The sequence below is a fragment of the Variovorax boronicumulans genome, from assembly GCF_040544675.1.
Classification (GTDB): domain Bacteria; phylum Pseudomonadota; class Gammaproteobacteria; order Burkholderiales; family Burkholderiaceae_C; genus Variovorax; species Variovorax boronicumulans_D.
In genome coordinates, this window is sequence record NZ_JBEPKK010000004.1 from 169008 (window position 1) to 225526 (window position 56519).

A 56519-nucleotide genomic window follows, 5' to 3' on the forward strand; every position below is an offset into this window, starting at 1 on the left:
CGGGACGCATTCACCACTGCATGCGCCTGATCGGCCTGGCCGAGCGCGCGCTGGAACTGATGTGCAAGCGCGCCTCCTCGCGCGTCGCCTTCGGCAAGACCGTCGCCTCGCAGACCGTGACGCAGGAACGCATCGCCGAAGCGCGCTGCAAGATCGACATGGCGCGCCTGCTCACGCTCAAGGCCGCCTGGCTGATGGACGTGGCCGGCAACAAGGTCGCCAAGAACGAGATCGCGATGATCAAGGTGGTCGCGCCGAGCATGGCCTGCCAGGTGATCGATTGGGCGATGCAAGTGCATGGCGGCGGCGGCATGTGCGACGACTTCCCGCTCGCCTACGCCTATGCCGGCGCGCGCACGCTGCGCTTTGCGGACGGCCCGGACGAAGTGCACCGCAATGCGATCGCGAAGTGGGAACTGGGCAAGTACGCGCCGAGCAAGACCGAAGCAGACGCACCCGTCACGCGCTTCTGATCTGTCTTACCTCCTCTCCCCTCGGTGAGAGGGTTGGGGTGAGGGCCGACGGCGATCCATTCGCCCCGGCCCTTTTTCTTTTTTCAGAGCTCTTTCTGAAGAAATACCGCGTGCCCGAAGGCCGGGTCGAGCTGGTAGCCGATGAAGCCTTCGCGCTCATAGGCACGCAATGCCGGCGCGTTGCCCGAGAGCACTTCGAGCGTGAGCTTGCAGGCGCCTCGCCTGCGCGCTTCTTCCTCCACCCGCGCGAACATCTGCTGCGCCACGCGCTGGCCGCGATGGCTGGGCAGCACGATCACGTCGTGCACATTGACCAGCGGCTTGCATGCGAAGGTCGAGAAGCCCTCGATGCAGTTGATCAGGCCCACGGGCTTGTCGCGGTCGAAGGCCAGCACGCTGAAGGCTTGCGGGCGCGCAGCCAGCGCTGCGGGCAAGCCCTCGCGCACAGCCGCGTCGAGCGGCGTGCCGCCACCGGCCGGGTCGCGGGCGTAGCTGTCGAGCAGATCGACCACCGCCGCGGCCTGCGCGGCGTCGCGGTAGTTCGCAAGCAAGACTTCAATGCTCACTGAGCCGGCTCCAGCGTCGCTGCGAGGCGTTCCGCGCACGACCTGGACTGCTTTGCATCCCGCGCCTCGACCATCACGCGAACCAGCGGTTCGGTGCCGCTCGCGCGGATCAGCACGCGGCCGCCGTCGCCCAGTTCGGCTTCGATGCGCTGCGTTTCGCTGGCCAGCGCCTCGTTGTCCTTCCAGTTTTGACCGGGCGCGAGACGCACGTTGATCAGCGTCTGCGGAAACAGCGTGACGCCTTCGAGCAGCTGTGCCACCGTCTTGCCGCTGCGCACGCAGGCCTGCAGCACCTGCAGCGCGCTCACGATGCCGTCGCCCGTGGTGTGGCGGTCGAGCGCGAGCAAGTGGCCAGAGCCCTCGCCGCCCAGGATCCAGCCGCGCTTGTCGAGCTCTTCGAGCACGTAGCGGTCGCCGACCTTGGCGCGCACGAACTCGATGCCCTGCCCGCGCAGCGCGACCTCGACGGCCTTGTTGGTCATGAGCGTGCCGACCACGCCCACCGGCTTTTCGCCGCGCGCAATGCGCTCGGCCACCATCAGGTAGAGCAGTTCGTCGCCATTGAAGAGGCGTCCGCTGGCATCGACCAGTTGCAGGCGATCGGCGTCGCCGTCGAGCGCAATGCCGTAGTCGGCCTTCTGCGCGACGACCGCGGCGACCAGCGCTTCAGGGTGTGTCGCGCCGAATCCGTTGTTGATGTTGAGCCCGTCGGGCGCGCAACCGATGCTGGTGACTTCCGCGCCCAGCTCATGGAACACGTTGGGCGCCACCTGGTAGGCCGCGCCGTGCGCCGCATCGACCACGAGCTTCATGCCGCGCAGCGTGAGGTCGTTGGCGAAGGTGCTCTTGCAGAACTCGATGTAGCGGCCGGACGCATCGTCCAGGCGGCGAGCCTTGCCGAGATTGACGGAGTCCACCCAGACCGGCGCCTCTTCCAGCGCGGCTTCGACGGCAAGCTCCCATGCGTCGTCGAGCTTGGTGCCCTGCGCGCTGAAGAACTTGATGCCGTTGTCGGGAAAGGCATTGTGGCTGGCGCTGATCACCACGCCCAGGCTCGCGCGCTGGGCACGTGTGAGGTACGCCACACCGGGTGTAGGCAGCGGGCCAAGCAGCACCACATCGACGCCGGCCGAGTTGAAGCCCGATTCGAGCGCCGATTCGAGCATGTAGCCCGAAATGCGGGTGTCCTTGCCGATCAACACGCGGGGCCTGGACTCTGTTTTCTTGAGCACGCGGCCCACGGCGTGCGCGAGGCGCAACACGAAGTCGGGTGTGATGGGTGCCTGGCCAACGGTGCCGCGGATGCCGTCGGTGCCGAAGTATTTGCGGGTCATGGGGTTTCCTCTTTTCTTTGTTGTGATTGTTTTTCTGTCGCCTTCATTGCGCGCCAGACAGCAAGGGCGGCCACCGTGTCGCGCACGTCGTGCACACGCACAACCGCCGCGCCGCGCTCCACGGCCAGCACCGCGGCCGCCACGCTGGGCACGATGCGTTCGCCCGCCGCCTCGATGCCGGTGGCCGCACCGATCGACGATTTGCGCGACCAGCCCAGCAGCAGCGGGTAGCCCGCGTCCAGCAGTTCGCGCTGCCGCCCCAGCAGGGCGAAATTCTGCGTCACGGACTTACCGAAGCCAACGCCCGGGTCGAGCGTGATGCGCGACGGGGCGACCTGCAAGGCGGCAAGCTTCGCCAATTGTTCGGCCCAGAACGCCAGCACCTCGGGGATCACGTCGCCCTGCATGGGCACCGTCTGCATGGTCTGCGGGTCGCGATGCATGTGCATCAGGCAGATGCCGCACGAAGGATGCGCGGCCACGGCCTCGCGCGCGCCCGGCTGGCGCAGTGCCCAGATGTCGTTGACGATGTCCGCGCCCAGGTCGAGCACGGCGCGCATCACCTCGGGCTTGTAGGTGTCGATGGAGAGCGGTACGTCGAGCTTCACGGCCTCGCGCACCACGGGCAGCACACGCGCCAATTCGGCGTCGAGCGGCACGGCGGGACTGCCAGGGCGGGTCGATTCACCGCCGATGTCCAGGATGTCGGCGCCCTCCTTCAGCAACTGCTCGCAATGCCGCAGCGCAGTTTCGGTAGACGCGTGTGCGCCGCCGTCGGAGAAGGAATCGGGCGTGACGTTGACGATGCCCATCACGCGGGGCTGCGTGAGGTCGATCGCGAAGCGGGAGGTCTGCCAGACCGCGCCATGCAGCGCCCCATGAAAAACAGGGCCAGAGGCCCCGTTGTTGCTTGATCTCAAGCCCACCTCAAGCGGCGGTCGGCGCCGGGTCGGTATTGACGGCCGGCGTGCCGCCACTGCCACCGCTGCCCGAAGGAGGGGTGCGCGGCGTCCAGTCCTTGGGCGGACGCGGTGCGCGGCCGGCCATGATGTCGTCGAGTTGCTCGGAGTCGATGGTTTCCCATTCGAGCAAGGCCTTCGCCATCGCATGCATCTTGTCGCTGTTCGCTTCGATGAGGCCACGCGCCAGGGCGTACTGCTCGTCGATGATGCGGCGCACTTCGCCGTCGACCTTTTCCATGGTCTGCTCGCTCATGTTCGTGGTCTTGGTGACCGAGCGGCCGAGGAACACTTCGCCTTCGTTCTCGGCGTAGACCATCGGGCCCAGCGCATCGGTCATGCCGTAGCGCGTGACCATGTCGCGGGCGATGGAAGTCGCGCGCTCGAAGTCGTTGCTGGCGCCGGTGGTCATCTGGTGCATGAACACTTCTTCCGCGATGCGGCCACCGAACAGCATGCTGATCTGGTTGAGCATGTACTCGCGGTCGTAGCTATAGCGGTCTTGTGCCGGCAGGCTCATGGTCACGCCGAGGGCGCGGCCGCGCGGAATGATCGTGACCTTGTGGACCGGGTCGCACTTGGGCAGCAGCTTGCCGATGAGGGCGTGGCCGGACTCGTGGTAGGCCGTGTTGCGGCGCTCTTCCTCGGGCATGACCATGCTCTTGCGCTCGGGGCCCATGAAGATCTTGTCCTTGGCCTTTTCGAAGTCCTGCATCTCGACCACGCGCGCATTGCGGCGTGCGGCCATCAGGGCGGCTTCGTTGCAGAGGTTGGCAAGGTCGGCGCCGGACATGCCGGGCGTGCCGCGGGCGATGACGCTCGGGTTCACGTCCTGGCCGAGCGGAACCTTGCGCATGTGCACACCGAGGATCTGCTCGCGGCCGCGGATGTCGGGCAGCGTGACGTACACCTGACGGTCGAAACGGCCCGGGCGCAGCAGCGCGGCGTCCAAGATGTCCGGACGGTTGGTGGCTGCCACCACGATCACACCGAGGTTGGTTTCGAAGCCGTCCATCTCGACCAGCATCTGATTGAGCGTTTGTTCGCGCTCGTCGTTGCCGCCGCCAAGGCCAGCACCGCGCTGACGACCCACCGCGTCGATTTCGTCGATGAAGATGATGCAGGGTGCGTTCTTCTTGGCGTTTTCGAACATGTCGCGGACACGGGCTGCACCCACGCCGACGAACATTTCAACGAAGTCGGAACCCGAGATCGAGAAGAACGGGACCTTGGCTTCGCCGGCAATCGACTTGGCCAGCAGCGTCTTGCCGGTACCCGGAGGGCCGACCAGCAACAGGCCGCGCGGAATGCGGCCGCCGAGTTTCTGGAAGCGTTGCGGATCTTTCAGGAAGTCGACGACTTCGCGGACTTCTTCCTTGGCCTCGTCGCAGCCTGCGACGTCGGCGAAAGTGACCGTGTTGTTGTTCTCGTCCATCATGCGGGCCTTGCTCTTGCCGAAGCTGAACGCCCCGCCCTTGCCGCCGCCCTGCATCTGGCGCATGAAGTAGACCCAGACGCCGATCAGCAGCAGCATCGGGCCCCAGCTGACCAGCAGCGTCATGAGGAGCGAGCTCTCTTCGCGCGGCTTGACGTCGAACTTGACGTTGTGGTCGATCAGGTCGCCGACGAGGCCGCGGTCGAGCACCGTGGCGGTCGTGCGGATCTTGCGGTCGTCGTTGGTGACGGCAACGATCTCGCCGCCTCCGGCGCCTTCAGGGATGATGGCCTGCTTGATCTGGTTGCTCCGGACCTGGTCCAGGAATTCGGAGTAGCTGACGGTTCCGGAGCCGGCACCGCCGCGGGTGTCGAACTGCTTGAACACAGTGAACAACACCATCGCAATGACGAGCCAGACGGCAACTTTGGAAAACCACTGATTGTTCAAACGAAGCTCCAGGCTAAAGCGCGTGACGAGAATATGAAATCGGCGCTATGGATACGCAATTGCGCCCCATTTTAGGCTTTTCAAGCTGCGAAAAGCGGGCATTTCCCTAAAGCAGCCATAGCCTGACAAGGGTTTGAGCCCGCTGCGGCCTTATTGAGAAGCTGTTTCTACAAGGTATCAAGGGGTATCTACTGCCTTCAAACCCATCCCGACCAGGAAAGTCTCGGCCGATTTGTCGCGCGAAGCCTTGGGCTTGAACGGCTTGACGGTGCGGAAACTGGCCTTGAACAGCTTGACCGATTCGTCATAGCCGCCGCCGTGGAAGAGCTTGGCGACCAAGGCTCCGTCGGGCTTCAGGTGGTGCTGGGCAAAGTCGACTGCAAGCTCGATCAGGTGCGCGATGCGGGCGCCATCGGCCGAATGGATGCCCGAGAGGTTGGGCGCCATGTCCGAGACCACCAGGTCGGCCTTGCGGCCTGCCAGCACACCCAGGACCTGCTCCAGCAGCTCGGCTTCGCGGAAGTCGCCCTGCAGGAAGGTCACGCCTTCGATGGGGTCCATCGGCAGCATGTCCAGCGCGACGATGGTGCCGTTCAGCGTGCCGACTGCGGCGCCCTCGGGCGACATGCGCCGCCGCAGGTACTGGCTCCAGGCCCCGGGCGTCGATCCGAGGTCGACCACCAGCTGGCCAGGCCTGACCAGCCCCAGCGACTCGTCGATTTCCTTGAGCTTGTAGGCGGCGCGCGCCCTGTACCCCTCCCGCGTGGCGAGTTTCACGTAGGGGTCGTTGATATGGTCGTGAAGCCACGCTTTATTGACTTTTTTGCTTTTGGCTTTGGTGCTCATGGGGGTCTTCGTAACACGTCGATAATACGGGGATGCCCGCCATTCAACTTACCCCTGCCGAGCGCAAGGTGCACCGCGCCGAAGCTCACCACCTGGATCCGATCGTCATGGTCGGTGGAGACGGGCTCACCCCTGCCGTTAAAAAAGAGGCGGATGCCGCCCTGAAGGCCCATGGCCTGATCAAGGTGCGCGTGTTCTCCGACGACCGCCTCGCCAGGGACGCCATGCTGCAAGAGCTCGCCAACGAACTCGATGCCGCTCCCATCCAGCACATCGGAAAGCTGCTGGTGCTCTGGCGTCCGATCCCCGAAAAAGAAAAAGTGGTCGATGAAGACCGCATGCCCGGCCCGCGCGACGTCAAGGTGCTGAAGTACAGCAAGCGCGGCGGCCAGCGCCCCGAAATCAAGACGCTGCGCGTGCTCGGCAACCAGCGGCTCACCCCTGGCGGCACCATCAAGCGCGCCAAGGCGAAGCGGCCACTCTCGGCCAAGAAGCGCAACCAGTCGGACTGAGCCTGGTGGCAGCGCACGGCGCCCAGCGCCACATCCTCTGCATGAAGTGGGGCACGAAATACGGTCCCGAGTACGTCAACCGGCTCTACGCGATGGTGCGCCGCAACCTCAGCGGCGATTTCAAGTTCGTCTGCCTGACCGATGACGGCACGGGCATCCGTCCCGAGGTGACGTGCCTCCCCATTCCCCCGCTGAACCTGCAACTGGCTCCCGGCCAGCGCGACGGTGCCTGGAAGAAGCTCACCACGTTCGAGCAGGACCTGCATGGCCTGCGCGGCACCGCCCTGTTCATGGACGTCGATGTGGTGGTCGTGGGCAGCCTGGACGCCTTCTTCGAGCAACCCGGCGAGTTCCTGATCATCCATGACTACGCCCGCCCCTGGCGGCGCGAGCGGATCACCGGGAACTCATCGGTCTACCGCTTCGAGTTGGGCGCACATGCCGACGTGCTGGCGTATTTCCGCGCCAACATGGACAAGGTGCAGGCCGAGTACCGCAACGAGCAGGCCTACCTGTCCGATGTGCTGCACAAGCAGGGCAAGCTCTCCTATTGGCCCGAGGCGTGGTGCCCGAGCTTCAAGTACCACGGCATCCCGACCTGGCCGACCAACTACTGGGAAGAGCCATTCGTCCCGGAAAACGCCCGCGTCATGATTTTTCATGGCGAGTGCAATCCGCCCGATGCGCTGGCGGGGCGGCGCAACCGCGCCTTCCGCTACATCCGGCCCGCGAGCTGGGTCGCTAGATTCTGGAAAGAGTGAGCGAGCGGATGGCGGGGAACGAAAGCCGCCATCGCTTTTTTCAGCGCCTGTATCAGCGCTTCTGGCGAGCGCCCATGCGCCAAAGCAACACACCGGTGCACAGCCATTGCACGATGTACATGCCGCTTCCGATGGAATGCCACAGCTTGAGGTTGTCCCGCGCCAGGATGCGCGGCGCCACGGCGTACTGCTGAAGCAGCGCCAACAGCAAGGCCCCGAGGATCAGGAAGATGGCGTCGAGCGACGGCCCGTCCATGCGGTCGTCGGCCTTGTGCCGGAAATGAATCAGGAGAATCAGGCCGCAGCCGATGGCGACCCAGCTCTGCGCCTCGAACAACTGCCCGGCAAAATTACCCGCCACGGCCGGGTTGCCAAGCCTGGCGAACAGCATCGGCACTACTAGAAAGCCGATCGTTGTGAGGCTGCCCCACCAGAAGGCAGCCAGCATCAGGGCCAGGCGGTCTTTCATCGGAGGCGAATCACACGTAGCTGACGCCGACGATCTCGTAGCGCTTCAGGCCGCCGGGCGCCTGCACTTCGGCGGTGTCGCCCTCTTCCTTGCCGATCAGCGCGCGCGCGATGGGGCTGGAGATGTTGATGAGGCCCAGCTTCAGGTCGGCTTCGTCCTCGCCCACGATCTGGTACTTGACCGCTTCGCCGGACTCTTCTTCCTCCAGCTCCACCGTCGAGCCGAACACGATCTTACCGCCGGCATCGAGCTCGGACGGGTCGATGATCTGCGCGGCCGACAGCTTGCCCTCGACTTCCTGGATGCGGCCTTCGATGAAGCCCTGGCGGTCCTTGGCGACTTCGTACTCGGCGTTCTCGCTCAGGTCGCCCTGCGCGCGGGCTTCGGAGATCGCGTTGATGACCCAGGGGCGGTCGACGGTCTTGAGCTGATGCAGTTCGGCACGCAGCTTTTCGGCACCGCGCTTGGTGATTGGAATGGTGGCCATGTTTGGTTCTCCATAAAGCGAAACCGCCGAACGATGCCGTTCGGCGGTCGAGTGGGGGACAAGATCAGACGAGATTGCGTCCGGTCAGCCGGCTCAGGATGGCGAGCGGGCTCGAGTCGGGATTGTATTGCTTCGAGGCGGCCAGATGAAGCGTCTGCTCGAGCATGTACTGGCCCGCCATCACGGCGTGCGAGGTCTGGTCCGAGAAGCACACCCACACCGAGCCCGGCGGGAACTCGGCCCTCTCCTGAGGGGAGCTTTCCTGGTAGGCCATGTCCGACTTCATGCCATCGTGCAGCTGCAGCATGAGGTGGTCGTACTCGCTGCGAAACGACTTGGTCACGTGCAGCGCATGCAGCAGCTTGGCCTGCCAGCGCACATAGGGCTTGGCGCGCGGCAGGAAGCGCCTGGCGACATCATCGAAAGGCTCGCCCACGCGCCAGACGCGCGGCGCACCTTCGGGATTCACGTTGGTGAACACGCGCAGGATGCGCTCACCGTAATTGGGCCGCGACGGAAACGCGTCCACGTGCAACCGACGGTCGTCCGCACGCCAGGACTGCACCCGCGTCTCGACCTGCGCCGGCCGATAGCTCGTGGGCGCCAGCCGCAGGGCCGCCGTGTAGTGCGGCAGCAGACCGTGGATCAGCTGCTGCGCCTGCGCGCGAAACCGCCCCACCATCGCCGCAGCCATGCGTTGCACCGCCTCATCGCCGACAACGCCCTTGAGCCTGCCATTGGCGTCGAGGCTGATGTTGCGCACGTCGGGCGACAGCAGGCTGGGCGTGAGCAGGCTCCGCTCTTCGGGCAAGAGCTCGAAGCCCAGCCGCGGAAAGTACAGCACCTTGCCCGCTTCCAGTTCCGCGATCCACGCCGCGTTGGGCGTGGCCGCGTTCCAGTCGCGCAGGTCCAGTTCGACGAGCTGGGTTTCCATGACGCCGTCGAGGCTCAGGCTCAGGCCAGTGCCGCCAGTTGCGCGTGCATCTCCTGCACCGAAATGACGTCCAGCTCGTCCATGAAGCCCATGCCTTCGACCGCGGCTTCGGCGCCGAAGATCGTGGTGAAGGTGGTCACGCGAGCGAGCAGCGCAGAGGTGCGGATCTGCCGCGAATCGGTGATCGCGTTGCGGCGCTCTTCCACCGTATTGATGACCAAGGCAATCTCGTTGTTCTTGATCATGTCCACGATGTGCGGGCGGCCTTCGGTCACCTTGTTCACCGTCGCGCATTCGATGCCCGCGGTGCTGATGGCGGCAGCCGTGCCCTTGGTGGCAACCAGCTCGAAACCCAGCTTCACCAGGCCGCGCGCCACTTCCACCGCACGCGCCTTGTCGTTGTTCTTCACCGAGATGAAGACCTTGCCCGATTTCGGCAGATGCGTGCCCGCACCCAGTTGCGACTTCACGAAGGCTTCGCCGAAGGTCTTGCCCACGCCCATCACCTCGCCGGTCGACTTCATCTCGGGGCCGAGGATGGTGTCCACGCCCGGGAACTTGACGAAGGGGAACACGGCTTCCTTCACGCTGAAGTACGGCGGCGTCACCTCCTTGGTCACGCCCTGCGACGCCAGCGACTGGCCGGCCATGCAGCGTGCCGCCACCTTGGCGAGCTGGATGCCGGTGGCCTTGCTCACGTAAGGCACGGTGCGCGACGCACGCGGATTCACTTCGAGCACGTAGATGACGTCCTTGCCGTCCTTCTGCTGGATCGCGAACTGCACGTTCATCAGGCCGACCACGTTCAGTGCCTTCGCCATCGCGGCGCTCTGGCGCTTGAGCTCGGCGATGGTGTCGGCGTTCAGGCTGTAGGGCGGCAGCGAGCAGGCGGAGTCGCCCGAGTGCACGCCGGCCTGTTCGATGTGTTCCATCACGCCGCCGATCAGCGTGCCGCCTTCGGCGTCGCGGATGCAGTCGACGTCGCACTCGACAGCGTCGTTCAGGAAGCGGTCGAGCAGCACCGGCGAGTCGTTGCTCACCTTGACCGCCTCGCGCATGTAGCGCTCCAGGTCGCGCTGTTCATGCACGATTTCCATCGCGCGGCCGCCCAGCACGTAGCTCGGGCGCACCACCAGTGGATAACCGAGGGCGGCAGCTTTTTCGAGTGCTTCGGGCTCGGTGCGCGCGGTGGCGTTCGGCGGCTGGCGCAGGCCCAGCTCATGCAGCAGCTTCTGGAAGCGCTCGCGGTCTTCGGCCGCATCGATCATGTCGGGCGAAGTGCCGATGATCGGCACGCCGTTGGCTTCGAGGTCGAGCGCGAGCTTGAGCGGCGTCTGGCCGCCGTACTGCACGATCACGCCGAGCGGCTTTTCCTTGTCGACGATCTCGAGCACGTCTTCGAGCGTGAGCGGCTCGAAATACAGGCGGTCGGAGGTGTCGTAGTCGGTGGACACGGTCTCGGGGTTGCAGTTGACCATGATGGTCTCGTAGCCGTCCTCGCGCATGGCGAGTGCGGCGTGCACGCAGCAGTAGTCGAACTCGATGCCCTGGCCGATGCGGTTGGGACCGCCGCCGAGCACCATGATCTTTTTCTTGTCTGTCGGGTCGGCTTCGCACTCGTCTTCATAGGTCGAGTACATGTAGGCGGTGTTGGTCGCGAACTCGGCCGCGCAGGTGTCCACCCGCTTGTAGACCGGGCGCACGCCCAGGGCGCGGCGCTTCTCGCGGATCGCCGTGTCGGTGGTCTTCAACTGGCGCGCCAGGCGGCGGTCGGAGAAGCCCTTTTTCTTGAGCGCGAGCAGCGTGTCCTTGTCGATGTCGTCCAGCGACTTGGTTTCCAGCTCGAGTTCGATCTTCACGATCTCTTCGATCTGCACCAGGAACCACGGATCGATCTTGGTCAGCGCGAACACTTCATCGACGCTCAGGCCCATGGCGAAGGCATCGCCCACGTACCAGATGCGCTCGGGACCGGGCTCGCCCAGTTCCTTTTCGAGCACTTCGCGGTCCTGCGTCTTCTCGTTCAGGCCGTCGACGCCCACTTCCAGGCCGCGCAGGGCCTTCTGGAACGATTCCTGGAAGGTGCGGCCCATGGCCATCACCTCGCCCACCGACTTCATCTGCGTGGTGAGGCGCGAGTCGGCCTGCGGGAATTTCTCGAAGGCGAAACGCGGGATCTTGGTGACCACATAGTCGATCGACGGCTCGAACGACGCGGGCGTGGCGCCGCCGGTGATTTCGTTGCGCAGCTCATCGAGCGTGTAGCCCACGGCCAGCTTGGCAGCGACCTTGGCGATCGGGAAGCCCGTGGCCTTGGAGGCCAGCGCGGACGAACGCGACACACGCGGGTTCATCTCGATGACGACCATGCGGCCGTCCTTCGGATTGATGGAGAACTGAACGTTCGAGCCGCCGGTGTCCACGCCGATCTCGCGCAGCACGGCCAGCGAGGCATTGCGCAGGATCTGGTATTCCTTGTCGGAGAGCGTCTGCGCCGGTGCCACGGTGATCGAGTCGCCGGTGTGCACGCCCATCGGGTCCAGGTTTTCGATGGAGCAGACGATGATGCAGTTGTCGGCCTTGTCGCGCACGACTTCCATCTCGTACTCTTTCCAGCCGAGCAGCGATTCTTCGATCAGCAGCTCGTTGGTGGGCGAGGCTTCGATGCCGCGCTTGCAGATGGTCTCGAACTCGTCCGGGTTGTAGGCGATGCCGCCGCCGGTGCCGCCGAGCGTGAAGCTGGGGCGGATCACGGTCGGGAAGCCGAGCGTCTTCTGCACGGCCCAGGCTTCGTCCATCGTGTGGGCAATGCCAGAGCGCGCCGAACCGAGACCGATCTTGGTCATCGCGTCCTTGAACTTCAGGCGGTCTTCTGCCTTGTCGATGGCTTCGGGCGTGGCGCCGATCAGCTCGACTGGCTTGTTGGTGGCCGCGCCGGTGTACTTGTCGAGCACGCCGTTGCGCCAGAGGTCGAGCGCGCAGTTCAGCGCGGTCTGGCCGCCCATGGTCGGCAGGATCGCGTCGGGGCGTTCCTTGGCGATGATTTTCTCAACCGTCTGCCAGGTGATGGGCTCGATGTAGGTCACGTCGGCCGTGGCCGGGTCGGTCATGATCGTCGCGGGGTTGCTGTTGATCAGGATGACCTTGTAGCCCTCTTCGCGCAGCGCCTTGCAGGCCTGCACGCCGGAGTAGTCGAACTCGCAGGCCTGGCCGATGATGATCGGGCCGGCGCCGATGATAAGGATCGATTTGAGGTCTGTGCGCTTAGGCATTCTTGCTCTCCGTCTTTTCCGTCTTGTTCTTTTCCATGAGTGCCGTGAAGCGATCGAACAGGTAACCGATGTCGTGCGGGCCCGGCGAGGCTTCGGGGTGACCCTGGAAGCAGAACGCGGGCTTGTCGGTGCGCGCCAGGCCCTGCAGCGTGTTGTCGAACAGGCTGATGTGCGTGGGACGCAGATTGGCCGGCAGCGACTTCTCGTCGACCGCGAAGCCGTGGTTCTGGCTGGTGATGCTCACGCGGCCGTTGTCCAGGTCCTTCACCGGATGGTTCGCGCCATGGTGGCCGAACTTCATCTTGAAGGTCTTGGCGCCCGAGGCGAGCGCCATGATCTGGTGGCCCAGGCAAATGCCGAAGGTGGGAATGCCGGTCTCGATCAGTTCCTTCACGGCGCTGATGGCGTAGTCGCAGGGCTCCGGGTCGCCGGGGCCGTTCGCCAGGAAGATGCCGTCGGGCTTGAGCTTGAGCACGTCGGCAGCGGGCGTCTGCGCCGGCACCACGGTGATGCGCGCGCCGCGCTGGGCGATCATGCGCAGGATGTTCTTCTTGACGCCGTAGTCGAAGGCGACGACGTGGAACTTGGGCGTGATCTGCACGCCGTAGCCCGCGCCCAGCTTCCACTCGGTTTCGGTCCACTCGTAGGTCTCGGTGACCGACACCACCTTGGCGAGGTCCAGGCCCGCCATGCTCGGCGCGGCCTTGGCGGCGGCAACGGCCTTGTCGATCAGCGCCTGCGTCACGGCTTCGCCTTCGGCCAGGCCCAGGATGCAACCGTTTTGCGCGCCATGGGTGCGCAGGTGGCGAGTGAGCTTGCGGGTGTCGATGTTCGCAATGGCGACCGTCTTGCCGGCCACGAGGTATTCGCTCAGTGTGGCGGTCTGGCGGAAGTTGGAGGCGACGAGGGGCAGGTCCTTGATGATCAGGCCCGCGGCATGGATCTTGTCGGCTTCGATGTCTTCCCCGTTGACGCCGTAGTTGCCGATGTGCGGATACGTCAGGGTGACGATCTGCTGGCAGTAGCTCGGGTCGGTGAGGATTTCCTGGTAACCGGTCATGGCGGTGTTGAACACCACTTCACCGGTCGTGGAGCCGGCGGCTCCGATCGAATTGCCTTGAAAGACCGTGCCGTCTGCGAGCGCCAGGATGGCGGGCGGGAAATTTCCCTTGAGAGACAAAAGCACTGGGTTCTCCGAATGGTTACGGTCGCCCGGAGCCCCAGGCGCGTTGCCTGCGGACTTGCTTCAAGGGGATTTTGGCGTTAAAGGCGGCCGGGCGACGCTAATTGCGAGTAAGCCCCCGATTGTAGCCCGGACTGCGGCCCTATCCGGCCTGGAGGGCCGCCCCGCTGGCGTGCAGGCAGATGGCAGCGGCGGCGGCCACATTGAGCGATTCCTCGCCGCCTGGCTGTGCAATGCGGATGTGATGGGTCGCCCGGGCTTCCAGCGCCGGCGAAACGCCCTGCCCTTCATGGCCCATGAGCCAGGCGCAGGGGTGAGGCACACGCGCCTTGTGCAGCCATTCGCCGCGGTGGGAACTGGTTGCCACGAGCGGCACTTTCAAGCCGTCGAGCATGTCCGCCTCCACGCCTTCAATCAGCTGCAAGCCGAAATGAGCGCCCATGCCGGCGCGCAGCACCTTCGGCGCCCACAGCGCGGCCGTACCCTTGAGCGCGATCACCTGGGTGAAGCCGAAGGCGGCCGCGCTGCGCAGGATGGAACCGGCGTTGCCGGCGTCTTGCAGGCGGTCGAGCACCACGCTCGGGGCGTCAGCGATCAATTCGGGCCGCGTCGGCAATTCGAGCACGAAGCCCATGGGTGCGGGCGACTCCAGGCCGCTGACGCCGCGCAGCAGGTCGTCGCTGACAACGACCGTTTTGATAGCCGTGCTCGCCCATTCGGCGGGTGCGGTCGGCCAGAAAGACTCCGAAAACACCGCAATCGCCGGCTTGACGCCGCGTGCCAGGGCCGCGCGGCACAGGTGATCGCCTTCAAGCCAGACGCGGCCCAGCTTGCGATAGGCGCCCGGGTCTTGGGCGAGCTTGCGCAGGTCCTTGAGCAGCGGGTTGTCGCGCGAACTGATGAGGCTCGCGCCGGGATCGGTGGTCATCGGGGGTTCAGGGCGCGGTGCGCAGGTCGAGGTGCACGGTTTCGACCGTTGCAGAAAACGCCACGGGCGTGGCCGACACGGTTTCGACAGCCAGCGTGGCGCCCGCTGCCGTCCGCGCCAACGCGGCGGCGACCGGACTGAACGAGCGGCGGTGGTGCACGCAGGCGCCGTGGCGCTGCAATGCTTCCAGGTGCTCCCGCGTACCGTAGCCCTTGTGACCGGCAAAGCCGTAGTCGGGGAATTCGATGTGCAACTGCTCACAGAGACGGTCGCGATGGACCTTGGCCAAGATCGACGCGGCAGAAATCGCCTTGACCCGCGCATCGCCCTTGACGATGGCCTCGGCCAGCACGTCCAGCGTCGGCAGCCGGTTGCCGTCGACCAGCACCTTGGCCGGCTTCAGGCGCAGGCCTTCGACCGCGCGGCGCATGGCGAGCATGGTGGCCTGCAGGATGTTGTGGGTGTCGATTTCCTCGACGCTCGCCTGCGCGATCGAGCAGCACAGGGCACGGGCCAGGATCTGGTCGTGCAGCCGTTCGCGCTGCAGGGCTGTGAGCGTCTTCGAGTCGGCGAGGCCGGGAATCGGTCGCTGGTCGTCGAGGATGACAGCGGCGGCAACCACGGGGCCGGCCAGCGGGCCGCGCCCCGCCTCGTCGACGCCCGCGAGCAGGCCTGGCGCGTCCCACACCAGCGGGGCCTGCTCAGCCTTCAAGAACTTTCTGGATCGCATCGGCGCAAAGTGTGGGCGTATCGCGCTGCAATTGCACGTGCAGCTCGGAAAATCTTTGTTGCAGGGCCTGCGTTCTCTCTGGCGCGTCGAGCCAGGCCAGCGTGGACTGGGCCAGCGCCGCGGGCGTGGCGGCTTCCTGCAGCAACTCGGGCACCACGAATTCGCGGCACAGGATGTTGGGCAGGCCGACCCAGGGCTGCAGCTGCTTCTTCTGCATCAGGCGCCACGAGAACCCGTTCATGTTGTACGCAATGACCATCGGCCGCTTGAACAGCGCCGCCTCGAGCGTGGCGGTGCCGCTCGCGATCAGCGTGACATCGCAGGCGGCGAGCGCGGCGTGCGACTGGCCGTCGAGCAGCTTCACCCGCCCGGCCATGCCGCTGGCCTGGAGCAAGGCTTCGACCTCGGCGCGCAGACCCGGCAGGATGGGCGCCACGAACTGCAACGCCGGCCGCGCCTTCTGCATCAACGCGGCAGCGGCAAAGAAACGGTCGGCCAGGTAGCGGATCTCGGAGCGCCGGCTGCCGGGGAGCAAGGCGACGACCTGCGCGTCAGGCGCCAGGCCGATCGCGGCGCGCGCTGCCGCACGGTCGGGCGTCATCGGGATCACGTTGGCGATCGGGTGGCCCACATAGCTCGCGGAAACGCCCTGCCTTTCGAGCAGCTCGGGCTCGAACGGAAAGATGCACAGCACATGGTCGGCCGCAGCCCGGACCTTCTCGATGCGCTTGGGCCGCCAGGCCCAGATCGACGGACAGATGAAATGCACGGTCTTGATGCCCTGGCTGCGCAGCCCGGCTTCGAGATCGAGATTGAAATCGGGCGCGTCGACGCCGATGAAGAGTTCGGGACGCTCCAGCAGCAGCCGGGCCTTGAGCTGGCGGCGAATGCCGGCGATTTCGGCATAGTGCCGCAGCACCTCGACATAGCCGCGTACCGCGAGCTTTTCCTGCGGCCACCAGCTCTGGAAGCCAAGCGCAAGCATGCGGGGTCCGCCGATGCCGGCGGCCTGGAGCCCAGGCCAGCGGGCCTGGAGGCCTTCGAGCAGCAGGCCCGCGAGCAGATCGCCTGACGCTTCGCCCGCGACCAGCGCGAAGCGTCGCTGTTCGGCTGTCTGCATCGCCGTCACGTCAACGCGCGATGCCGCGCGTGGAGCTGGCGAGGAAGGATTCCATCAAGGCGATATCGCCGGCCGCCTCGGGCATTTCAACGGACAACGCGGCGATGCCTGCGCGCGCCTCTTCGAGCGTCTTGCCCTGGCGGTACAGCAGCTTGTGCATCTGCTTGACCGCGGCCAGCCGCTGCGCCGAGAAATCGCGCCGGCGCAGGCCGACGATATTGAAGCCGCGAACCGCCAACGGATTGCCGTCGACCAGCATGAACGGCGGCACGTCTTGCGACACCGCGCTGGCGAACCCGACCATGGCATGGGCACCGACCGACACGAACTGGTGGATGCCGGTCAGCCCGCCGACCGTGACCCAATCGGCCAGGTGCACATGCCCCGCCAGCGTGGTGTTGTTGGCCAGCGTGGTGTGGTTGTCGACATGGCAGTCGTGCGCGATGTGCGTGTACGCCATGATCCAGTTGTCATTGCCCACGCGCGTGACGCCCCCCGCCCCCGGCACGCCGAGGTTGAAGGTGCAGAACTCGCGAATGACGTTGCGGTCGCCGATGACGAGCTCGGTCGGCTCGCCGGCGTATTTCTTGTCCTGCGGCACCGCGCCGAGCGACGAAAACTGGAAGATCCTGTTGTCGCGCCCGATGGTCGTGCGCCCTTCGATCACGCAATGCGCGCCGATGGTGGTGCTCGCGCCAACCCGCACGTGCGGACCGATCACGGTATAGGGCCCGACCGACACCGTGGCGTCGAGCTGGGCCTGGGGGTCGACAAGCGCTGTCGGATGAACCTGGGTCATGCCTTGCAAGTGGCCGCAGCCGATCAGTTGATCTGGCGCATGGCGCACATCAGCGTCGCTTCGCAAGCGAGTTCGCTGCCTACCAGGGCGCGGCCCTTGAACTTGGAAATGCCCGCCTTCATGCGCTCGATTTCAACCTCGAGCGTGAGCTGGTCGCCCGGCTCCACCGGACGCTTGAAGCGCGCACCGTCGATGGCGGCAAAGTAGTAGACGGTGTTGTCGTCCGGCACGATATCGAGCGAATGAAACGACAGCAGCGCCGCGGCCTGCGCCATGGCTTCGAGCATGAGCACGCCCGGCATCACCGGACGGTGCGGAAAGTGGCCGTTGAAGAAGGGCTCGTTCATCGTCACGTTCTTGAGGGCCGTGATGCGCTTGCCCTTTTCCATGTCCAGCACGCGGTCCACCAGCAGGAACGGGTAGCGATGGGGAAGCAGCTTGAGGATTTGATGGATATCGAGCGTCGTCGTCATGATGTTCTGTTCCTGCATCGTCGTCATTTTTTCGGGGGAGCCTTCTCCAGCGCCTTCAGTCGTTCGCGCAGGCTGTGCAACTGCTTGAGCGTTGCCGCATTTTTTTCCCAGCTCGCATTGTCATCGATGGGAAACATGCCGGTGTACTGGCCGGGCTTGTGAATCGATCGGGTCACGGTGGTGGCGGCCGACACATGCACGCCGTCGGCCACCGTGAGGTGCCCCAGCACGATGGCGCCGCCGCCGAAGGTGCAGTTGGCGCCGATGGTGGCGCTGCCGGCCACGCCGACGCAGCCCGCCATCGCGGTGTTCTTGCCGACGCGCACGTTGTGGCCGATCTGGATCAGGTTGTCGAGCTTCACACCGTCTTCGATCACGGTGTCGTCCAGCGCGCCACGGTCGATGCAGGTGTTGGCGCCGATCTCCACGTCATTGCCGATGCGAACGGCGCCCAGTTGCTCGATCTTGACCCATGCGCCCTGGTGCAGCGCGAGGCCGAAACCGTCGGCTCCGATCACCACGCCCGGATGCAGCAGGCAGCGCTCGCCGACAGTGCAGTCTTCGCTGACCGTCACCCGCGACTTCAGCACGCTGCCGGCGCCGATGCGGGCGCCCCGCTCCACCACACACAGCGCGCCGATGCGCGCAGTGGGGTCGACGTGGGCTTCGGCGTGGATCACGGCGGACGGATGGATGAGGTCGGCTTCGGGACGCGCATGGTGCGCCTTCCAGAGCTGCGTCAAACGCGCAAAGTAGAGATACGGATCGGGCGTGACGATGAACGCCCCTCGCGCCGCAGCCGCTTCCTGCATGGCAGGCGACACGATCACGCATGCGGCCTTCGAGGCCGACAGCTCCTGCTGGTATTTGGGATGGCTCAGAAAGCTGAGCGCATCGGGCTGTGCATTCTGGAGCGGAGAAAGCCGCTCGATGGACAGCGTGGCATCTCCATGAAGCTCGCCCCCGAGGGCGTCAACGATGGCTCCGAGCTGCAGCGACACGCCGGTTCGCGGCGTTATTTGCCGGCCGAAGGCGCTGAAGAGCCAACCGACGCGTTCAGCGCCTTGATCACCTTGTCGGTGATGTCGTGCTTCGGATTGATGTAGATCGCTTCCTGCAGGATGGCGTCGTACTTTTCGGCCTCGGCCACCTGCTTCACGACGCGGTTGGCACGCTCGTAGACTTGCTGGAGTTCTTCGTTCTTACGCGCGTTGAGATCTTCCTGGAACTCGCGGCGGCGACGCTGGAAATCGCGGTCCTGGTCGACCAGCGCGCGCTGGCGGGCGGTACGCTGGCTCTCGGACAGGGTCGGCGCCTCGCGCTCGAACTTTTCCGAAGCCGTCTTCAGTGCGTCGCCCAACGCAGCCACGTCCTTCTCGCGCTTGAGAAACTCCGCTTCGAGCTTCGCCTGGGCCGCCTTGGCCGGCTGCGCCTCACGCAGCACGCGGTCCGGGTTGACAAAGCCGATGCGAAAAGTCTCCTGCGCCTGGGCAGGCACAGCGACGAGCGCGAAAGCGGGGATCAACAACGCGCCAGCGGCGGCGCGAATCAAATGCTTCATTTAGAAAGACGTTCCGATCTGGAATTGCAAGCGCTGGATTCTATCCTTCGGGATCACGACGAAGCCGGTGGCCGGGTCCAGCACTTCCTTCTGGGACTTGACGGGGAAGGCATAGGCCAGACGCAGCGGGCCCAGCGGCGAGATCCAGCTGACGCCGAGGCCGACGGATGCGCGCAGCTTCTTCTGGGCCTTGTACTGCTCGTCGGTGAGGCCGGTCGCGCGCGAACCGAACACGTTGCCGACGTCGAAGAAGCCGTAGAGGCGCAGCGTGCGGTCGTTGCCGGCACCCGGGAACGGCGTGCTGAGTTCGGCGTTGAAGATGGCCTTCTTGGTGCCGCCCAATGCCGCACCTTCGGTCTGGCCGAAAAGCGGCACGTCGCGCGGACCCAGCGAGTTTTGCTCGAAGCCCCGGATCGAACCCAGGCCACCGGCATAGAAGTTCTTGAAGATCGGGTAGACCTTGCCACCCAGCGCCTTGGCGTAGCCGACTTCGCCGTTGATCGCGAAGGTGTATTGCTTGGTGATCGCGAAGAACTGCTGGTACTGGTAGTTCGTCTTGACGTACTTCATGTCGCCGGCGGCGCCGAGCTCCAGGTTGGCACGCTGAAGGCGGCCGGTGGTCGGCACCAGCGCGCTGTCGCGGCTGTCGCGTCCCCAGCCGATGGTCAGCGGCACGCCCCATACGCTGTCCTGGGCGCAAGTGGTCACGAACAGGCCGCTCGCATCCTTCTCGCACTGGAAGTAGCGCAGGTACGAGGCAGGCGTGTAGAGGCCGGAGAACGAGGTCGACGAGTTCGGGTCGAACGCATAGCGCTCGAGACCCACGCCGAAGAACACGGTATCGACCTCGCTGAAGGGCACGCCGAAGCGGATGGAAGCACCCTGGTTGACCAGCTTGTAGTCACCGTCGAGGGTCGACGAATAAGGACGCGTGGTCGTGTGATAGACGCTGATCGTGCGGGAGATGCCGTCCTTCGTGAAGTACGGATCGGTGGTGGTCAGCGACAGCGTACGGTTGTACTTGCTGGTGTTGACCTGCACGCCCAGGAAGTTGCCTGAACCGAACACGTTCTCCTGCGAGATACCGAAGGTCAGGGCCACCTTTTCGGCACTCGAGTAGCCGGCTCCCAGTTGCAGGCTGCCGGTGGGCTTTTCGGCCACATTGACAGTCAGGTCCACCTGGTCGGGCGAGCCGGGCACTTCCTGCGTTTCGACATTCACTTCGGTGAAGAAGCCGAGGCGGTCCACACGGTCTCGCGACAGCTTGATCTTGTCGCCGTCATACCAGGAGGCCTCGAACTGGCGGAACTCACGGCGAATGACTTCGTCGCGCGTCTTGTTGTTGCCACCGACCGAAACGCGGCGCACATACACGCGGCGTGCGGGCTCAGCCTGCAACGTGAGCGTGACGCGGTTGTTCACCCGGTCGATCTCGGGAACGGCCTGCACACGGGCAAAGGCGTAGCCGAAGGTGCCGAAATAGTCGCTGAAAGCCTTGGTGGTTTCCGTGACCTGCTCGCCGTTGTAGGCCTCGCCCGGCTTGATCGTGACGAGCGACTTGAATTCGTCGTCGCGGCCCAGGTAGTTGCCGTTGAGCTTGACGCCCGCCACCACGAACTTCTCGCCTTCGAAGATGTTGACCGTTACCGTCAAGTCCTTGCGGTCCGGCGAGATGGCGACCTGGGTCGATTCGATCCGGAACTCGAGGTAGCCGCGCGTGATGTAGTACGAGCGCAGGGTCTCAAGGTCGGCGTTGAGCTTGGCGCGCGAGTACTGGTTGGACTTGGTGTACCAGCTCATGAAGCCGCCGCTGTCCTGGTCGAAAAGGCTCAGCAGCGTCGATTCGCTGAAGGCCTTGTTGCCCACCACATGCACTTCGCTGATGCGCGCCGAATCGCCTTCGGTCACGGTGAAAGTGAGGTTGACACGATTGCGCTCGATGGGGGTGACGGTGGTCACGACCTGCGCGTTGTAGAGGCTGCGGCTCACGTACTGGCGCTTGAGCTCCTGCTCCGCGCGGTCGGCCAGTGCCTTGTCGTAGGGACGGCCGTCGGTCAGGCCGATTTCGCGCAGCGCCTTTTGCAGCGCGGCCTTGTCGAACTCCTTGGTGCCGACGAAATCGACGTCCGCAATGGTCGGGCGCTCTTCGACGATCACAACGAGCACGTTGCCGTTCACGTCGATGCGCACGTCCTTGAACAACCCCAGGTCGAACAGCGCGCGAATCGCGGCAGAGCCGCGTTCGTCGCTGTAGGTATCGCCCACACGCAGCGGCAGCGACGCGAAGATCGTGCCGGCCTCGACGCGTTGCAAGCCTTCGACGCGAATGTCGCGCACTGTGAAAGGCTCGACGGCCCAGGCTGCCGTGGCCGCGAGCGCGCTGGCAACCACCGCGACAACGCTACGCAGGCGAAAGCGATTGGAGTTTTTGTTCATCTGTGAATTGAGCCGGCACGGAAAGGGCCGGCAGAAAGTTAACCAAAGAGCCGCGTGACGTCGTTGAAGAGTGCGACCGACATCATGACCAGCAACAAGGCGACACCGCCGCGCTGAAGCCCCACCATCCAGGCGTCAGAGACGCTTTTGCCGGTCAGGCCCTCCCAAAGATAATACATCAGGTGCCCCCCATCGAGGACCGGCAGCGGCATGAGATTGAGCACGCCCAGGCTCACGCTGATGACGGCCAGGAAGATCAGGTACTGGGTCAGGCCGAGACTAGCGGACTTGCCGGCGTAGTCGGCGATCGTCAGCGGCCCGCTCAGATTCTTGAGCGATGCCTGGCCTGTCACCATCTTGCCCATCATTCGCACGGTCAGCGCGGACATCTCCCAGGTGCGCACCACGCCGCGCCAGACGCCGTCGACCGGGCCTTGCCGCACGGTGAGCATTTCAGGCGGCGCGCCAACGTAGGCGCCGATGCGGCCGATCTTGACGGCGCCCTCTTCGCGCACTTCGGGCTTCACCTGGAGCGTGAGCGCCTTGCCGCCGCGCTCGATCTGCCAGGCCTGGGTACGCGGCTGGTCGCCGTCGACCGAGGCGCGGATCACTTCCCGAAGCTGTTGCCCGTCGAAGATGGCGGTGTCGCCGACGGCACGCACCAGGTCGCCGTTGCGCAGCCCGGCAAGCTCGCCGGCGCTGCCGGCCATGACTTCTCCGATCTCCGGCCGGGTCAACGGTGCGAGCAGGCCGATCTTGCGGAACATCTGCGGATCGGCGTCTTTCGCCTCCATGCGGCTGAGCGGCAACACCAGTTGGCGCGCAGGCTTGCCGTTTTCGCCGGCGACTTCGAGCGTGAGGTCGTGCGCATTGAGCGCGCCCTGGGTCATGCGCCAGCGCAGGTCCTCGAAGGACTGAACGGGTGTCAGATCGCCGTCGAAACCGGCGCGCGTGACGTATTCGCCGCCAGTCAGGCCCGCCGCTTCGGCCAGCGAAGCCGCGACCGGCCGCGCCAGCTTGGCAGCCGGCTCCTGCACACCGATCCAGTTGACGACGGTGTAGAGCGCGACGGCCAGCAGCAGGTTGGCGATGGGCCCGGCCGCCACGATGGCCGCGCGCGACCGCAGCGGCTGGGTATTGAAGGCCCGATGCCGTTCTTCGGGCGCCACCGGCCCTTCGCGCTCGTCGAGCATCTTGACGTAGCCGCCCAGCGGGAAGGCAGCGATGACGAATTCGGTCTGCTGACCCGGGTGCTGGCGCTTGGGCTGCCAACGAAACAGCGCCTTGCCGAACCCGACCGAGAAGCGCTCCACCTTGACACCACACGCGACGGCGACACGGTAGTGCCCATATTCATGCACGGCGATCAGCACACCGAGCGCGACCACAAAGGCTATGACAGTAAGCATCGGAGTCCTCTGCGTTTCAGGGGGTCAGGCTGCAAAACGCAGCGCTGCGGCATTGGCCGCCGCACGGGCGGCGGCATCGAGCGCCAGCAGGTCCGCCAGCGATGCGGGCTTGGAGGGCGCGACTGTTTCCAAAGTTTCCATGTTTACCGCATGAATTCTGTCGAAACGCAGGCGCCGGGCCAGAAACGCCTCGACGGCAACCTCGTTGGCCGCATTCAGGACGGCAGTGGTACCGGGTGCGGCACGCAAAGCATGCCATGCAAGGCCCAGTCCAGGGAAAAGCGCTGCATCCGGGGTTTCGAACGTGAGCGATGCCATCTGGCGGAAGTCGAGGCGGGCCGCCCCGCTCTCGATGCGCTCGGGCCAGGCCAGACCGACAGCGATAGGCACCCGCATGTCCGGCGTGCCGAGTTGGGCAATGACCGATGCGTCGGTGAACTGCACCATCGAGTGCACCACGCTCTGTGGATGGATCACGACTTCGATCTGCTCAGGCAGCACGCCGAACAGATGACGCGCCTCGATCACTTCGAGCGCCTTGTTCATCATCGTGGCCGAATCGACCGAGATCTTGCGGCCCATCACCCAATTGGGATGGGCGCAAGCCTGCTCCGGCGTCACCGCGCCGAGGCTGTCCGGCGCACGGGTGCGGAACGGGCCACCTGAAGCGGTGAGGATGATCTTGTCGATGCGCCGCGCCCAGGTGGAAGGGTCTTCGGGCAGCGACTGGAAGATCGCCGAATGCTCGCTGTCGATAGGCAGCAGCGTGGCGCCGCCTTCGCGCACCGCGCGCATGAACAACTCGCCGCCTACAACCAGGGCTTCCTTGTTGGCCAGCAGCAGCCGCTTGCCGGCGCGGGCCGCGGCCAGGCAGGGGCCAAGCCCGGCGGCGCCGACGATGGCCGCCATGACGGCATCGACGTCTTCATGGGAGGCTATGTTTTCAATGGCATTCGCACCCACCACGACTTGCGTCTTCAGGCCGTTCTGCTTGAGCTTGTCGGCCAGCAGCTCCGCATGCGGCGCGCTCGCCATGGCCGCGAACTGCGGCGAGAACCGCGCGCACTGCGCAAGCATGTCGTCCACCTTGGAGGCGGCAGACAGCGCAAACACCTCGAAGCGCTCGGGATGTCGCGCGATGACGTCGAGCGTGCTGACGCCGACCGACCCGGTCGAGCCCAGCACGGTGACGCGTTGTTTGAGAGGGGTGCTCACAGGAAGGCCAGCATCATTGCGATGGGGAGCGCCGGCAGGAGGGCATCCACGCGGTCGAGCACACCGCCGTGACCCGGAAGAAGCCGGCTGCTGTCCTTGGCACCGGCGCTGCGCTTGATCAGCGATTCGACCAGGTCACCCACCACGCTCATCGCCGCCAGGAAAACCGCGCCGATCAGCAAGAGCCACCAGCCGCGCTCGAAGAGCCGTGTGTAGAGGCTCGGCACGGTCGCGCCGAAGTAACGGTCCGCCCAAACCCAGGCAAAAGCCAGCACGATGACACCGACCATTCCGCCCCACACACCTTCCCAGCTCTTGCCGGGGCTGATGGCCGGAGCCAGCTTGCCGCGGGTGAATTTGAGCCCGAAGGCTCGGCCTGCGAAATAGGCAAAAACGTCCGCCACCCAGACAAGCACCAGGATCGACAGCAGGAAGTTGATGCCGACCATGCGGGCCTGCACCGCGGCCAGCCACGCCACCCACAGCGCCAGCAGGCCGCCGACCAGGCGCAGCCCGCGCGGAATGCGGGGCCAGCCCGGCACCGCCACGCGCAGCAATGCAGCGCCGCCGAGCACCCAGGCCGCACTGGCGAGGGTCCACATGAGGATCAACGGCTGCTGGAGCAAGCCCAGCCACCACGACAAACCACACAGCGCGACCATCTCCGCGCCGAGGAACAACGACATCCCCTGGCCATAGCCGTTGAGACGCCCCCATTCCCAGGCGGCGGCGCCGATCAGCACCAGCATCACGCAGGCGAATGGAACGTAGTGCCGATAGAACAGCGCTGGCAGCAGGATCGCGAGCAGGACGATCGCCGTGAGGATGCGTTGTTTGAGCATGCGGGAGTTGGTGAGATCGTCAGGCCGTGGCCGTCGAGACCTGAGCCGAAGTTTGGCCGAAGCGGCGCTCGCGGCTCTGGAATGCGGCGATGGCTTCGTCCAGCGCGGCCTCGTCGAATTCGGGCCAGAGCTTCTCGCTGAAAAAGAGCTCCGCGTAGGCGCTCTGCCAGAGGAGGAAATTCGACAACCGCTGCTCACCGCCCGTGCGGATGAACAGATCGGGGTCGGGCACATGGGCCAGCGCCATCGCGCGGTCGAGGTTGACCTCGGTCAGCGGCTGCCCCTGTTCGGCGAGCTTGGCCGCGGCCTGGGCGATGTCCCAGCGACCGCCGTAGTTGAAGCAGACATTGAGCACGAGCCGCGTGTTGTGCGCCGTGGTTTCCTCGGCATTGACGAGGCCCGCCACCATCTTGGGAGACAGCCCCCCGCGCTCGCCGACAAAATGCAGCCGAACGCCGTCGCGGCTCAGGCGCGGCACCTCGCGGGCCAGCGCGCTCACCATCAGTTCCATCAGGCCGGAAACTTCCTCGACGGGACGGTTCCAGTTCTCCGACGAGAACGCGAAAACGGTAAGAACGCCCACGCCACGATCCGCGCATGCCTTGACGCAGCGCCGCAGCGACTCGACGCCCTGCTTGTGCCCCGCCACGCGAGGCAGGAATCGCCGCGTGGCCCATCGGCCGTTGCCGTCCATGACGACTGCAACGTGGTGGGGAATGCGCGGCGTGGAAGAGGCCATGAGAGGCCTCAAACGGCCATGATCTCCGCTTCCTTGGCCGCGACCAGACGGTCGATTTCCGCGATGTGGCGGTCGGTGACTTTCTGGATGTCGGCTTCGGCGCGCTTCTGGTCGTCCTCGGACGCCAGCTTGTCCTTCACGAGCTTCTTGACCGACTCGTTCGCATCACGGCGCAGGTTGCGCGTGGCGACCTTGGCGGTTTCGCCTTCGTTGCGGACCAGCTTGGTCATTTCCTTGCGGCGCTCTTCGCTCATGGCGGGCAGCGGCACGCGGATCAGGTCGCCCATGGACGCCGGGTTCAGGCCCAGGTCGCTTTCGCGGATGGCCTTCTCGATCTTGGCGCCCATGCCTTTTTCCCAGGGCTGGACGCTGATGGTGCGCGAATCGAGCACCGACACGTTCGCCACCTGGCTCAGGGGAACCTGCGAGCCGTAGTACTCGACATGGATCGAATCGAGCAGCGCCGAGTTGGCGCGGCCCGTGCGGATCTTGGTGAGGTTGTTCTGGAATGCGGCGAGCGACTGATTCATCTTCGCGTCGGTCGCACTGCGGATGTCTGCAATGGTCATCTCAAATACTCCTAGGCATGCACGAGCGTGCCCTCGTCCTCGCCCATCACGACGCGCTTGAGCGCGCCGTGCTTGAGGATCGAGAACACCTTGATCGGCAGCTTCTGGTCGCGGCACAGCGCAAAGGCCGTGGCGTCCATGATGCCGAGATTCTTCGCGATGGCCTCGTCGAAAGTCAGCGAGGCATAGCGGGTTGCGTGGGGATCGGTCTTGGGATCGGCGGTGTACACGCCGTCCACCTTGGTTGCCTTGAGCACGAGCTCGGCGCCGATCTCGGCACCGCGCAGCGCAGCGGCCGTGTCGGTGGTGAAGAACGGATTGCCGGTGCCGGCCGCGAACACCACGACCTTGCCCTCTTCGAGGTACTGCAGGGCCTTGGGCCGCACGTAGGGCTCGACCACCTGCTCGATGGCGATGGCGGACATGACGCGGGCCACAAGGCCCTGCTTGTCCATCGCATCGGCCAGCGCCAGGGAATTCATGACGGTGGCCAGCATGCCCATGTAGTCGGCCGTGGCGCGGTCCATGCCGACCGAGCCGCCCGCGACGCCGCGAAAGATGTTGCCGCCGCCGATCACGACCGCCACCTGGACGCCCATGTTCACGACTTCGGCCACATCCTGGACCATGCGCACGATGGTCGCGCGGTTGATCCCGAACGCGTCGTCGCCCATCAATGCCTCTCCCGACAGCTTCAACAAGATTCGCTTGTGGGCTGGGCGGGCATCAGACATGGGCAATTTCCTTTGAGTGGGCGGTGACGAGTGTAAAACGTAGCGATGAAAAAACGACGGCACGCGAGCACGCGCCGTCGTTGGAGCCTTATGGCTTAAGCAGCGGCCTTGGCTGCTGCAACTTGCGCGGCCACTTCGGCGGCGAAGTCGTCAACTTTCTTCTCGATGCCTTCGCCGACCACGTACAGGGTGAAGCCCTTGATCGAGGTGTCGGCGGCCTTGAGCATCTGCTCGACGGTCTGCTTGTCGTTCTTCACGAACGGCTGGTTGTGCAGCGAGACTTCCTTGAGGTACTTCTGCACGCCGCCTTCGATGCGCTTGGCAACGATGTCGGCAGGCTGCGGCTTCTTGCCTTCGGCTTCGGCCGTCTTGCGGTCTTCTTCGGCCTTGCCGGCAGCAACGGCGCGCTCTTTTTCGATCAGCTCGGCAGGCACGTCCGATGCCTGGATGGCGACCGGCTTCATGGCGGCGATGTGCATCGCGACGTCCTTGGCCGACGTGTCGTCGCCCTCGAACTCGACCATCACGCCGATGCGCGTGCCGTGCAGGTACGAGGCCAGCTTGCCATTGCCCGTGAAGTGCTTGAAGCGGCGGAAGCTCATGTTCTCGCCGATCTTGCCGATCAGGCCCTTGCGCACGTCTTCGAGCGTGGGGCCGAAGCCGTCTTGCTCGTAAGGCAGCGCGCCCAGCGCGGCGATGTCCGCGGGGTTGTTCTTGGCGACCAGCATCGCGGCAGCGTTGGCCAGGGCCAGGAAGCTGTCGTTCTTGGTGACGAAGTCGGTTTCGCAGTTGATTTCGATCATGCCGCCGGCAGCGCCGTCGACAAAAGCCGTGACCACGCCTTCGGCGGTGATGCGGCCCGATGCCTTGCCAGCCTTGTTGCCGAGCTTGATGCGCAGCAGCTCTTCGGCCTTTTCCATGTTGCCGTCGGCCTCGGTCAGGGCCTTCTTGCATTCCATCATCGGCGCGTCGGTCTTTGCGCGCAGTTCGCCGACCATGCTTGCGGTGATTGCAGCCATTGTTGTATCTCCGTAAATCCAAAAATCAGGTTAAAAAAAAGGGGCACCAAAGCCCCTTCTTCAGGCTCGCGAGCGCGCCGATCAGGCCGAAGCGCTTTCTTCGACTTCGACGAATTCGTCGGTGCTGCCTTCGGCGATGGCCTTGACCACGTCGCCGCCGGCGCTGTTGCGGCCTTCGATGATCGCGTCGGCGATGCCGCGGGCGTACAGCGTGACGGCCTTGGACGAGTCGTCGTTGCCAGGGATCACGTAGTCGATGCCTTCAGGCGAATGGTTGGAGTCGACCACGCCGATCAGCGGAATGCCGAGCTTCTTGGCTTCGGCAACGGCGATCTTGTGGAAGCCCACGTCGATCACAAAGATCGCGTCCGGCAGCGCAGCCATGTCCTGGATGCCGCCGATGTCCTTTTCGAGCTTCGCGATTTCGCGCGAGAACGTGAGTTGCTCTTTCTTGCTCAGGCTGTCGAGGCCGGCTTCCTGCTGGGCCTTCATATCCTTCAGACGCTTGATCGAGGTCTTGACGGTCTTGAAGTTGGTCAGCATGCCGCCGAGCCAGCGGGTGTCGACAAAAGGCACGCCGGCGCGACGGGCTTCTGCCGCGACGATTTCACGGGCCTGGCGCTTCGTGCCGACCATCAGGATCGTGCCGCGGTTGGCTGTGAGTTGCTTGGCGTACTTCATCGCGTCCTGGAACATCGGGAGCGACTTTTCCAGGTTGATGATGTGAATCTTGTTGCGATGGCCGAAGATGAACGGAGCCATCTTGGGGTTCCAGAAGCGGGTTTGGTGACCGAAATGGACACCGGCTTCCAGCATTTCGCGCATGGTTGTCGACATTAGAAATTACTCCAAAGGTTGGGTCTAAAATCCAGCCCGTTTTGCGCTCCTTTTCGAATGGAGTCACAACACCTTGATTGGGCCGGTTTGCGGATGTGTTTGACTGGATGCAACGGGAGCCGTTGCCTGACCAGCGAAACCCAAAGAGTATAGCACGGCCGCATCCCCGCTTTCCCTCTGAACCCGAGCCGTCCACGGCACCCCGCAGCCCCTCCATGAACGACCTTCACGCCGCCCGTCTCACCCTTCTGGCAGGTGGCAGCGATGCACGCACCGAAATGGAGCGGGCAATCGAAATTTCTCAATCTCCGGCTTGCGTGCACGCCTTCACTCGCACGATGTTCGACGAGGCCCGCCAGAAAGCCGCCGCATCGACACCCGACAGCCGGCTCGCGGGTCTGGCCTTCAGCGCCAAGGACCTCTTCGACATCCAAGGTCAGCCGACGCCCGCAGGCTCCGCCGTTTTGTCGCATGCCCCGGCCGCCAAGGCCGACGCCGTTGCGGTGGCGCGTCTTCGCGCCGCAGGCGGCGTGCTCACGGGGCGGACGAACATGACCGAGTTCGCCTTCTCGGGCGTGGGCGTCAATCCGCACCACGGAACGCCGGCCAACGTGAGCGACACGGTCACGCCGCGCATCCCGGGCGGCTCGTCTTCCGGCGCCGCGATCTCGGTGGCCAGCGGTGCGGCTTTCATCGGCCTGGGCTCCGACACCGGCGGCTCCATCCGCATACCGGCCGCGCTGAACGGCATCGTCGGCTTCAAGAGCACCGCTCGTCTGGTGCCTGCCGATGGCGCGCTGCCGCTCTCGACCACGCTGGACACCGTCTGCGCCATGACGCGCTCGGTGCGCGATGCGATCACCGCGCACGAGATCCTCGCGGCGCGCCGCGTGACCGCCGGCGCCGCCTCGCTGGCCGCATACAGCCTTGCCGTGGTGAGGAACGTCTTCTTCGACAACGTCGAGCCCGCCGTCGCCAGCGCCTTCGAACGCGCGCTGAAAGCGCTCCGCGCCGCGGGTGCCCGCATCGAAGAGATCGAGCTGCCAGAGTTGGCCGAGCTGCAGTCGATCAACGCCACAGGCGGTTTCTCCGCAGCCGAAGCCTACGCCTGGCATCGCTTGCTGCTGGAGCGCAGCGGCGCCGGCTACGACCCGCGCGTGGCCCAGCGCATCCTGCGTGGCGCGGGCATGAAGGCGCATGAATACATCGACCTGGTCAACGCCCGCCATGCCTGGATCGCTCGCGTCGAAACAGCCCTTTCGCCCTTCGACGCCGTGCTCTCGCCGACGGTGCCGATCACCGCGCCGTCCATCGCCAGCGTGGCGCCGGGCGCCGAGCGCGACGACGAATTCTTCCGCGTCAATGCGCTGCTGCTGCGCAACCCGTCGATCGTCAACATGCTCGACGGCTGCGCCATCTCCCTGCCCTGCCACGCCGCTGGCGAATTGCCGGTCGGCCTCATGCTGTGGCACGCCGCGCTGCATGATGACGCCGTGCTCGCCATCGCCCTGCAGGCGGAGCGCGCGCTGAAAAAATAACCGCTGACTGCCCGTCGCCTTTCCTGTCCACGGGCGCCAGCCGACTCTCTTACTCCATCCAACTCAATGAAAATCGCGATCGTGGGCGCCGGCATCATCGGCGTCACCACCGCCTGGGAACTGGTTTCCGACGGCCATGAAGTGACCGTGTTCGAGCGCCGCGGCGCCGCCGCGGAAGAAGCCAGCTTCGCCAACGCCGGCGTTGTGGCGCCGGGCTATGTCACGCCGTGGGCTGCGCCGGGCATGCGCATGAAGGTACTCCGCTCGCTGCTCTCCTCGCACGGCGCCATCAAGGTGCGGTGGCCGCTCAATTCGCGCGACATCGGCTGGATGGCGCGCTGGCAGAAGGCCTGCAAGCTGGAAACCTACCTTGCCAACCGCTCCCGCATGCAGCGCCTGGCCTTCTACAGCCGCACCCGGTTGCACGAGGTGACCGAGGCGCGCGAGCTCAGCTACGAGCGCAGCGACGGCTACCTGGTGCTGCTGCGCTCCAAGCGCGAGAAGAAGCTGATCCAGCCCGGCCTGGAGGTGTTGCGCAACGCCGGCAGCGTGTTTCGCGAGGTCGATGCCGACGAGGCCCGGCGCATCGAGCCGGCACTCAACGCCGACACGCCACTGGCAGGCGCGATCCACCTGCCGGAAGACGAAGTGGCCAACTGCCGCCAGTTCGCGCTGCTGCTCAAGTGGGAAGCCGAGTCCTTCGGTGCGCAGTTTCATTTCAACTGCGACATCGCACCGCTCAGCCGCGCGGCGCCCACCTCGGTGTCGCTCGCGAGTGGGTCGGATCCGCTGCGCTTCGATGCGGTGGTGGTGTGCGCCGGCCTGTCTTCGGCCACGTTGCTGCGGCCGCTGGGGCTGCGCATTCCGCTCGCGCCGGTCTATGGCCATTCGGTGAGCGCACCGGTGCGCGAACCGCTCAACGCACCCCGCAGCGCCGTGATGGACGAGCGCTACAAGGTTGCCATCTCCCGCCTGGGCCAGCGTGTGCGCGTGGCCGGCAGCGCCGAGATCGGCGGCTCGCTCGACACAATGAACCCGGCCGCGATCCAGACGCTGTACAAGGTGCTGCACGACTGGTTTCCGGGCGCGGCCACCCTGCAATCGGGTGTTCAGCAATGGAAGGGCGCGCGCCCGATGCTGCCGGACGGTCCGCCGGTGCTGGGCGCCAGCGGCATCCCGGGCGTGTGGCTCAACCTGGGCCATGGCTCCAGCGGCTGGGCGTTGTCGTGCGGCAGCGCACGCGTGCTGGGCGATCTGATCGGCGGACGCGATCCGGGCGTCGATCTTGAAGGGCTGGGCGTCGAACGGCTCAGTCTTTAGGCTCCGCCGCAGTCGCATTTCAGGACGCGGCAGCGTCCGCCGGCAAAACGACCCAGCGGACCACGCCGACACCTGCGACACAGGCCACGTCGCACAACACACCCATCGCTTGAGTTTCATCGGTCGATCACAGGGCGGCAAAATGGCCCGATGCAACGCATCACGTCCGCCACCGTCGCCAACCTGTTCGACATCGCGGCAACGCGCCGCATCGAGCAATCGGCGGCCTCCGCCCTGGCCGCCCACACGTTGATGCAACGCGCCGGTCTTGCCGTGGCGCGGCTCGCCATGGCCATCGCACCGCACGCGCGAACGATCTGGATCGCCTGCGGGCCGGGCAACAACGGCGGAGACGGCTTCGAAGCCGCGGCGCAGTTGCAGAACCGGGGCTTCGCGCCGGTCGTCACGTTCGTGGGCGATGAAAACCGCCTGCCGCCGGATGCGAAGGCATCGCTGCGCCGGGCTCGCGATGCCGGCGTGATCTTTGCGCCCCACCCGCCTGCTGACTTCGAATTGGCGATCGATGCGCTGCTCGGTATCGGATCAACCCGGCCGCCCGAAGGCGTCATGGCCGAATGGCTGCAGCGGATGCATGCGGCAGCGCGGCCCGTGCTCAGTGTCGACGTGCCTTCCGGACTGAATGCCGACACCGGCGCCCTGAGCGCAGCCGCACCCCATGCAGCCTCGTCCCGCTTCTGCATCACCTTCCTGACACTGAAGCCCGGCCTCTTCACGGGCCAAGGTCGCGATGCGGCGGGCACGGTCTGGTTCGACGACCTGGGGTGCGACGGCAACGCGGAACCGCCGACCGCACGCCTGATGGGCGCCCCGAAAGAGCGGACGCGCACGCACGCATCCCACAAAGGCAGCTACGGCGATGTCGCGGTGATCGGCGGCGCGCGCGGCATGGCGGGCGCCGCGCTGCTGGCCGGATCGGCGGCACTGCATGCGGGTGCCGGCCGCGTGTACGTCGGCCTGCTGGACCCGAGCGCAGCGCTCATCGACACCTCGCAGCCCGAGCTGATGCTGCGCGACGCCCAAGCAATCGACCTCTCAGGCATGAGTGTGGTGTGCGGTTGCGGCGGCGGTACGGAGGTGCGCGCAGCGCTGCCGCGCGTGCTGGCGACAGCGGCTGCATTGGTGCTCGATGCCGACGCCCTCAACGCCATTGCCACCGACAGCGCGCTGCAGACCCAGCTGGCATCACGCGCCCGGCGCGGGAAGCCGACGGTGATCACCCCACATCCCCTGGAAGCCGCGCGCCTGCTGGGGTGCACCGCCAGCGACATCCAGTCGGACAGATTGGCGGCAGCGCGCCAGCTCGCTTCGCGCTTCGGCGTTGTCGCGGTGCTCAAGGGATCGGGCACGGTGATCGCCGACGCCAACGGCACGCCGCCGGTCGTCAACACCACAGGCAATGCCCGCCTTGCAACCGCTGGCACCGGCGATGTGCTGGCCGGGATGATCGGCGCCGCGCTGGCAGCGCGCCAACCGGCTTTCGAAGCGGCATGCGAGGCCGCCTGGCGCCATGGCCGCATCGCCGACACCTGGCCGGCCGATGCGGCGCCGCTGACAGCCGGCACGCTGGCGCGTCGCGCGCCCTTCTGACAGCGTCCTAGCCGCGCCCGACGAAGGGCATCTTCGTCGCCATGATCGTGTGGAACAGCACATTGGCTTCCAGCGGCAGGTTCGCCATGTAGAGCACCGACTGGCCGACGATCTTCACGTCGATCAGCGGCTCGATCGCGAGTTCGCCATTGGCCTGCGGCACGCCCTTGGCCATGCGCGCAGCCAGCTCGGTCATTGCGTTGCCCACATCGACCTGGCCGACAGCGATGTCGTACTTGCGCCCATCGAGCGACGCGGTCTTGGTCAGCCCTTCGACCGCGTGCTTGGTCGCCGTGTAGGCCATCGAGTTCGGACGCGGTGCCGTCGCCGAGATGGAGCCGTTGTTGATGATGCGCCCACCCATCGGCGTCTGCGCCTTCATCGTGCGAAACGCCTGCTGGATGCAGAAGAACATGCCGGTCAGGTTGATGTCGACCACGCCCTGCCACTGCTCAGGCGTCCAGTCCTCGAACGCGCCCGGCGGGTTGCCCACGCCGGCGTTGTTGAACAGCAGGTCGACGCGGCCATAGCGCTCCACGGTGGCGGCGAACAGCGCCTGCACCGAGTCGGCGTTGGCCACGTCGGTTGGCACCGCAAAAGCGCGCGCACCCGCGCCCGATTCTTCGGCCACCTGCTCGAGCGGCTCCAGGCGGCGCCCTGCCAGGACCACGCTCCAGTCGTCGCCCAGCAGCGCCAGCGCGGCGGCCCGGCCGATGCCGGAACCCGCGCCCGTGACGATGGCGATGCGGCCCTTGTTGTTGTTTTCAACGCTCATGCTCGATGTCTCCTTCTGGTCATGCCTGTCTTATGCCTGTTTTATGCCTGTCTTATGGGGGTGATGGCTGGTCATCCACGGCGGGGCTTGCGCCCCTTCATCTTGTTGGCGGCCTTCTTGACCGCCGACTTGAAAGCCTGCATGGCCGACTGTGGCCCGACGGCCACCGCGACCGCGCCGCGGTCTACCCGCTGCTCGCTGACCGCCTCGGCCTTGTGGCGCGAACCGCGCTTGGCCGACGCCTTGACCGGGACTCCGGATGCGCCCTTGTCCTTCATGGCCCGTGCCGTCAGGTCTTCGCCTTCGCGCACAAGGCGGAAGTCGATCTTGCGGCCGTCCAGGTCGACGCGGCTCACCTGCACCCGCACCCGCGTGCCGATCGCATAGCGGATGCCGGTGCGCTCGCCGCGCAGTTCCTGGCGCATTTCGTCGAACTTGAAGTATTCGCCGCCGAGTTCGGTGATGTGCACCAGGCCTTCGACGTACATCGCGTCGAGCGTGACGAAGATGCCGAAGGTCGTGGCCGCCGTGACCACGCCGCCGTATTCCTCGCCCAGGTGCTCGCGCATGTACTTGCACTTGAGCCAGGCCTCGACATCGCGGCTGGCTTCGTCGGCGCGGCGCTCGTTGGCGCTGCAATGCAGGCCCGCGGCCTCCCAGGCCAGCACTTCCTTGCTGGGCGCGATGGTCGCCTTCTGCGGCTTGGTCGTCGGCGCCTTCACGCGCGATGCGAGACGCTTGGCCAGCTTGGCATGCGCCTCGCCAGGCGTCGGCAGCATCGGCAGCTGGTAGCGCGTTTTCGTCAGGATCGCCTTGATCACGCGGTGCACCAGCAGGTCGGGATAGCGCCGGATCGGGCTGGTGAAATGCGTGTACGCCTCGTAGGCCAGACCGAAGTGGCCGCTGTTGAACGGCGTGTAGATCGCCTGCTGCATCGAGCGCAGCAGCATGGTGTGGATCTGCTGCGCGTCGGGGCGCTCCTTGGTGGCTTCGGCGATGGCCTGAAACTCACCGGGCTTGGGATCGTCGGTGATGCTCAGGCCGACGCCCATGGCCTTGAGGTAGCCGCGCAGGATTTCCTTCTTCTCGGGCGTCGGGCCTTCATGCACGCGGAAAAGGCCGGGGTGCTTGCCTTCGGCGATGAAGTCGGCGCTGCAGACGTTGGCGGCCAGCATCGCCTCTTCGATGATCTTGTGCGCCTCGTTGCGCGTGCGCGGCACGATCTTCTCGATGCGGCCGGCGTCGTCGCAGACGATCTGGGTCTCGGTGGTTTCGAAGTCGACCGCGCCGCGCTTGGCGCGCTGCTTGAGCAGGGCCTTGTAGACGTCGGCGAGGTTCAGCAGGTCCTTGACGCGGTCCTTGCGCTTGGCGGCTTCGGGGCCGCGCGTGTTGCCCAGGATCGCGGCCACCTCGGTGTACGTGAAGCGCGCATGGCTGAACATCACGGCCGGGTAGAACTGGTAGGCGTAGATCTCGCCGTCTGCAGCCACGAGCATGTCGCAGACCATGCAGAGGCGCTCGACCTCGGGATTCAGCGAGCACAGGCCATTCGAGAGCTTCTCGGGCAGCATCGGAATGACGCGGCGCGGAAAGTACACGCTGGTGGCGCGGTCGTAGGCGTCGATGTCGATCGACGAGCCGGTCTGCACATAGGCGCTGACGTCCGCAATGGCAACCAGCAGTCGCCAGCCCTTGCCGCGGCCCACCTTCGCAGGCTCGCAGTAGACGGCGTCGTCGAAATCGCGGGCGTCTTCGCCGTCGATGGTGACGAGCGGAACGTCGGTCAAGTCGATCCGGCCCTTCTTGTCGGCGGGGCGAACCTTCTCGGGCAATGCCTTGGCCTCGGCCAGGCACTCCGCCGAAAACTCATGGGGCACGCCGTACTTGCGCACGGCAATTTCGATCTCCATGCCGGGGTCGTCGATCTCGCCCAGCACTTCTCTCACGCGGCCCACGGGCTGGCCGAACAATGCCGGCGGCTCCGTGAGTTGCACGACGACCACCTGCCCCACCTTGGCGGGACCGGTCGCGCCCTTGGGAATCAGGACGTCCTGACCGTAGCGCTTGTCTTCGGGGGCAACGAGCCAGATACCGCCTTCGTGCAGCAGGCGGCCGATGATCGGCTGCTCGGGGCGCTCGACGATCTCGACGACGCGTCCCTCGGGGCGACCGCGACGGTCCTGGCGCACGACGCGCGCCTTGACCCGGTCCTTGTGCAGCACCGCGCGCATTTCGTTCGGGGGCAAGTAGATATCTGCTTCGCCGTCATCGCGTTGCACGAAACCGTGACCATCGCGATGCCCTTGAACAGTGCCTTCGAATTCGTCCAGCAAGCCGCTGGAAGTGACATTATTTTTGATATGATCTCCTTCTTTCCTGAAATTCAAAACGTACTTGCTTTTGCAGGTATGTGGGCCCAGATGGCGGAATTGGTAGACGCACTAGTTTCAGGTACTAGCGAGTAACATCGTGGAGGTTCGAGTCCTCTTCTGGGCACCAAGTTTAAACAGACCCTCATCGGGTCTTTCGATTCAAGCCACCGGCCTCCGGTGGCTTTTTTCTTGCCTGTTCGAATCGGCAACGAACGGCCCACGCAGCAACCGGCAACGCTGAACGATCGCATGGCGAACGCAAAATTGCGGCATCCGATTTGGTATACTCGTTGGCTTTCCTGAAAAGCACCGCATAACTGCTTCGGCAGGTATGAGGCCCAGATGGCGGAATTGGTAGACGCACTAGTTTCAGGTACTAGCGAGTAACATCGTGGAGGTTCGAGTCCTCTTCTGGGCACCAAGTTTAAATAGACCCCTACCAGGTCTTTCGATTGAAGCCACCGGCCTCCGGTGGCTTTTTTCTTGCCTGTTCGAATCATCAAACCGGCAATGCGATCAGGTCATGACCCTCGGCGCCCACGATGCGCGCGCGGGTGAACTCACCGACCTTCAGCGTCTTGCTGATCTTCTCGGGCGGCAGCAGCCGCACGGTGCCGTCGATCTCCGGGGCATCGGCGTAGGTGCGCCCCACCCCGCCCTTGCGGCCCATGCCGGGCGCCGAATCCACCAGCACCTGCATCGTGGCGCCGATGCGCTTTTGCAGTTTGGCGATCGACACGGCCTCGGCCACTTCCATGAAACGGGCTCGTCGCGCTTCGCGTTCCGGCTCGGGCAGCATGCCGGGAATGTCGTTGGCGGTGGCGCCTTCGACCGGGCTGTAGGCAAAGCAACCGGCACGGTCGATCTCGGCCTCGCGAATGAAGTCGAGCAGATGCTCGAACTCCTGCTCCGTCTCGCCGGGAAAGCCGGCAATGAAGGTGCTGCGAATCACCAGTTCCGGGCAGGTCTCGCGCCAACGTGCGATGCGCTCCAGGTTTTTCTCGCCGCTGGCCGGGCGTTTCATGCGCTTGAGCACATCGGGGTGGCTGTGCTGCAGCGGCACGTCCAGGTACGGCAGCACCTGGCCGCTCGCCATCAACGGAATGATCTCGTCGACGCTCGGGTACGGGTACACATAGTGCAGCCGAACCCAGGCGCCGTAGGGCTCGGCAATTTCGCCGAGCGTACGCACCAGCTCGAGCATCCGGGTCTTGACCGGCTTGCCGTCCCAGAAACCGGTGCGGTATTTCACGTCGACGCCATAGGCAGAGGTGTCCTGGCTGATCACCAGCAATTCCTTCACGCCGCCTTCGAACAGCGCCTTGGCTTCGCCGAGCACATCGCCGATCGGGCGCGACACGAGGTCGCCGCGCATCGAAGGAATGATGCAGAAGGTGCAACGGTGGTTGCAGCCTTCGCTGATCTTCAGGTACGCATAGTGGCGCGGCGTCAGCTTCAGGCCGGCGATGCCGAACGCATTCGGCACCAGGTCGATGAAAGGATCGTGCGGCTTGGGCAGGTTGGCGTGGACCGCATCCATCACCTCCTGCGTGGCATGCGGACCGGTGACGGCAAGCACACTCGGGTGCATCTGGCGCACCAGGTTGCCGCCCTGGTCGCCGGTCTTGGCGCCCAGGCAACCGGTGACGATCACACGGCCGTTCTCGGCCAGCGCCTCACCGATGGTGTCCAGGCTCTCCTTGACGGCATCGTCGATGAAGCCGCAGGTATTGACGATCACCAGATCGGCACCTTCGAAAGTCTTGGAGGTTTCGTAGCCCTCGGCACTCAGGCGGGTCAGGATCAGTTCGGAATCTGTAAGGGCCTTGGGGCATCCAAGGCTCACGAAGCCGACCTTGGGGGCGGTCGACTTGGCTGTTCGTTCGGGGGAGGCAACTTCGCTCATAGGCCTCTATTGTCCCAGCTATCGGAGACAGTCGGGCAACCATTGGGCAACCGCCGCGTTTGGCCGCGGGACAAGCACCGGCAAACGATAGCGCCGCACTCAGGGGCGCTTGATGCCAAAGGCCCCCAATACCTGCTCGGTGTTCTTCTGCATCTGCTCCTGCATCTGCAGAAAGACATTCTTGGATTGTTCGACGTAGTTCCCCATAAGGCCCTGGAGCATCGGCGACTGCATGGTCATGAATTTCGCCCACATCTCGGGCGTCAGGCCTTCGGCCTTGTCGGCCAACTGGGCCTGCACTTCCGTCATGGCCTGGATGTTCTTCTCGAGATACGGCCCCATGTAGCCCTGCATCGCCTGACCGTAAAAACGGATGATGTTGCCCAGCACCTGCTCGGTGAACATCGGCGCGCCGCCTGCTTCCTCTTCCAGAATGATCTGCAGAAGAATGCTGCGGGTGAGGTCGTCGCCGGTCTTGGCATCGCGCACCACGAACTGGGCATTCTGGATGACCAGTTGCTTCACTTCGGCCAGCGTGATGTAGGTGGATGTCTCCGTGTCGTAGAGCCTTCGGTTGGGGTACTTCTTGATCACGCGCTGTACCGGCTTGACCCCGGACTTCTTGCTCTGCACTGCGGACTCCTTCACATGGACGCCCATGTCATCGGATGATTCTAGAGAGCGGTTTTGCTGCATTGCGACAAGGTTTACCCTGACCGTGCGCGGCAGTTTCAATCCAGCGATGTCGCGTACTCGGCGCTGCACGCATGGCAGGTTGCGGTTTCGGGGCGTTCTTCGGTCGCCTCGCGAAAACGCAGCGGACTCTTGTGCCCGTAGACCACCCAGCAACGCGGGCAGTGCTCCTGCCCCGCCGTCGGCAGATAGGCGCGGGCACGCTGCTCGGCGCGCTCTTCGGTCACCGGCACGCCTTGTTGCAGGGCGCGCGCCACTTCGCGTGCCACCGCTGTGTCGGTGCGGCCGCTGGCGTGATCGTTGATGCCGTAGACCGCGCGCGCAAACTCCAACGGAGCTTGCCGCAGCAATGCGGCGACGCGCATATCGGCCTGAGCTCGATCAACGAGCGTTGATCGCGTATTCATCGGATCGCTGGTCAAGAAATTGGATTGGGATTGCAGAACGACCAAGGTAGCACAACAGCATGTGCCACGGACGTTGACTGCATCAATACAAGGGACGAATGAGACACCGGGGAACCCGGTGAAAGCTCTGTTCAACAGACCCGGTGGTTGGCCGGAAGTTGAACAGAAATTGGTAGGCGCGATTGGACTCGAACCAACGACCCCCACCATGTCAAGGTGGTGCTCTAACCAGCTGAGCTACGCGCCTAAGGATGTGTCCGAGAAGCAGCTATTGTAGCAGGAGAAAACACGCTTTTCAGCGGCGGCGCGCAGATCGCACACCAACAACTGCCGTGACGATGCCAAGGACCTGCGTGAGCCGTGCGGCGTCGGCGATTTCCACGGTGAACGTCATCCACGCCGTGCCCTTGACCGACTGCGTCTGCACGCCGATCACGTTCATCTTTTCTCGCGCGAACACATCAGAGATATCGCGCAGCAGGCCTTGCCGGTCAGCAGCTTCGACAGCCACATCGACGGCGTATACCGGCGTATCGCCGCCCTTCTTTGCCGCGCCCCATTCGACATCGATGACCCGCTCGCCGTCCCGCGAGGCCATCGTGCGGAAGTTGCTGCAATCGCTGCGGTGCACGCTCACGCCATGGCCGCGCGTTACGAAGCCGCGAATGGCATCGGGCGGCGCGGGCTTGCAGCACTTGGCGAGCTGCGTCATCAACGAAGACACGCCCACCACCAGCACGCCGCCCTTGCCCGACTTCTCGCTGCCGCGCGCCTTCTTAATCAACACACCGTCGTCAGGACCCGGCGCGGGCTCGGGCGGACGCAGCAGCGTCTCGATATTGCGCAGCGAGAACTCGTCCTTGCCCACCACTTCGAACAGATGGTCCGCTGACTTGAAGCCGAGTTGCGAAGCCAGGTCTTCGAGGCGCATGGCCGTCTTGCCTTCGCGCTGCAGCAGTTTCTCGACCGCCTCGCGGCCGCGCGCCACTGTTTCGTGCGTGATCTGCGCGTTGAACCATGCACGCACCTTGGCGCGCGCACGGTGGCTGGCCAGGTAGCCGAGTTCGGCATTGAGCCAGTCGCGCGACGGGCCGCCCTCCTTGGCCGCGATGATCTCGACTGTCTGCCCGTTCGACAGCGGCGTGTTGAGCGGCACCATTGCGCCATCGACGCGCGCGCCGCGGCAGCGATGGCCCAGCGTGGTGTGCACCGTGTAGGCAAAGTCCACCGGCGTCGCGCCCTGCGGCAACTCGACGATGGCTGCATCGGGCGTCAACACATAAATGCGGTCGTCGAAGAGGCCCTGCCCCTGCAGGCCGCCCGACAGGTCGCGCTCCCATGCCAGCAGTTGGCGAAGCACGGCGATCTTGGCGTCGTACTCGCCGCTCGCCCAGACGCCCGCATAGCCCTTGTGTCCGGCTTCCTTGTAGGCCCAATGCGCCGCCACGCCGTGCTCGGCATGGTCGTGCATTTCCTCGGTGCGTATCTGGATCTCGATCGGCTTGCCCGGCTTGCCGTCCACCAACTCGCGCACGACTGTGTGCAGCGACTGATAACCGTTCGGCTTGGGCCGCGCGATGTAGTCGTCGAACTCCTCGTCGATCGGCTGGAAATGGCTGTGCACCCAGGCCAGCGCCGCATAGCAGTCCTTGACGTCGGCCACCACCACGCGCAGCGCGAGGATGTCGAAGACCTGCGCAAAGTCCAGCGACTTGCCGCGCATCTTCTTGACGATGCTGTAGATGTTCTTCGGGCGCCCCTGCACGACGGCATGCACGCCTTCGGCCTGCAACTCGCGCTCGAGCTCGGAGCGCAACTGCTCGATGTGGCCCTCGCGCTCGACGCGCTTCTCGTCGAGGAGGCGCGCAATCAGCTTGTAGGTCTCGGGCTCGATGAAGCGGAACGAAAGATCTTCGATCTCCCACTTCACCTGCCAGATGCCGAGGCGATTGGCCAGCGGCGCAAACACCTGCAGCGATTCGCGCGCCACGCTCTCGGGCGCGGGTTGCTTGCTGGCTGCGGCATGGCGCAGCGTCTGCAGACGCGATGCGAGCCGCAGCATCACCACGCGCAGGTCGCGCGAGAACGCGAGCAGCATCTTGCGCACGTTCTCGGTCTGCGCACCCGCGCCTTCGCCATGGTGGCCCTGCGACGCCGAGCGGGCCTGCTCCTGCACGCGCACCAGCTTCGTGGTTTCGACAGCGAGCGCGGCGAAGTTGTCGCCGAACACCTTGGCGATCACTTCCTGCGGGCGGTTGAGGTGCTGGCAGGAATAGACCAGGTAGCTCGCCGCCTGCATCGCCTCGGAGCCGCCCATCTTGGCAACGATGGCGGCCACCGCATCGGCATGCGCCAGCGTGTTCTCGCCGGTGTCGAGTTTTTCATCGGCGATCAGCGGCTCTGCGAACGCACGGGCACGCGCAAGCATGTTCTCGATGACCGGCGTACGGTCGGCCGTTGCGGCGGACAACGGATAGTCGACCACGCCCATGTCGGACAGGGGCGCCGTCTGCAGACTCGAGGACTCGCGCTTCACGCTTTGCTACCCGCTCAATCGAACAGAAAGGAGGTGACCACGGCAACCTGCGCGGGATCGACAAAAGTCGGCGCGTGGCCCACTCCCTCGAACTCGATCAGCGTCGCCTTCGGGCCGCGCTCGGTCATGGCCAGGGCCGTGCCGCGAGACAGCAGGTCGGACTCGGCGCCCCGCGTCACCAGGGTGCGTGCGCCGATGGCGTCGTACAGGCTCCACATGATCGCGCCGCCCTGTGCCGCCGCCTCGGGCGTGATGGCGCGCAGCGCCACGGCAATGGCCGGGTCGTAGTGAAGCATCCAAGAATCCGAGGCGTCGTCGGCACCGGCTTCGACCTTGGCGGCACCGTCGGCCGTTCGCTGAGAGGCCGGCACCACCATGTGCCGCGACAGTGCCAGCCATTGCGCCGGCGTGTGCGGCCCGAAGGTGGTGGACAGCGCCCACATGGCGTCGGCCGCTTCCTGCACGCTGCCGTAGCGGCCGCCCTGCCCCACATAGGCCGCGATCCGCTGCAAAGCGACCGGCTCGATCGTCGGGCCCACATCGTTCGCGATGAAGCGGCGCACCGGTCGCGGCAGCGGCAGCTCCTTGTGGCCCGCCAGCACGAAGCCGATGAGTCCGCCCATGCTGGTGCCGAAGTAATCCAGCGTGTCGATGGCCTGCTCGCGCTGCAGTTGCGCCATCAGCGCGACCATGTCGGCGGCATAGACGGGCACTTGATAGAAAGCCGGGTCGCGAAGCCAGTCGCTGCGCCCGCGTCCCACGACATCCGGACAGACCACCCGCACGTTACCGCCCGCGCGCGCCACGATGGCCTCGGCCAGCGCGTCGAAGTCGCGCCCTTGCCGTGTGAGTCCGTGCACGCAGATCACGACATGCGCACTGCGCGCATCGCCCCATTGCCAATAAGCCATGCGATGGCCGCCCTGGGCGTCATCGCATGCCACGTGATGCAGCGTCGGTTCGGTCATGAAAACGGGGGGCGTCCTGGTGCGGATAATGGTCTCGTTGCATCCTAATTCATCCGGAGATTGATCTACATGCTCAAAGGCAAAACCGCGCTTGTCACGGGGTCCACCAGCGGCATTGGCTTTGCCATTGCCCAAGCGCTCGCGCAACAAGGCGCTCACATCGTGCTCAACGGCTTCGGCGATTCCCAAACGCCCAAGGCCGCTATCGAAGCGCTCGGCGTGCGTGCCGAGTACCACGGCGCCGACATGAGCAAGCCCGCCGAAATCGAAGACATGATGAAGTTCGCCGCGTCGAAGTTCGGCCGCGTCGACATCCTCGTGAACAACGCCGGCATCCAGCATGTCGCCAAGGTGGAAGACTTTCCGGTCGAACGTTGGGACGCGATCATCGCGATCAACCTCACCAGCGCATTCCATACGACGCGCCTGGCGATTCCGGCGATGCGAGAGGCCAATTGGGGCCGCGTCATCAATGTCGCATCGGCTCACGGGCTGGTCGCCTCGGCACAAAAGTCGGCCTACGTGGCGGCAAAGCACGGCATCGTCGGATTCACCAAGTCGGTGGCGCTGGAGACCGCGACCACGGGCATCACCAGCAATGCGATCTGCCCCGGCTGGGTGCTGACGCAGCTGGTGCAAAAGCAGATCGACGACCGCGCGGCGCGCGAAGGCCTCTCGGCCACGCAGGCGCAGAACGAGCTGCTGGGGGAAAAGCAGCCTTCGCTGCAATTCACGACGGTCGAGCAGCTGGGCGGCCTTGCGGTCTTCCTGTGCTCGCCGGCGGCCGACCAGGTGCGCGGCGTGGCCTGGCAAATGGACGGCGGCTGGACCGCTCAATAACCAGGCCTCCCGGCTTTTCTTTCATACCGCTTCGCGGCATGCAATTCGCCACCTCCCATGGAGGCGGCGCGGGCCGCCCTACTTGAGCTGCACCGATCCCGACACGCTCACGACCACACTGGTCTTGCCGGCTTCGACCGGCACAGCCGAATCCGCCGAGTACGACTTGGCCTGCACGGCCATCATGCGCGGGCGAATCGGGCCGCTGTCGTTCGCGTTCACCGACACCTCGCGCAGCGTGTAGCCGCTGAAGCCGAAGCCCTTGGCCAGCTCGTTGGCCTTCTGCTTGAAGCTCTCGATCGCGATGTTCTGCGCCTCGACCTCGGTCTTGGCGCGCTGCTCGCGGCTGAGGCCAAAGCCGACGTTGCCCACGCTGAGCGTGCTGATGCGGCCGGCCGTCTGCGTGATGCGCGGAAAGTCGCGGCCCTCGAGCACCAGCTCGGTCGAGCCCTGCCAGCCGTTGATCTTGCCGTCCTTGGTGTAGCGCGGCGAAAGGCTGAAGTTGCCGGTGCGCACGTCCAACTGGCCCGGCTGCGCATTCTTCTTGGCTTCGACAAGCGCGGCGTCCAATGCGGCCTTGAGCTGCGTCTGCACGGTGACCGCATCGGTCGCGTCGCGCGTGGTCACGAGCGTCATGCTCAGCATGTCCTGCTGGACTTCAACGGTCCCCGAGGCCATGAGCTGCAGCACGTTCTGCGGTGCAGGGGTGACCACGGTTTGGGCGGATGCAACGCCGGCGGCAACCATGACGGCGCACACGGCGAGCAGTTGGATGGATTTTTTCAAGACAGGAGACTCCCAGGTTGATGCGAGAAAACACCCGCACCCACGCCTTCAAGGGCGTTGGCTGCGCGGCGCGGTCAGCGAACGGGCGGCGCGGGCATCGGTGCCGGCGCGATTCGCTCGGCTGGCTGCGATTCTGCCGAATTCGAAAGCGCGCCCATGCGGGGGGGTGTCCATTGGCCTCGCACCTGCTGCCGGAGTTCGAACAACTCTTCTGCCGTCAGACGTCGGCCAGCGGCGGCCTCCTCGCGACGGACTTCCTCGCGCTTGGCCGCGCGGTGCGCGGCCACCGCCTCGCGCACTTCACTTCGGCGGACCTCGCCGATCCTCAGGAAACCACCCGACACAGCCCAGCTCGGGCTGCAGGTGCACGCAATCAACAATGGCAACGCAAGAAAGTGAGATCTCATTGAGCATTTGTCATAAGGCCCGGGAACTTTGCCACCTCCGCGCTAACGCTGGATGACCAGAGGGCGTGCTTCCGCAAGTTTTGTAACTTAGTGTCAAACCATCGGCAAATCCGGCTCTGTGGGCAGCTAACGCCTTCAGAATCAGCGCTGTTACAAATTCAACGTTGTAGAAATGACTCAAGTTCCCGCTCGCACTGACAAGATCGTGATCGTCGATGACGACGCCCGCATCCGTGATCTCCTTCGCCGTTACCTGACCCAGGAAGGCTTCGAAGTGATCGTGGCCGAGGACGGCAAGGCGCTCAACCGCATCCTGTTGCGCGACACGGTCGACCTGATCGTGCTCGACCTGATGATGCCCGGCGAAGACGGCCTCTCGGTCTGCCGCCGACTGCGTGCCGCCAACGACCGTACGCCGATCATCATGCTCACCGCCAAGGGTGAAGACGTGGATCGCATCGTCGGCCTCGAAGTCGGCGCCGACGACTACCTCGGCAAGCCCTTCAACCCCCGCGAACTGCTGGCCCGCGTGCACGCCGTGCTGCGCCGCCGTCCGCCGCTGGAAGCGCCCGGCGCGCCCTCCACCGAGAACGAGACCGTCACCTTCGGCCCCTTCGCGTTCGACCTCGGCTCGCGCACGCTGAAGAAGGACGGCGAAGAACTTTCGCTGACCACCGGCGAGTTCGCGATGCTGAAGGCGCTGGTGCGCCACCCCCGCCAGCCGCTGTCGCGCGAAAAGCTCGCCCAGCTGGCCCGCGGCCGCGAGTTCGAACCCTTCGACCGCAGCCTGGACGTGCAGATCTCGCGCCTGCGCAAGCTGGTCGAGTCCGACGCCGCGGCGCCGCGCTACATCCAGACCGTCTGGGGCGTGGGCTACGTGTTCGTGCCGGACGGCACGGCCTGAGCCGACGCTGAAAGGTGGCCATCGGCCAACCCGCCAGACACGGCCAGGCGCAGGAGGACGGCGCACAGGTCACGATGCCGAGCCCGCTGGAGGCCAGCGCGGCGCGTGACCGCCGCCCCGGCCTCAAACTGGGCTTCAGCCTTTTCTGGCGCACCTTCTTCCTGCTCGCGCTGCTGCTGATCGGCTGTACGGTCGCCTGGCTGCAGACTTTCCGCTCGCTCGAATACGAGCCACGCGCCATCCAAACCGCCCACCAGATCGCCTCGCTCGTGAACCTCACGCGCGCGGCGCTGGTGTATTCGGACGCCATCACCCGGGTGTCGCTGATCAAGACGCTGGCCGACCAGGAGGGCGTGCGCATCCTGCCGCGCGAGCCCAACGACCGCTTCCAGCCCTACACCAGCGGCGCGCTCGATCAACGCGTGACCGAGGAGCTGATCGACCAGCTCGGCGAAGGCACCACGGTGGCCAGCCGCGTCAACGACGAGGCGGGCCTCTGGATCGGCTTCACCATCGAGAGCGACACCTACTGGCTGCTGCTCGACCCGACGCGCTTCAGCCGCGTGGGCGGCCGCACCTGGCTGGTGTGGCTCAGCACCGCCATGGCGCTCTCTCTGGCGGGCGCGGCGCTGATCACGCGGCTCATCAACCTGCCGCTCAAGCAGCTGTCGCGTGCCACCATGCAGGTGCGCGAAGGCGAATACGAGGCGCACCGGCTCGACGAGCGCGCCCGCACCAACGAGATCCGCGCGGTCAACATCGGCTTCAACCGCATGGCGGACCAGCTTGCCAAGATCGAGCAGGACCGCGCCATCATGCTGGCCGGCATCTCGCACGACCTGCGCACGCCGCTCGCGCGCCTTCGACTCGAAACCGAGATGAGCGTGGCCGACGAAGATGCCCGCGACCACATGGCCGCCGACATCGCCCAGCTCGACGCCATCATCGACAAGTTCCTCGACTACGCCCGGCCCGACCATGTCGACCCACGGCCCGTGCTGCTGCGCGACGTGGTCGATGCCTGCACCTACGCCGTGCAGGACTACGAAGAGATGAGCATCAAGGTTGAGGTTCCTCCCGACCTGCGGGTGCTGGGCGACGAGGTCGAGCTCACGCGCGTGATCTCCAACCTGGTCGAGAACGCGCGGCGCTACGGCAAGACACCGTCCACCGGCGTGGCGGACGTCACGATCCAGGCGCAGGCGAACAACGATGCGGTGCTGATCAAGGTGCGCGACCATGGCGCGGGCGTCGAACCCGCCCTGCTCTCGCAGCTGACCAAGCCTTTTTTCCGCGGCGACGCGGCGCGCACCTCGGCGGCGGGCGCGGGCCTGGGCCTTTCGATCGTGGCGAAGAACATCGAGCGCATGGGTGGCACCTTCGCGCTCACCAGCACGCCGGGGCGCGGGCTCGCGGCCCACATCCGCATGCCGCGCGCCATGCCGACGCCCAAGCCGGGAGAGATTCCGGGCAAGAAGCCCGGCTGATCAATCGGGAAGGAAGCCGCTCAGCGGTGCAGCAGGACCGCCGCGCGCGCTTCCATCGCGCGGCCCTCGCCCACCGGGCCTAGCTTCTCGGCCGTCTTGGCCTTCACGTTGACCTGGTCGCGCGCGATGCCCAGCGTATCGGCGATGCGCTGGCACATGAGCGGAATGTGCGGCGCCAGCTTCGGCGCCTGCGCGATCACGGTGCTGTCGACGTTGCCGATTTCCCAGCCCGCCTCGCGCACGCGGCGTGCCGCCTCGGCCAGCAGCACCGCCGAATCGGCACCGCGAAACTGCGCGTCGGTGTCGGGAAAGTGCCGGCCGATGTCGCCGAGGCCCGCGCCGCCCAGCAGCGCATCGGTGATCGCGTGCAGCAGCACGTCGGCGTCCGAATGCCCCAGCAGGCCGGTGGTGTGCGGCACCTCGATGCCGCCCAGGATGAGCTTGCGCCCCGCCACCAGTTGATGAACGTCCCAGCCCTCGCCGACACGGATGTTGAAGGAGGCTGCAGTCATGGCATGGCTTTCTTGCGGCCGAGCAGAACCGCCTCGGCCATTGCGAAATCTTCGGGAAAAGTGACCTTCAGGTTCTGCCCGCTCCCCGGCACCAGCAGCGGCGAGAGGCCGATGGATTCGATGGCGCTGGCCTCGTCGGTCACCGCGTCGCCCGCGCGCTCGAGTGCGTCGAGCAGCATGCCGATGCGGAACATCTGCGGCGTTTGCGCGAGCCACTTGTCGGCCCGCGACAAGGTCTGGGAAACCCGGCTGTCGGCCGAGGACACCTTCAGCGTGTCAGCCAGCCGGTGCGCCAGCAGGCCGCCGACGGCGTCGTGCTCGCAGGCGGCGATCAGCGCCTCGATCTGGGTGGACGTGACAAGGCAGCGCGCCGCGTCATGTACCAGCACCCAGTCGTGCGCCCCGGCGCCCTTTTGCCGCAGCGCCGCCAGGCCGTTGCGCACCGTGGCCGCCCGGGTCAGGCCGCCGACTTGCAGCAGGTACTCGCCGTCGCCCGGGAAGCGAGGCAGCGCGGCCTGCACGTCGCGGTCGTCCGGCGACACCACCACCGCCAGCCCCGCAAAACGACCGGCCAGCGCGCGAAAAGCCTCCACCGTGTGCGCCACCATCGGCGCCCCCGCGAGCCGCTGGTACTGCTTGGGCTGAACGCCTCCCGCGCGGTGGCCGGAGCCGGCGCAGGGAATCAGCACGAAAAATCGGGAAGAAGACATTGAGGATGTGGCACGGGCCGATGGCCGACAAGCGGGGAAAGGGCCGCCATTCTAGAATTGCCCTCCGCACACCCCTCGCCGCCCGGCGCGGGGTGTCTTGCATTTTTCGAAGCGTTCCATGGACCTCCCCCACCTCACGGCGGGCAAGCGTTTCACGCTGCCGCGTCCCCCCTTGTCGGCCGATGCGCTGCTGCTTGCGCAGCTGGGCATGCGCGAGAAGGCCGCCGGCCGCGCCACCGCGATGTTCACGGCCGACGCCAACGACGCACAGCGGCTCATCGACGAAATCGCCTTCTTCGCGCCCGACCTGCGCTGCGCCCTCTTTCCCGACTGGGAAACGCTGCCCTACGACAGCTTCTCGCCTCACCAGGATCTGATCAGCGAGCGCCTGGCCACCCTGTGGCGCATCAGCCAGAAAGAGGCCGACGTGGTGCTGGTGCCCGCCACCACCGCGCTCTACCGCCTCGCGCCCCCGGCGTTCCTCGCCGGCTACACCTTTCACTTCAAGGCCAAGCAGAAGCTGGAAGAGTCCAAGCTCAAGGCCCAGCTCACGCTGGCCGGCTACAGCCATGTGACGCAGGTGGTGAGCCCGGGCGAATACGCGGTGCGCGGCGGCCTGATCGACCTGTTTCCCATGGGTTCGCTGGTGCCGTTCCGCGTCGACCTGTTCGACGACGAGATCGATTCCATCCGCACCTTCGACCCCGACACCCAGCGCAGCCTCTACCCCGTGCCAGAGGTGCGCCTGCTGCCGGGCCGCGAGTTCCCGATGGACGACGACGCCCGCGCGCGCTTTCGCAGCCGCTGGCGCGAACTGCTCGAGGGCGACCCGACCAAGAGCCGCATCTACAAGGACATGGGCAACGGCGTGGCCACCGCCGGCATCGAGTACTACCTGCCGCTGTTCTTCGACGAGACGGCCACGGTGTTCGACTACCTGGGCCCCGACGCCACCGTGGTGCTGCACGGCGACCTGGAACCCGCGTTCCAGCATTTCTGGCAGGACGCGAACGAGCGCTACCGGCTGGTGCGCGGCGACCCGGAGCGCCCGGCGCTGCCGCCAGAGGCGCTCTTCCTCAACGCCGAGCAGTTCTACCAGCGCGCCAAGCCGCATGCCCAGCTTGCGATCCGGGGCGATATCGACACCGAAACGCCCTACGCCGAATTCGACAAGCTCCCGCCCTTCGCCGTGGTGCGCGGCGCCGAAGACCCGCTGGTCGGCCTCAAGGCCCACATCGCCGCCACGCCGCACCGCGTGCTGATGGTTGCGGAAAGCGACGGCCGCCGCGAGAGCCTGCTCGACTTCCTCCGCGCCAGTGGCGTGAGCCCGCCGGCCTTCGACTCGCTGGCCGAGTTCGAAGCGTCCACCGACGAGAAGATCGGCATCGTCACCGCCGCGCTGGCCTCGGGCTTCGCGTGGCGCGAGCAAGGCATCGACCTGGTCACCGAGACCGAGCTGTTTGCCACCGCCCCCACCACGCGCCGTCGCAACAAGAAGCAGGAACAGGTCAGCGACGTCGAGGCGCTGATCAAGGACTTGTCGGAGCTGAACGTCGGCGACCCGGTGGTCCACACCGCGCACGGCATCGGCCGCTACCGGGGCCTCGTCCACATGGACCTGGGCCAGGGCGCCGACGCCGAAGGCAAGCCCCTGCTGCAGGAAATGCTGCACCTGGAGTACGCCGACAAGGCCACGCTCTACGTGCCCGTCTCGCAGCTGCACCAGATCAGCCGCTATACCGGCGTGAGCGCCGACGAGGCCCCGCTGCACCGGCTGGGCTCCGGCCAATGGGAAAAGGCCAAGCGCAAGGCCGCCGAGCAGGTGCGCGACTCGGCGGCCGAACTGCTCAACATCTACGCCCGCCGGGCCGCGCGCGAAGGCCATGCCTTCCGCTATTCGGCTGCCGACTACGAGGTGTTCGCCAACGACTTCGGCTTCCAGGAAACCGCCGACCAGAAGGCCGCGATCCACGCGGTGGTGCAGGACATGATCTCGCCCCAGCCCATGGACCGCCTGGTCTGCGGCGACGTGGGCTTCGGCAAGACCGAGGTCGCGCTGCGCGCCGCCTTCATCGCCATCACCGGCGGCAAGCAGGTCGCGTTCCTCGCGCCCACCACGCTGCTGGCCGAACAGCACTACCAGACGCTGGTCGATCGTTTCGCCAAGTGGCCGGTGAAGGTGGCGGAGATGAGCCGCTTCCGCTCGGCCAAGGAAATCACCGCCGCCGCGAAGGGGCTGGCCGAGGGCCAGATCGACATCGTGGTGGGCACGCACAAGCTGCTGTCGCCGTCGATCAAGTTCAAGAATCTGGGCCTGCTCATCATCGACGAGGAGCACCGTTTCGGCGTGCGCCACAAGGAGGCGATGAAGGCGATGCGCGCCGAGGTCGATGTGCTCACGCTCACCGCCACGCCGATTCCACGCACGCTGGGCATGGCGCTCGAGGGCCTGCGCGACCTGAGTGTGATCGCCACTGCGCCGCAGCGACGCCTGGCGATCAAGACCTTCGTGCGCAACGAGGGCACCGGCGTGATCCGCGAGGCCGTGCTGCGCGAATTGAAGCGCGGCGGGCAGGTCTACTTCCTGCACAACGAGGTCGAGACCATCGAGAACCGCCGCCAGAAGCTCGAAGAAATCCTGCCCGAGGCCCGCATCGCGGTCGCCCACGGCCAGATGCCCGAGCGCGAGCTGGAGCGCGTGATGCGCGACTTCGTGGCGCAGCGCTACAACCTGTTGCTGTGCTCGACCATCATCGAGACCGGCATCGACGTGCCGACCGCGAACACCATCGTGATGAGCCGCGCCGACAAGTTCGGCCTCGCGCAACTGCACCAGCTGCGCGGCCGCGTCGGACGCTCGCACCACCAGGCCTATGCCTACCTGATGGTTCCGGACACCGAGGGCCTGACCAAGCAGGCCGCCCAGCGGCTGGACGCCATCCAGCAGATGGAAGAACTGGGCTCGGGCTTCTACCTCGCGATGCACGACCTGGAAATCCGCGGCACGGGCGAAGTGCTGGGCGAGAACCAGAGCGGCAACATGATGGAGATCGGCTTCCAGCTCTACAACGAGATGCTCAGCGAAGCTGTGCGCGCCCTCAAGGCCGGGCAGGAGCCCGACCTGCTCTCGCCGCTGTCGGTCACCACCGAAATCAACCTGCACGCCCCGGCCCTCTTGCCCGACGACTACTGCGGCGATGTGCACCTGCGCCTGTCGTTCTACAAGAAGCTGGCCACCGCGAAGACGCCCGACCAGATCGACACCCTGCTGGAAGAAATCGTCGACCGCTTCGGCAAGCTGCCGCCGCAGGCGCAGACGCTGATCGACACGCACCGGCTGCGCGTGCTCGCGCGGCCCTACGGCGTGGTCAAGGTCGATGCCGCGCCCGGCATCATCAACATCACCTTCAAGAAGGACGCGCCGGTCGACGGCATGGCCATCATCCAGTTGGTGCAGAAGAACAAGCACATCAAGCTCGCCGGCAACGAGAAGCTTCGCATCGAACGCGAACTCAAGGAGCCGAAGGAGCGTGCGCAGATGGTGCGCGATGTGCTGCGAAGCCTCGGACAACCCCTCGTCAAGGAACCCGCCCCCGCATGAGCGCTACAGAAATTTCTCCCTGTCTCGTGATCCAGCGCGTGAAGCCGCCACTGACCCTGGCCGATTTCAAGCTGATCGCGTTCGACATGGACTCCACGCTGATCAACATCGAATGCATCGACGAAATCGCCGATGCCGTCGGCAAGAAGGCCGAGGTGGCCGCGATCACCGAGGCCACGATGCGCGGCGAGATCAAGGACTTCAAGGAAAGCCTGCGCCGCCGCGTGGCGCTGCTGCAGGGCGTGCCGGTCGAGGCGCTGCAGCAGGTGTACGACGAGCGGTTGAAGCTCAACCCCGGTGCGACCGAACTGGTCGCGGCGTGCAAGAAGGCCGGCCTCAAGGTGCTGCTGGTGTCGGGCGGCTTCACCTTCTTTGCGAACCGCGTGAAGGACCGGCTGGGCATCGACTTCGCGCGCTCGAACCTGCTCGACGAAGCCGACGGCAAACTCACCGGCGAAGTGGTGACGCAGAGCTGGGGCGACATCTGCGACGGCGCCGAAAAGCGCCGCACGCTGCTCGAAGTGGCATCGCTCATGGGCATTTCGCCGCAGGAAACCATCGCCGTGGGCGACGGCGCCAACGACCTGCCGATGATGGGCGAGGCCGGCCTCTCGGTGGCCTATCACGCCAAGCCGAAGGTCCGCGAACAGGCCATGGTCGCCATCAACGAAGGCGGGCTCGACCGGTTGCTGGAGGTCCTGAAATGACTCCTGCCGCAGTTGACGCCCCGCTCTACCGCGCCGATGCGCTCAGGGACTACGGCAGCGCCCTGTTGCAAAAGGCCGGCCTCGCGCCGTCGATGGCCGACAGCGTTGCCCGCACCCTGGTCGAAGGCGACCTGCTGGGCCACGACACGCACGGCCTCGCGCTGCTGGCCGACTATGTCAAAGCGGTCGAATCGGGCGGCATGACGCGCGACGGCACGCCCGAGGTGCTGTCGGACCGCCCCGCCGCCGTGCTGTGGGACGGCAAGCGCCTGCCCGGCCCCTGGCTCATGGACCAGGGCATGGACCTGTTGATTCCGCGCGCCCGCGAACTGGGCACCGCCTCGCTGGTGATCCGCCGCAGCCACCACATCGCCTGCCTCGCTGTCTACATGCTGCGCGCACTGCAGGAAGACATGCTGATGCTCCTGGCCTGCTCCGACCCCAACGGCGCCAGCGTCGCGCCCTTCGGCGGCACGCAGGCGGTGTTCACGCCGAATCCGCTGGCAATGGGCTTTCCGCTGTCGCAGGGCGGCGTGATGGTCGACATCTCGGCCTCGATCACCACCAACGGCATGAGCAATCGCAAGCGCGCCGCTGGCGAGACCTTCGCCGAAGAGTGGCTGATCGATGCGGCCGGCAAGCCGACGAACAACCCGCAGGTGCTGTTCGACCAGCCGCCGGGCACGCTGCTGCCAGTTGGCGGCCTGAGCCATGGCCACAAGGGCTACGGCATGGCGTTGCTGGTGGAGACGCTGACGGGTGGGCTGGCCGGCTTCGGCCGGGCCGATCCGCCCGAGGGCTGGGGTGCGACAGTGCACATCACGCTGCACGACCTCAATGCTTTCGGCGGCAAGGAGGCGTTCCTGCGCCAGATGGACCATGTCGCGGCCAGGTGCCGGGACAACTTGCCGATCGACCCTGCGAAGCCGGTGCGGCTGCCGGGCGAAGGCGGATTGAAGCGCCGGGATGCGCAGTCGAAGAATGGGGTGCGGCTGCACCCGTCGATCGCGCGTTCGTTGCAGGATGCCGAGCAGCGCCACGGGCTGCTGCTCGCGAACGCGCTTCTCTAGTCTTCGTCGGACGGATGTTCTGCCCGCTCGCCGGCCGGGCGCGGCGGGCGCTTGCCGGGCTTGGCCAGGATCTCGATGTAGAACTGCTTGCCGCCCTCTTTCACGATGCCGTCGATCAGCTTGTTGATGGCTGGCAGTTGGGCGATCTCTGCGGTTTCGGACGAAGCGCCGAACTTGCAATCGAAGTCCCAGAAGTCGTTGCCCTCGGGCAGGTCGCGGCGGCGCTCGCGCTTGATGTACTTGCTGATCTCGTGCTTGATGGCTTCGACGAGACGATCGGGGTGCTTGCCCTCGACATGAAGCTGAAAGGTTTTTCTCATGGGTGATCGTAACTCTGTAGACCGGCCGATTCTGGTGTGTACAGTCGGCGGCTCTATGGAAAGCAGGTGAAAGACATGGCGCGCGCAAACGACTGGGCAAGCAAGGTGATGGCATTGGTCAACGGAGGCAACGCGTCCGCAGCCATCGCGCAGATCAAGGTAGCGCCCTCGGTCAAGGACCTGAAAGCGCTTCAGACCATCATGACGCTCTCGAAAATGAAGGGCCGCTATCCGAATGTGGATACGGCCATTTCAGAAAACCTGGACCTGCTGGCGGCGCCCCGCCTGCATCGCTCGCCCTGAACTCGCCCTGACGGCCTACAGCGCCTGGCCGAGGCGCTTCACGCCCTCTTCGATCTTCGCGATATCGGCCGTTGCAAAGCTCAGGCGCAGCGTGGCCACATCGGGCTTTTCGGCGAAGAACGGCGCACCGGGCACGAAGGCCACGAGCTTCTCGATCGCGCGCTTGGCCAACTCGTTCGCATCGGCCAGCTTGCCGTTGGCCCCCGTCAGGCGCGCCCAGAAGAACAGGCCGCCGGCCGGCTGCGTGAAGCTCACGGCGTCGCCCAACTCGCGCTGGAGCGCCGCGCCCATGGCCTGCGCACGCTGGCCGTACACCTCGCGCACATGCGCCAGCGTGCCGGGCATGCGGCCGCTCTTGAGGTACTGCGCGGCCGTGGCCTGCGAGAAGGTGCTGGTGTGCGCATCGCTGAACTGCTTGCACATGGTCGCCTTGGCCAGCAGTTCGGCCGGCGCGATCATCCAGCCGATGCGCAGGCCCGGGCTCAGCACCTTGCTGAGGCTGCCGCAGTGCGCGAGCAGTTCGCGGCTGCCGGGCACGTCCTTGCTCAGGGCGAGGATCGACGGCGGCGGCGCTTCGCCGAAATAGAGGTCGCCGTAGGGGTCGTCCTCGACGATCAGCGTCTGGTACTTCACGGCAAGTTCGAGCACCTTCTTGCGGCGCTCCAGCGTCAGCATCGCGCCGCTGGGGTTGCCGAAGGTAGGGATCAGGTAGACGAACTTGGGCTTGTGCTCGGCGATGAGCTTCTCGAGCTCGTCGGTCTTCACGCCGTTGGCGTCGATGGGCGCGCTGATGAGCTGCGCACCGTAGAGGCGAAAGCACTGGATGGTAGCCAGGAAGGTCGGGCCTTCGACGATCACCTTGTCGCCGGGCGAAATCATGGTCTTGCCCAGCAGGTCCAGCGCCTGCTGGCTGCCGGTGGTGACGATGAGGCCGCTGGGGTCCACATCGACGCCTTTGGTCTTCATGAAGGCGCTGAGCTGGCTGCGCAGCGGCTCGTAGCCTTCGGTGGCGCCGTATTGCAATGCGGCGCCGGGCTCCTCGCTCAATGCCTTTTGGCTCGCCTCCTTCAGGCCCTCGACGTCGAACATGGCGCTGTCCGGGAAACCGCCCGCAAAACTGATGATGCCGGGCTTGCCGAGCAGCTTGAAAAGTTCGCGGATGGCGGAGGTTTCGACGTTGTCGAGGCGGGAGGCGAATTGCATGGCAGGTCTCACTTTCTGGGTGGCATTGTCGCGAAAGCCGGGGGCATGAATGCTGCATAAGGCGATCGACTTTCAACGATATATTGCGCCTGTCGCCGCCGGCGCCTCCCGGGCCAGACGCGCGCGACGCCCCCGACCCCATGAAAAAAGAAAACATTCCCCTCTTCTTCGCCACCCTGCAGGCGGCCAACCCCACGCCCGAGACCGAACTCGAATACGACACCCCCTTCGAACTGCTGGCCGCCGTGCTGCTCTCGGCGCAGGCCACCGACGTGGGCGTGAACAAGGCCACGCGCAAGCTCTTTCCGGTGGCCAACACGCCGCAGGCAATCCTCGATCTGGGTGTCGAAGGGCTGGAGGAGTACATCAAGACCATCGGTCTCTACCGCAGCAAGGCCAGGCACCTGTTCGAAACCTGCCGCATGCTGGTCGAGCTGCACGGCGGCGAAGTGCC

The 56519-nt window shown here is 65.6% G+C and carries 53 protein-coding genes and 3 tRNA genes (2 of these 56 cut by a window edge); 17 read left to right on the top strand and 39 right to left on the bottom strand.

Going from position 1 to position 56519, the window contains the following annotated elements; all coding sequences use genetic code 11:
- A protein-coding gene (locus tag ABIC90_RS09415) for an acyl-CoA dehydrogenase family protein (protein WP_280806952.1) crosses the window boundary here: on the top strand, positions 1 to 473 show its final stretch. Its footprint begins 799 nt before the window's first position; only the last 473 of its 1272 coding nucleotides appear in the window; its start codon lies beyond the left edge, outside the window; it ends in the stop codon at positions 471 to 473.
- An 83-nt stretch (positions 474 to 556) separates the two neighbouring features.
- Here ABIC90_RS09415 and ABIC90_RS09420 read toward each other — a convergent pair whose 3' ends face one another.
- The 5 genes from ABIC90_RS09420 to ABIC90_RS09440 form a co-directional block, all read right to left on the bottom strand.
- Positions 557 to 1039 carry a GNAT family N-acetyltransferase gene (locus ABIC90_RS09420; protein WP_354353834.1) on the bottom strand — a complete coding sequence of 161 codons (483 nt, stop codon included), beginning with the start codon at positions 1037 to 1039 and terminating at the stop codon, positions 557 to 559.
- Complete coding sequence (gene glmM, locus ABIC90_RS09425; protein ID WP_354353835.1) at positions 1036 to 2373, bottom strand: phosphoglucosamine mutase; 1338 nt, start codon at positions 2371 to 2373, stop codon at positions 1036 to 1038. Before glmM ends, ABIC90_RS09420 begins: the two co-directional genes overlap by 4 nt.
- On the bottom strand, positions 2370 to 3185 hold the full coding sequence (folP, locus tag ABIC90_RS09430) for a dihydropteroate synthase (protein WP_354354088.1): 816 nt from the start codon (positions 3183 to 3185) through the stop codon (positions 2370 to 2372). The genes glmM and folP overlap by 4 nt, the downstream gene beginning before the upstream one ends.
- Positions 3186 to 3300: 115 nt before the next feature.
- A complete protein-coding gene (ftsH, locus tag ABIC90_RS09435) occupies positions 3301 to 5217 on the bottom strand; it encodes an ATP-dependent zinc metalloprotease FtsH (RefSeq protein WP_354353836.1) in 1917 nt (638 codons plus the stop codon).
- 177 nt (positions 5218 to 5394) lie between these two features.
- Positions 5395 to 6063 carry an RlmE family RNA methyltransferase gene (locus ABIC90_RS09440; protein WP_354353837.1) on the bottom strand — a complete coding sequence of 223 codons (669 nt, stop codon included), beginning with the start codon at positions 6061 to 6063 and terminating at the stop codon, positions 5395 to 5397.
- Positions 6064 to 6095: 32 nt separating this feature from the next.
- Here ABIC90_RS09440 and ABIC90_RS09445 point away from each other — a divergent pair, with 32 nt between their 5' ends.
- Together ABIC90_RS09445 and ABIC90_RS09450 are read left to right on the top strand one after the other, a co-directional pair.
- Positions 6096 to 6575: a YhbY family RNA-binding protein gene (locus ABIC90_RS09445; RefSeq protein ID WP_257859604.1), complete on the top strand. Its 480-nt coding sequence runs from the start codon at positions 6096 to 6098 to the stop codon at positions 6573 to 6575.
- A 2-nt stretch (positions 6576 to 6577) separates the two neighbouring features.
- On the top strand, positions 6578 to 7336 hold the full coding sequence (locus tag ABIC90_RS09450; protein ID WP_436318193.1) for a glycosyltransferase: 759 nt from the start codon (positions 6578 to 6580) through the stop codon (positions 7334 to 7336).
- 52 nt (positions 7337 to 7388) lie between these two features.
- Here the strand turns inward: ABIC90_RS09450 and ABIC90_RS09455 are convergent, their stop codons facing one another.
- From ABIC90_RS09455 to rpsB, 21 genes are all read right to left on the bottom strand, one after another.
- Positions 7389 to 7805 (bottom strand): DUF4149 domain-containing protein, encoded by a 417-nt coding sequence (locus ABIC90_RS09455; protein ID WP_354353839.1) that lies wholly within the window; start codon positions 7803 to 7805, stop codon positions 7389 to 7391.
- A 10-nt stretch (positions 7806 to 7815) separates the two neighbouring features.
- Positions 7816 to 8292, bottom strand: coding sequence for a transcription elongation factor GreA (greA, locus tag ABIC90_RS09460; protein ID WP_354353840.1), 477 nt, complete (start codon positions 8290 to 8292; stop codon positions 7816 to 7818).
- 64 nt (positions 8293 to 8356) lie between these two features.
- Entirely contained in the window at positions 8357 to 9226 is an 870-nt protein-coding gene (locus ABIC90_RS09465; protein ID WP_354353841.1) for a Kdo hydroxylase family protein, read from the bottom strand.
- Between the two features lie 20 nt (positions 9227 to 9246).
- Entirely contained in the window at positions 9247 to 12498 is a 3252-nt protein-coding gene (gene carB, locus ABIC90_RS09470; RefSeq protein ID WP_354353842.1) for a carbamoyl-phosphate synthase large subunit, read from the bottom strand.
- Complete coding sequence (carA, locus tag ABIC90_RS09475) at positions 12491 to 13684, bottom strand: glutamine-hydrolyzing carbamoyl-phosphate synthase small subunit (protein WP_354353843.1); 1194 nt, start codon at positions 13682 to 13684, stop codon at positions 12491 to 12493. Before carA ends, carB begins: the two co-directional genes overlap by 8 nt.
- Positions 13685 to 13823: 139 nt before the next feature.
- The gene (locus ABIC90_RS09480) at positions 13824 to 14609 is read right to left on the bottom strand and encodes a TrmH family RNA methyltransferase (protein WP_354353844.1); all 786 of its coding nucleotides are present in this window, start codon (positions 14607 to 14609) and stop codon (positions 13824 to 13826) included.
- Between the two features lie 7 nt (positions 14610 to 14616).
- Positions 14617 to 15339, bottom strand: a complete 723-nt coding sequence (rnhB, locus tag ABIC90_RS09485) for a ribonuclease HII (protein ID WP_354353845.1) — start codon at positions 15337 to 15339, stop codon at positions 14617 to 14619.
- A complete protein-coding gene (gene lpxB, locus ABIC90_RS09490; protein WP_354353846.1) occupies positions 15311 to 16459 on the bottom strand; it encodes a lipid-A-disaccharide synthase in 1149 nt (382 codons plus the stop codon). The genes rnhB and lpxB overlap by 29 nt, the downstream gene beginning before the upstream one ends.
- Positions 16460 to 16469: 10 nt before the next feature.
- Positions 16470 to 17258: an acyl-ACP--UDP-N-acetylglucosamine O-acyltransferase gene (gene lpxA / locus ABIC90_RS09495; protein WP_354353847.1), complete on the bottom strand. Its 789-nt coding sequence runs from the start codon at positions 17256 to 17258 to the stop codon at positions 16470 to 16472.
- A gap of 23 nt (positions 17259 to 17281) precedes the next feature.
- Positions 17282 to 17758, bottom strand: a complete 477-nt coding sequence (fabZ, locus tag ABIC90_RS09500; RefSeq protein ID WP_354353848.1) for a 3-hydroxyacyl-ACP dehydratase FabZ — start codon at positions 17756 to 17758, stop codon at positions 17282 to 17284.
- Positions 17755 to 18732: a UDP-3-O-(3-hydroxymyristoyl)glucosamine N-acyltransferase gene (gene lpxD, locus ABIC90_RS09505; RefSeq protein WP_354353849.1), complete on the bottom strand. Its 978-nt coding sequence runs from the start codon at positions 18730 to 18732 to the stop codon at positions 17755 to 17757. Before lpxD ends, fabZ begins: the two co-directional genes overlap by 4 nt.
- A gap of 14 nt (positions 18733 to 18746) precedes the next feature.
- Positions 18747 to 19292 carry an OmpH family outer membrane protein gene (locus ABIC90_RS09510; protein ID WP_354353850.1) on the bottom strand — a complete coding sequence of 182 codons (546 nt, stop codon included), beginning with the start codon at positions 19290 to 19292 and terminating at the stop codon, positions 18747 to 18749.
- Positions 19293 to 21728, bottom strand: a complete 2436-nt coding sequence (bamA, locus tag ABIC90_RS09515) for an outer membrane protein assembly factor BamA (protein WP_354353851.1) — start codon at positions 21726 to 21728, stop codon at positions 19293 to 19295.
- Positions 21729 to 21766: 38 nt separating this feature from the next.
- Positions 21767 to 23137 (bottom strand): RIP metalloprotease RseP, encoded by a 1371-nt coding sequence (gene rseP / locus ABIC90_RS09520; RefSeq protein ID WP_354353852.1) that lies wholly within the window; start codon positions 23135 to 23137, stop codon positions 21767 to 21769.
- A 24-nt stretch (positions 23138 to 23161) separates the two neighbouring features.
- Positions 23162 to 24352, bottom strand: a complete 1191-nt coding sequence (gene ispC, locus ABIC90_RS09525; RefSeq protein ID WP_354353853.1) for a 1-deoxy-D-xylulose-5-phosphate reductoisomerase — start codon at positions 24350 to 24352, stop codon at positions 23162 to 23164.
- Positions 24349 to 25194, bottom strand: a complete 846-nt coding sequence (locus ABIC90_RS09530; protein ID WP_354353854.1) for a phosphatidate cytidylyltransferase — start codon at positions 25192 to 25194, stop codon at positions 24349 to 24351. Before ABIC90_RS09530 ends, ispC begins: the two co-directional genes overlap by 4 nt.
- A 19-nt stretch (positions 25195 to 25213) precedes the next feature.
- Positions 25214 to 25933: a polyprenyl diphosphate synthase gene (gene uppS, locus ABIC90_RS09535; RefSeq protein WP_354353855.1), complete on the bottom strand. Its 720-nt coding sequence runs from the start codon at positions 25931 to 25933 to the stop codon at positions 25214 to 25216.
- Positions 25934 to 25941: 8 nt separating this feature from the next.
- Positions 25942 to 26502, bottom strand: coding sequence for a ribosome recycling factor (gene frr / locus ABIC90_RS09540; protein WP_206179019.1), 561 nt, complete (start codon positions 26500 to 26502; stop codon positions 25942 to 25944).
- 11 nt (positions 26503 to 26513) lie between these two features.
- Positions 26514 to 27236, bottom strand: coding sequence for a UMP kinase (gene pyrH / locus ABIC90_RS09545; protein ID WP_354353856.1), 723 nt, complete (start codon positions 27234 to 27236; stop codon positions 26514 to 26516).
- Between the two features lie 95 nt (positions 27237 to 27331).
- Entirely contained in the window at positions 27332 to 28255 is a 924-nt protein-coding gene (gene tsf / locus ABIC90_RS09550; RefSeq protein WP_354353857.1) for a translation elongation factor Ts, read from the bottom strand.
- 81 nt (positions 28256 to 28336) lie between these two features.
- Positions 28337 to 29092 (bottom strand): 30S ribosomal protein S2, encoded by a 756-nt coding sequence (gene rpsB, locus ABIC90_RS09555; protein ID WP_280806975.1) that lies wholly within the window; start codon positions 29090 to 29092, stop codon positions 28337 to 28339.
- Positions 29093 to 29307: 215 nt separating this feature from the next.
- On the opposite strand from rpsB, the gene ABIC90_RS09560 reads away from it, so the two are divergent.
- From ABIC90_RS09560 to ABIC90_RS09570, 3 genes are all read left to right on the top strand, one after another.
- A complete protein-coding gene (locus tag ABIC90_RS09560; RefSeq protein WP_354353858.1) occupies positions 29308 to 30630 on the top strand; it encodes an amidase in 1323 nt (440 codons plus the stop codon).
- A 66-nt stretch (positions 30631 to 30696) separates the two neighbouring features.
- On the top strand, positions 30697 to 31950 hold the full coding sequence (locus tag ABIC90_RS09565; RefSeq protein WP_354353859.1) for a D-amino acid dehydrogenase: 1254 nt from the start codon (positions 30697 to 30699) through the stop codon (positions 31948 to 31950).
- A 150-nt stretch (positions 31951 to 32100) separates the two neighbouring features.
- Complete coding sequence (locus tag ABIC90_RS09570; RefSeq protein WP_354353860.1) at positions 32101 to 33558, top strand: NAD(P)H-hydrate dehydratase; 1458 nt, start codon at positions 32101 to 32103, stop codon at positions 33556 to 33558.
- A gap of 7 nt (positions 33559 to 33565) precedes the next feature.
- Here ABIC90_RS09570 and ABIC90_RS09575 read toward each other — a convergent pair whose 3' ends face one another.
- Positions 33566 to 34333 carry an SDR family oxidoreductase gene (locus ABIC90_RS09575; RefSeq protein ID WP_354353861.1) on the bottom strand — a complete coding sequence of 256 codons (768 nt, stop codon included), beginning with the start codon at positions 34331 to 34333 and terminating at the stop codon, positions 33566 to 33568.
- A 71-nt stretch (positions 34334 to 34404) separates the two neighbouring features.
- Entirely contained in the window at positions 34405 to 36666 is a 2262-nt protein-coding gene (gene rnr / locus ABIC90_RS09580) for a ribonuclease R (RefSeq protein WP_436318185.1), read from the bottom strand.
- Between the two features lie 81 nt (positions 36667 to 36747).
- Between rnr and ABIC90_RS09585 the strand changes: the two genes are divergently transcribed.
- Together ABIC90_RS09585 and ABIC90_RS09590 are read left to right on the top strand one after the other, a co-directional pair.
- Positions 36748 to 36832, top strand: a tRNA-Leu gene (locus tag ABIC90_RS09585).
- A gap of 209 nt (positions 36833 to 37041) precedes the next feature.
- A tRNA-Leu gene (locus tag ABIC90_RS09590) sits at positions 37042 to 37126 on the top strand.
- Positions 37127 to 37204: 78 nt separating this feature from the next.
- Here the strand turns inward: ABIC90_RS09590 and rimO are convergent.
- The 6 genes from rimO to ABIC90_RS09620 all read right to left on the bottom strand — a co-directional run bounded on the left by rimO (position 37205) and on the right by ABIC90_RS09620 (position 43215).
- Positions 37205 to 38611: a 30S ribosomal protein S12 methylthiotransferase RimO gene (rimO, locus tag ABIC90_RS09595; protein WP_354353862.1), complete on the bottom strand. Its 1407-nt coding sequence runs from the start codon at positions 38609 to 38611 to the stop codon at positions 37205 to 37207.
- A 99-nt stretch (positions 38612 to 38710) separates the two neighbouring features.
- Positions 38711 to 39271: a polyhydroxyalkanoate synthesis repressor PhaR gene (gene phaR / locus ABIC90_RS09600; RefSeq protein WP_354354090.1), complete on the bottom strand. Its 561-nt coding sequence runs from the start codon at positions 39269 to 39271 to the stop codon at positions 38711 to 38713.
- A 71-nt stretch (positions 39272 to 39342) separates the two neighbouring features.
- The gene (locus ABIC90_RS09605) at positions 39343 to 39726 is read right to left on the bottom strand and encodes a hypothetical protein (RefSeq protein WP_354353864.1); all 384 of its coding nucleotides are present in this window, start codon (positions 39724 to 39726) and stop codon (positions 39343 to 39345) included.
- A gap of 155 nt (positions 39727 to 39881) precedes the next feature.
- Positions 39882 to 39958 (bottom strand) — tRNA-Val (locus tag ABIC90_RS09610).
- 48 nt (positions 39959 to 40006) lie between these two features.
- Positions 40007 to 42202 (bottom strand): RelA/SpoT family protein, encoded by a 2196-nt coding sequence (locus ABIC90_RS09615; protein WP_436318194.1) that lies wholly within the window; start codon positions 42200 to 42202, stop codon positions 40007 to 40009.
- Positions 42203 to 42261: 59 nt separating this feature from the next.
- The gene (locus ABIC90_RS09620) at positions 42262 to 43215 is read right to left on the bottom strand and encodes an alpha/beta fold hydrolase (protein ID WP_354353866.1); all 954 of its coding nucleotides are present in this window, start codon (positions 43213 to 43215) and stop codon (positions 42262 to 42264) included.
- A gap of 69 nt (positions 43216 to 43284) precedes the next feature.
- On the opposite strand from ABIC90_RS09620, the gene ABIC90_RS09625 reads away from it, so the two are divergent.
- Complete coding sequence (locus ABIC90_RS09625; RefSeq protein ID WP_354353867.1) at positions 43285 to 44055, top strand: 3-hydroxybutyrate dehydrogenase; 771 nt, start codon at positions 43285 to 43287, stop codon at positions 44053 to 44055.
- Between the two features lie 78 nt (positions 44056 to 44133).
- Here the strand turns inward: ABIC90_RS09625 and ABIC90_RS09630 are convergent, their stop codons facing one another.
- The gene (locus ABIC90_RS09630; RefSeq protein WP_436318186.1) at positions 44134 to 44841 is read right to left on the bottom strand and encodes an SIMPL domain-containing protein; all 708 of its coding nucleotides are present in this window, start codon (positions 44839 to 44841) and stop codon (positions 44134 to 44136) included.
- A 20-nt stretch (positions 44842 to 44861) separates the two neighbouring features.
- On the opposite strand from ABIC90_RS09630, the gene ABIC90_RS09635 reads away from it, so the two are divergent.
- From ABIC90_RS09635 to ABIC90_RS09645, 3 genes are all read left to right on the top strand, one after another.
- On the top strand, positions 44862 to 45251 hold the full coding sequence (locus ABIC90_RS09635) for a hypothetical protein (RefSeq protein ID WP_354353868.1): 390 nt from the start codon (positions 44862 to 44864) through the stop codon (positions 45249 to 45251).
- Between the two features lie 169 nt (positions 45252 to 45420).
- A complete protein-coding gene (gene ompR, locus ABIC90_RS09640; RefSeq protein ID WP_007837017.1) occupies positions 45421 to 46152 on the top strand; it encodes an osmolarity response regulator transcription factor OmpR in 732 nt (243 codons plus the stop codon).
- Positions 46153 to 46226: 74 nt separating this feature from the next.
- On the top strand, positions 46227 to 47639 hold the full coding sequence (locus tag ABIC90_RS09645; RefSeq protein ID WP_354354092.1) for a sensor histidine kinase: 1413 nt from the start codon (positions 46227 to 46229) through the stop codon (positions 47637 to 47639).
- A 20-nt stretch (positions 47640 to 47659) separates the two neighbouring features.
- Here ABIC90_RS09645 and ispF read toward each other — a convergent pair whose 3' ends face one another.
- Complete coding sequence (gene ispF, locus ABIC90_RS09650) at positions 47660 to 48151, bottom strand: 2-C-methyl-D-erythritol 2,4-cyclodiphosphate synthase (protein ID WP_354353869.1); 492 nt, start codon at positions 48149 to 48151, stop codon at positions 47660 to 47662.
- A complete protein-coding gene (gene ispD, locus ABIC90_RS09655; RefSeq protein WP_354353871.1) occupies positions 48148 to 48861 on the bottom strand; it encodes a 2-C-methyl-D-erythritol 4-phosphate cytidylyltransferase in 714 nt (237 codons plus the stop codon). Before ispD ends, ispF begins: the two co-directional genes overlap by 4 nt.
- 118 nt (positions 48862 to 48979) lie before the next feature.
- On the opposite strand from ispD, the gene mfd reads away from it, so the two are divergent.
- The 3 genes from mfd to ABIC90_RS09670 are packed head-to-tail and all read left to right on the top strand — an operon-like array spanning position 48980 to position 54239.
- Positions 48980 to 52462 (top strand): transcription-repair coupling factor, encoded by a 3483-nt coding sequence (gene mfd, locus ABIC90_RS09660; protein ID WP_354353872.1) that lies wholly within the window; start codon positions 48980 to 48982, stop codon positions 52460 to 52462.
- Complete coding sequence (serB, locus tag ABIC90_RS09665) at positions 52459 to 53169, top strand: phosphoserine phosphatase SerB (RefSeq protein WP_354353873.1); 711 nt, start codon at positions 52459 to 52461, stop codon at positions 53167 to 53169. Before mfd ends, serB begins: the two co-directional genes overlap by 4 nt.
- Complete coding sequence (locus ABIC90_RS09670) at positions 53166 to 54239, top strand: Ldh family oxidoreductase (RefSeq protein ID WP_354353874.1); 1074 nt, start codon at positions 53166 to 53168, stop codon at positions 54237 to 54239. The genes serB and ABIC90_RS09670 overlap by 4 nt, the downstream gene beginning before the upstream one ends.
- On the opposite strand, the gene ABIC90_RS09675 is transcribed toward ABIC90_RS09670, so the two are convergent.
- Complete coding sequence (locus ABIC90_RS09675) at positions 54236 to 54559, bottom strand: DUF6172 family protein (RefSeq protein ID WP_354353875.1); 324 nt, start codon at positions 54557 to 54559, stop codon at positions 54236 to 54238. The two genes, ABIC90_RS09670 and ABIC90_RS09675, sit on opposite strands and share 4 nt — an antisense overlap.
- A 75-nt stretch (positions 54560 to 54634) precedes the next feature.
- Between ABIC90_RS09675 and ABIC90_RS09680 the strand changes: the two genes are divergently transcribed.
- Positions 54635 to 54862 carry a hypothetical protein gene (locus ABIC90_RS09680; protein ID WP_280806993.1) on the top strand — a complete coding sequence of 76 codons (228 nt, stop codon included), beginning with the start codon at positions 54635 to 54637 and terminating at the stop codon, positions 54860 to 54862.
- Positions 54863 to 54877: 15 nt separating this feature from the next.
- Here the strand turns inward: ABIC90_RS09680 and ABIC90_RS09685 are convergent, their stop codons facing one another.
- Positions 54878 to 56065 (bottom strand): PLP-dependent aminotransferase family protein, encoded by a 1188-nt coding sequence (locus ABIC90_RS09685; protein WP_354353877.1) that lies wholly within the window; start codon positions 56063 to 56065, stop codon positions 54878 to 54880.
- 140 nt (positions 56066 to 56205) lie between these two features.
- Between ABIC90_RS09685 and nth the strand changes: the two genes are divergently transcribed.
- Positions 56206 to 56519, top strand: partial view of an endonuclease III gene (gene nth, locus ABIC90_RS09690; protein WP_354353878.1) — the start only. Its footprint extends 334 nt past the window's final position; 314 of the gene's 648 nt are visible here — the first part of the coding sequence; its start codon is at positions 56206 to 56208; the stop codon falls past the right edge of the window.

Coding starts and splice junctions, on each gene's coding strand:
- glmM (WP_354353835.1), bottom strand. CDS start 2,373: ATGACCCGCAAATACTTCGGCACCGACGGCATCCGCGGCACCGTTGGC.
- folP (WP_354354088.1), bottom strand. CDS start 3,185: ATGGGCATCGTCAACGTCACGCCCGATTCCTTCTCCGACGGCGGCGCA.
- ABIC90_RS09440 (WP_354353837.1), bottom strand. CDS start 6,063: ATGAGCACCAAAGCCAAAAGCAAAAAAGTCAATAAAGCGTGGCTTCAC.
- ABIC90_RS09445 (WP_257859604.1), top strand. CDS start 6,096: ATGCCCGCCATTCAACTTACCCCTGCCGAGCGCAAGGTGCACCGCGCC.
- ABIC90_RS09455 (WP_354353839.1), bottom strand. CDS start 7,805: ATGAAAGACCGCCTGGCCCTGATGCTGGCTGCCTTCTGGTGGGGCAGC.
- greA (WP_354353840.1), bottom strand. CDS start 8,292: ATGGCCACCATTCCAATCACCAAGCGCGGTGCCGAAAAGCTGCGTGCC.
- ABIC90_RS09465 (WP_354353841.1), bottom strand. CDS start 9,226: ATGGAAACCCAGCTCGTCGAACTGGACCTGCGCGACTGGAACGCGGCC.
- carB (WP_354353842.1), bottom strand. CDS start 12,498: ATGCCTAAGCGCACAGACCTCAAATCGATCCTTATCATCGGCGCCGGC.
- ABIC90_RS09480 (WP_354353844.1), bottom strand. CDS start 14,609: ATGACCACCGATCCCGGCGCGAGCCTCATCAGTTCGCGCGACAACCCG.
- rnhB (WP_354353845.1), bottom strand. CDS start 15,339: ATGCGATCCAGAAAGTTCTTGAAGGCTGAGCAGGCCCCGCTGGTGTGG.
- lpxB (WP_354353846.1), bottom strand. CDS start 16,459: ATGCAGACAGCCGAACAGCGACGCTTCGCGCTGGTCGCGGGCGAAGCG.
- lpxA (WP_354353847.1), bottom strand. CDS start 17,258: ATGACCCAGGTTCATCCGACAGCGCTTGTCGACCCCCAGGCCCAGCTC.
- fabZ (WP_354353848.1), bottom strand. CDS start 17,758: ATGACGACGATGCAGGAACAGAACATCATGACGACGACGCTCGATATC.
- ABIC90_RS09510 (WP_354353850.1), bottom strand. CDS start 19,292: ATGAAGCATTTGATTCGCGCCGCCGCTGGCGCGTTGTTGATCCCCGCT.
- bamA (WP_354353851.1), bottom strand. CDS start 21,728: ATGAACAAAAACTCCAATCGCTTTCGCCTGCGTAGCGTTGTCGCGGTG.
- rseP (WP_354353852.1), bottom strand. CDS start 23,137: ATGCTTACTGTCATAGCCTTTGTGGTCGCGCTCGGTGTGCTGATCGCC.
- ABIC90_RS09530 (WP_354353854.1), bottom strand. CDS start 25,194: ATGCTCAAACAACGCATCCTCACGGCGATCGTCCTGCTCGCGATCCTG.
- uppS (WP_354353855.1), bottom strand. CDS start 25,933: ATGGCCTCTTCCACGCCGCGCATTCCCCACCACGTTGCAGTCGTCATG.
- frr (WP_206179019.1), bottom strand. CDS start 26,502: ATGACCATTGCAGACATCCGCAGTGCGACCGACGCGAAGATGAATCAG.
- pyrH (WP_354353856.1), bottom strand. CDS start 27,236: ATGTCTGATGCCCGCCCAGCCCACAAGCGAATCTTGTTGAAGCTGTCG.
- tsf (WP_354353857.1), bottom strand. CDS start 28,255: ATGGCTGCAATCACCGCAAGCATGGTCGGCGAACTGCGCGCAAAGACC.
- rpsB (WP_280806975.1), bottom strand. CDS start 29,092: ATGTCGACAACCATGCGCGAAATGCTGGAAGCCGGTGTCCATTTCGGT.
- ABIC90_RS09560 (WP_354353858.1), top strand. CDS start 29,308: ATGAACGACCTTCACGCCGCCCGTCTCACCCTTCTGGCAGGTGGCAGC.
- ABIC90_RS09565 (WP_354353859.1), top strand. CDS start 30,697: ATGAAAATCGCGATCGTGGGCGCCGGCATCATCGGCGTCACCACCGCC.
- ABIC90_RS09570 (WP_354353860.1), top strand. CDS start 32,101: ATGCAACGCATCACGTCCGCCACCGTCGCCAACCTGTTCGACATCGCG.
- ABIC90_RS09575 (WP_354353861.1), bottom strand. CDS start 34,333: ATGAGCGTTGAAAACAACAACAAGGGCCGCATCGCCATCGTCACGGGC.
- rimO (WP_354353862.1), bottom strand. CDS start 38,611: ATGAGCGAAGTTGCCTCCCCCGAACGAACAGCCAAGTCGACCGCCCCC.
- phaR (WP_354354090.1), bottom strand. CDS start 39,271: ATGGGCGTCCATGTGAAGGAGTCCGCAGTGCAGAGCAAGAAGTCCGGG.
- ABIC90_RS09615 (WP_436318194.1), bottom strand. CDS start 42,202: ATGGGCGTGGTCGACTATCCGTTGTCCGCCGCAACGGCCGACCGTACG.
- ABIC90_RS09620 (WP_354353866.1), bottom strand. CDS start 43,215: ATGACCGAACCGACGCTGCATCACGTGGCATGCGATGACGCCCAGGGC.
- ABIC90_RS09625 (WP_354353867.1), top strand. CDS start 43,285: ATGCTCAAAGGCAAAACCGCGCTTGTCACGGGGTCCACCAGCGGCATT.
- ABIC90_RS09635 (WP_354353868.1), top strand. CDS start 44,862: ATGCGAGAAAACACCCGCACCCACGCCTTCAAGGGCGTTGGCTGCGCG.
- ompR (WP_007837017.1), top strand. CDS start 45,421: ATGACTCAAGTTCCCGCTCGCACTGACAAGATCGTGATCGTCGATGAC.
- ABIC90_RS09645 (WP_354354092.1), top strand. CDS start 46,227: ATGCCGAGCCCGCTGGAGGCCAGCGCGGCGCGTGACCGCCGCCCCGGC.
- ispF (WP_354353869.1), bottom strand. CDS start 48,151: ATGACTGCAGCCTCCTTCAACATCCGTGTCGGCGAGGGCTGGGACGTT.
- ispD (WP_354353871.1), bottom strand. CDS start 48,861: ATGTCTTCTTCCCGATTTTTCGTGCTGATTCCCTGCGCCGGCTCCGGC.
- mfd (WP_354353872.1), top strand. CDS start 48,980: ATGGACCTCCCCCACCTCACGGCGGGCAAGCGTTTCACGCTGCCGCGT.
- serB (WP_354353873.1), top strand. CDS start 52,459: ATGAGCGCTACAGAAATTTCTCCCTGTCTCGTGATCCAGCGCGTGAAG.
- ABIC90_RS09670 (WP_354353874.1), top strand. CDS start 53,166: ATGACTCCTGCCGCAGTTGACGCCCCGCTCTACCGCGCCGATGCGCTC.
- ABIC90_RS09675 (WP_354353875.1), bottom strand. CDS start 54,559: ATGAGAAAAACCTTTCAGCTTCATGTCGAGGGCAAGCACCCCGATCGT.
- ABIC90_RS09680 (WP_280806993.1), top strand. CDS start 54,635: ATGGCGCGCGCAAACGACTGGGCAAGCAAGGTGATGGCATTGGTCAAC.
- ABIC90_RS09685 (WP_354353877.1), bottom strand. CDS start 56,065: ATGCAATTCGCCTCCCGCCTCGACAACGTCGAAACCTCCGCCATCCGC.